The sequence below is a fragment of the Longimicrobium sp. genome (assembly GCA_036389795.1).
Classification (GTDB): Bacteria; Gemmatimonadota; Gemmatimonadetes; order Longimicrobiales; family Longimicrobiaceae; genus Longimicrobium.
Genome location: DASVWD010000070.1, coordinates 1 through 57,120, shown reverse-complemented (window position 1 = coordinate 57,120; position 57,120 = coordinate 1). Strand labels below are relative to the sequence as shown.

Below are 57,120 nucleotides of genomic sequence, written 5' to 3'. Positions count from 1 at the left end.
GCGAAGTTATCCAGTCGTTCACGATTTTCCCGGTGGTGGCCGTTCCTTTTATCCTAATGGTCTACCATCCGTCGTTTGGGAGCGTGCTGCTGGTGATTGCGGCTTTTATCTTCGACCTGCTGCTAAGCACGCTCAATCTGGAGATTGCCGCCCAGCGCGGATTGGAGGATTTGAGGAAATATCTTGCTCACTACCCCGAGATCACCTTCGTGGAACACGATCTCTCAAAGACCCTGCCTCCAGAACTCAAAGATGAACTTGCAAATGAAACCCTGGCGCATGGTCTGCCGCGGTACTTACAAATCAACAAGCCTCCCAAAGGCGCGCTTCGGCCTTCGGTAATCACGTCCTTCACCGTTCCTACTCGGAGCCGCGTGCTCCAGTCGTGTCTGATCTTCGACTACAGCCCGCCCGTAAGTTCTGATCCCGTAAGGACGTTCAGAGTCTTGCACGAGGTCTGCCACGCGTCAACGAGGATACTGTTCGGCAGTAGGCAATACCGCTGGCAGACCGACGACTTTGTCTCGGCCGGCCTGCCTCTTCCCTTCGTCATCTCGTGGACCCCTCGTTCATTGCTGCTCGCGGCCGTATGGCTGGGCGGATACCTACTGCTGCTTCGAAAGTCTGCGCACTTCCAGAGGACTTATTGCTGGGTTGAGTCTCAGACGGATCTGATGGCATTGCGGTTCCTGAACAGAAAGCAAGTCGTCGGACTCCACGAGCGAGTCGTAACCCTGCGATTGCTTCGTGACAGTCGAATGAGTGCGGATGAAAACGATCTCCGGCTGCGGCGACTCGAGCAACTGATCGGCACGGTCGCGACCGAATGGCGAATCCCGTCCCAGTTGACCGGCCGGGATGTGCTGCTCGACTGCCTGATCGTAGTTTGGCTGTTCGCTTTGGGCTCCCAGATCGAGGCGCGGGTAGGGCTGGTCTTTGGCATGATCGCCTTGATCAGTTCAGTGCTGGCTTACGTCTTCGTAGACGCTTGGATGTGGCGTGAGACACAGCGCCTGGAGTTCATGGCATATGAGGAGCTCAAAGGAAGAGTGGATATGGTGCAGCGAATGGAAGCCCCGTTACATCCTGTGGGCTCGGCCTAATGATCCCACATTCACCACCCGCTTGGAACGCGGAGTACTGGCAACCCCACCCGTATGGCTCACGCGCGGCGCCTTCGGGGAACTCGCCCACCGGCGTGGTCGCGACTAGGAACCCGCGACCGAGGCTTGAGCTTGTGATTGTGGACAGTGCCGGCGCGTCTTCACGATTCGTATCCGGCCGGGGCGTCACACGTTACGGCATCCGCGCGGCATAGCTCGACCGGCGGATGCCGGCTCGTGCGCGGGAGGCGGCCTCTCGCGCCGATGCCGCCTGTGCCCGGACTTGCAGGCTCCCTACGAACCACATCCGTGGAGAAGATCAGGGGCGAAGATCCCGGATCAACTCTCCTCTCCCTTTCCCTCCTTCGCCTTCCCGTCCCCCTCCTCCGGCAGCTCCGGCACCATCAGCGTCAGGCGGTGCGGGGCCAGGTCGTACTCGAAGCGGCGGCTGCAGAGCGGCTCGCCGTCGGCGTTCACGGTCAGCTCGTGGTCCGCCTCGACGAGCAGCTCGCGCACCTTGCGGTAGGTGACGTGCGGGTTGTTGACGTGGCGTCCGGCGCGGATGCTGGGCGCGATGCGGACGGCTTCCAGGTGGCTCATCCGCTCCACGATGCACACGTCCAGCAGCCGGTCCTCCATGTCGGCCTCGGCGGTGATGTAGTTGCCGCCGCCGGTGCGCCGCGCGTTCCCCACCGCGAAGATCAGGAAGTCGCCGTCGTGCAGCGTCTCGCCGTCGGAGGTGAAGCGCCCGCGCGAGACCTCCAGCCGCACGAACTTGCGCACCCCGGTCACCACGTACGCCACCGGCCCCAGCAGGCGCTTGAGCTCGTCGGACGACTCCTCGGTGGCCTCGGCGCCGAAGCCGCCGGTGGAGACGTTCAGGAAGCAGCGCCCGTTCACCCGCCCCACGTCCACCTCCAGCGGGATCCCCGCCACCGCGATGGCCAGCGCCGCCTCCGGGTCGCCGCCGGGGATGCCGAGCCCGCCCGCCAGGTCGTTGGCGGTGCCCATCGGCACGATCCCCAGCCGCGGCAGCACCGGCACCTTCCCGTCGGCCTCGCGCCCCTCGATCCACTCGTAGAGCCCGTTCACCACCTCGTTGATGGTGCCGTCGCCGCCGGCCGCCACCACCAGGTCGGCCCCGTACTCGGCAGACTTCCAGGCGAAGCGCGAGGCGTCGCCCGTCTCGAACGTCATGCGCGGGTGCACCACGTGCCCGGCTTCGCGCAGCTTCTCCACGCCGCGGCGGAGCGCCTCCACCGCGTCGAACGAGGGCGGGTTGATGACGACGCTGATGTGCACCGGGCCGGGCTCGGGTCGGGGGAATCGGCGTGATCTCGCGCCCGCGCAGGCGCAAGTTCCCCGCCAGATGAACCGAAGTGCGTGAGTGCGGAAGTGCGTGAGTGCGGAAGGCCGGGGAACCGGCTGCGTCGCGCGAAGGCTGCTTGCCGCCCATCGGCCGGGATCCGCCGGTCGAGGGATGCCTCGCCCTACGAGCCACCATCCTCCGCACCGAGCCCGCGTAAAGTCCACCCTCTCCCGAAGTTGGGAGAGGGTTGCCGCTCTAAGGCGGCGGGTGAGGGCCCCCCGCGGCCGCACCGCCGCTCATCGAAGCGCCGCGAATCCTCCCCCCCGGCGCACTTCGCACTCCCGCACTTCGCGCTTCGCACCACAAGCTTCGGCGTATCTTCTCCTTGACGCGCCTGCACACGGTGTTAGCTTGTGGCACGTGGTGGGGGAAAATGGGGAGAAATGGGGAACAGGGGAGACACCGGCCACAGGCACGGCAATGGATGGTTGGGTACCTCGGGCGGTACGAGCACCAGATCGACGAGAAGGGTCGGCTGAGCCTGCCCGCGCCGTTCCGGAAGGAGAACCCGGAGCAGACGCTGGTGCTGGTGCACGTATTCCCCAACGCCCTCACCCTCTATCCCGAGAAGAGCTGGGCCCCGGTGGAGCAGCGCCTGCGCGAGCTGATGCGCCTGCAGCCCTCCGCCCGCCCGTGGGTGCTGTCGGTGACCTCCAACGCGATGGAAGTGGTCCCCGACAAGCAGGGGAGGATCCTGGTCCCCCAGCGCCTGCAGGAGGCGGTGGGGATCACCGGCCCCACGCTGGTCGTGGGCGTCATGGACCGCATCGAGCTGTGGAGCCCCGACCGCTTCGCCGCCACCGTGCCCGAGCCCGGACCCGGTCCCGACGCGGAGCAGTTCACGCACCAGATCTTCGGCTGACCCGCGGCAACCCCGGCAGTGGAGGCGCCATGTTCCACCGGCCCAGCCCCGTCCCGTCCACCGGCAGGCCCGTCCCCTGCGCCCTCGACCGGCACTTCGGGCCGTTCGAGACCCTCCCCGAGCTGAAGGGGTGGCTGGGGACCGACTGGTACAACTGCCGCGCCTGCCGCAGCACCATCACCCACGCCACGCTCCTCTCGCAGAAGAGCGCGGCGTGAGCGAGGAGTACGCCTCCGCCTACCACGCACCGGTGATGGTGGAGGAGGTGATGGAGCTGCTGAGGCCCGAGCGCGGCGGGACCTTCCTGGACGGCACGCTCGGCGGCGGCGGCCACGCCGAGGCGCTGCTCACGCGCGGGCCCGGCGCCCGGCTGATCGGCGTCGACCGCGACCCCGACGCCCTGGCCGAGGCAGGGCGCAGGCTGCAGCGCTTCGGGGAGCGGGTGAGGCTGGTCGCCGCGACCTACGCCGATGCGGTCGACGCGGCGGGGATCGCGGAGGGGTCGCTGGACGGGGTGCTGCTGGACCTGGGGATCAGCTCGCACCAGATCGACGAGGCAGAGCGCGGGTTCACCTTCCGCGCCGGGGCGCCGCTGGACATGCGGATGGGGCAGGCGAGCGCCGGGGAGCCGAGCGCGGCCGACCTGCTCAACACGCTCGACGAGGAGGAGCTGGCCGACGTCTTCTGGCGCTACGGCGAGGAGAAGAAGTCGCGCAGGCTGGCGAGAGTCGTGGTGGAGATGCGCGAGGAAGCCCCTTTCGAGACGAGCGACCGGCTCGTCGAGGCGATCCGCCGGGCGCTGGGCCCCCGGACGGACGCGGGCGACAACGCGCGCATCTTCCAGGCGCTGCGCATCGCCGTGAACCGCGAGATCGAGCAGCTGGAGACGGCGCTGCCGCGCTACCGCGACGCGCTGGCGCCGGGCGGCGTGTTCGCGGTGCTGGCGTACCACTCGCTCGAAGACCGGCTGGTGAAGAACGCGTTCCGCGACTGGAGCCGCGCCTGCACCTGCCCCCCGGGGCTCCCCGTCTGCCGGTGCGGCGGGGTGGCGCTGGGGGAGACCCTCACGCGCAAGCCCGTCTCGGCGTCGGACGAGGAAGTCCGGCGCAACGTCCGCGCGCGGAGCGCGCGGCTGCGCGGGTGGAGGCGGGCGTGAGCGCCGCGCGGCAGCCCAGGCGCGAGCAGCCGCAGGCGGTGCGCGAGGCGCGGCGGGCGCGGCGCCGGTCGACGCTCCTGCGCCTGGCCTGGGCGGCGGGGCTGGTGCTGGCGCTGGGGTTCGTGGTCTGGCGGCAGACGGTGGGGCACGACCGCATGGCCGAGCTGGAGAAGCTGCGCGAGGAGATCGCCGTGGCCGAGGCCGAGAGGGGGGAGCTGGTGATGCGCATCCTGTCGCTCTCGCGCCGCGAGCGGATCGTCCGCTACGCCCGCGAGCGGCTGGGGATGCACGTGGCCCGCGACGACGAGATCGTCCTCCTCCCCGTCCCCGCCGCGGCCGCGCGCGCCGACTCCGCCGCGGGAGACGACTCGTGAGCACGCCGCCGCGCCCCCGCCCCGAGCTGGCGAGCGACGAGCGGATCGCCGCCCGGCGCAAGCTGCTGGCGGCCTCCGTGGCGCTCGCGGCCGTGCTGATCGTCGGCCGGGCGGTGCAGCTGCAGGGGTTCGAGGGGGCGAAGTGGCGGGCCGAGGCCGACCGGCAGCAGCAGACGCGCGTGCCGCTCCCGGCGCGCCGCGGCGCCATCTACGACCGCGACGGGGTGCCGCTGGCGCTCACCCGCGAGACCTTCGCCGTCTCCGTGGCGCCGAACGAGATCCGCGACCGCGACCAGGCCGTCGAGCGGATGGCGGAGGCGCTGAAGATCTCCCGCGCCGCCGCGCGGCGAGCGACCAATCCGCGGCGGAAGTGGGTGGTCCTCCCGGGGCGCTTCACCGTGGAGCAGCGCCGCGCGCTGGGCGACCTGCGCGGCTTCCACGTCGAGCGCAAGCTGGAGCGCTTCTACCCGCAGGGCGCGGTGGGCCGCGAGGTGCTGGGCGGCGTCTCGGGCGACGGGCGGGCGCTGGGCGGGATCGAGCAGGCGCTGGACGGGTCGCTCCGCGGCGAGGACGGCTTCTCGGTGCTGCGCCGCGACGCGAAGGGGCGGAAGGAGGCCTCGCTCTCCCTCCCCGCCGTGCAGCCGCGCGACGGGCGCGACGTGGTGCTCACGCTCGACTTCGACCTGCAGGAGATCGCCGACGCCGCGCTGGCCGAGGCGATCCGCAACACGAGCGCGTCCGGCGGCGACCTGCTCCTGGCGGATCCGCGCACGGGGGAGATCCTGGCGGCGGTGTCGAAGCGCGCCGGCGGAGTCCGGGGACTCGGCGCCTTCATCGAGCCGTACGAGCCGGGGTCGACGCTCAAGCCCTTCTTCGTCGCCAGCCTGCTGGCCGCGCGCAGGGCGACCCTGAACGACCGCGTCTACGCCGAGGCCGGGGAGTGGAAGACGCCGCAGGGGCGGGTGATCCGGGACGTGCACGCGTACGAGTGGCTCTCCCTGCGCGACGGGCTGCGCGTCTCCAGCAACATCGCCATGGCGAAGCTCGTCTCCCGCATCCCCGCGGGCGAGCAGTGGTCGTACCTGCGCGACTTCGGCTTCGGCACTCCCACGGGGGTCGAGTACCCGGCCGAGGCGTCGGGCCGCCTCTCGCGGCCGGACCGCTGGTCGGAGCTCACGCCGGCCTCCCTGGCGATGGGCTACGAGGTGTCGGTGACGCCGCTGCAGCTCACCCTGGCGTACGGCGCCCTGGCCAACGGCGGCACGCTGATGGAGCCCCGCCTGGTGCGCGAGGTCCGCGAGGCCGGCGCCGTGGTGGAGCGCCGCGAGCCGCGTCGCCTCCGCCGCGTGGTCCCGGCCGAGGTGGCGGGGGCGATCTCCCAGGTGCTGGTCTCGGTGGTGGAGGACGGGACGGCCACGCGCGCCTCGCTGTCGACCTTCGAGGTGGCGGGGAAGACGGGGACGGCGCGGCGCACGGGCGCGAACGGGCGCTACGAGGCGGGCGCGTACAACTCCACCTTCGTCGGCTTCTTCCCCGCGCGCGACCCGCAGCTGGTGATCTACGTGAAGCTCGACCGGCCGCGGGGCGACTACTACGGCGGCCTGACCGCCGCGCCGGTGACCCGCGAGGCGCTGCAGGCGATCCTGGCCGCGCGCTCGCCGGGGCTGGACCGCCGCGCCCTCCTGGCCGCCCGCGCGAAGGGGCAGCCGGCGCCCGCGCCGGACCGGCACCACGACGGTCCCGCGCTCACGGGGCGGGAGGGGACGTACGTCTTCCTCTCCAACCGCGTCCCGCCGGAAGAGCGCGGGGCCGCGGGCCCGGTGCCGGTCCCCGACCTCGCGGGGCTGACGATGCGCGACGCCGCCCGGCGGCTGCACGCGCTCGGCTTCCGGGTCCGCGTGCAGGGCTCCGGCGCGGTGCGGGCGACGCGCCCCGCGGCGGGGGCGCTCCGCCCGCGCGGCGACACGCTGACGGTAGTGGGAGGGGGCGCGTGAGCGCGCGCACGGTGACGCTCGGCCGCATCGAGGCCCGCCTGGAGCGCGAGGGGCTGCTGGCGCCCGGCGCGCGCCTCCCCGAGCCCGTGGCCGCCGCCCGCGTGCACGACGTGGCCACCGACTCGCGCCAGGTGGGCACGGGCGACCTCTTCTGCGCCTACGCGGGGACGGGCTCCGACAGCCACCGCTACCTGCGCGACGTGGCGCTGAAGGGCGCCGCCGCAGCCACGGTGGAGCGCGCGGACCGGGGCCTCACGCTCCCGCAGATCGAGGTCACCTACGGACGCCTGGCCGCGGCGCACGCGGCGGCCGAGGTCTACGGCGACCCGTGGAACGAGCTCGTGCTGGTCGGCGTGACGGGGACGAACGGGAAGACCACCAGCGCGGCGATCCTGCGCCATCTCCTGGGCCTGCGCGGGCCCGCGGGGTCGATCGGGACGCTGGGGGCGGTGGACCAGGCGGGGCGCGTGATCCCCGGCACCGAGGGGCTCACCACGCCGGGGCCGGTGGAGGCGGCGCGCTGGATCCGCCGCTTCGCCGACGCGGGGGTGCAGGCGCTGGCGATGGAGGTCTCGTCGCACGCGCTGCACCAGCAGCGGATGGCGGCGGCGCGCTTCGACGCGGCGCTCTTCACCAACCTCACGCGGGACCATCTCGACTACCATCGCACGATGGAGGAGTACCGGGCCGCGAAGCTCAAGCTTGCGGAGCTGCTCAAGCCCGACGGGGCGGCGATCCTGAATGCGGACGATCCGGCATGGAGCGGTGTGGGGGCACTAATCCAGGGTAGGCGCCGGGTCGTCCGCTTCGGGATCCACACCCCCGCGGACGTGAGAGCAGGCGAGGTGCGCGTCGGTCCGGGCGGGATGGAGTGGGAGCTGGAGACGCCGGACGGGTCCGCCCCCGTCCGGCTTCCGCTCTTCGGCACGTACAACGTGGCCAACGCGCTGGGGTGCGCGGCGGTGCTCTGGAGCCTGGGGTGGACCCCGGACCAGGTCGCCGCGGGGCTGGGGACGCTGCCGCAGGTCCCCGGCCGCCTGGAGCGCGTCTCCGGCCCGCCGGCCTCCGCCACGGTGCTGATCGACTACGCGCACACGCCCGACGCGCTGGAGCGGGCGCTGCAGGCGCTTCGCCCCCTGGTGCGCGGCCGCCTCTGGGTCCTTTTCGGCGCCGGCGGCGACCGCGACCCGGGGAAGCGGCCGGAGATGGGGAGGATCGCCGCGGAGAACGCGGACGTGGCCGTGGTGACCTCCGACAACCCGCGGACGGAGGACCCGGAAGCCATCATCGACGACATCGAGCGCGGCATGGGAAGTGCACCCCGCCTGCGCTTCCCCGACCGCCGCGAGGCCATCCGCCACGCACTCCTGAACGCCTCCGAGGACGACCTGGTGCTCCTCGCGGGGAAGGGCCACGAGACGTACCAGATCGTGGGCCTGGAGAAGCGTCCGTTCGACGAGCGGGAGGTGGTCCGCGAGGTCCTGTTGGAGCGAAGCGAGTCGATGAGCGGAGGTGTGGCTTGAGCGGTTTCCGCTGGACGGCGGGCGAGGTGGAGCGGGCGCTGGAGACGGGCCCCGGCGAGGGCGGCGACATCGGGTTCGCGGAGGTCTCGACCGACACGCGGAAGATCGCGCCGGGCGCGCTGTTCGTGGCGCTGCAGGGGGCGAACTTCGACGGGCACGACTACCTGGCGCGGGCGGCGGAGGCGGGCGCCACGGGCGCCGTCGTCTCCCGCATTCCGCACGGCGCTCCGGCACTCCGCTACTTCGTGGTCGAGAACACTTTGCATGCGCTCGGCAAACTGGGACGCCACCGTCGCCGCGCGCTCGCCGGAAAGGTCGTCGCGGTCGCGGGGAGCAACGGGAAGACGACCACCAAGGACCTGCTCCGCGCGGCGCTCTCCTCGACGCTCCGGGTGCACGCCACCGCGGCCAACCTGAACAACCAGGTCGGCGCGCCGCAGACGCTCCTGGCCGCGCCGGACGACGCGGAAGTGGTGGTGGTCGAGGTGGGGACCAACGAGCCGGGGGAGATCGCCATCCTGGGCGCCATCGTGGAGCCCGACCTGGCGCTCATCACCTCCATCGGCGAGGAGCACCTGGAGGGCCTGGGCTCCGTCGAGGGCGTGCTGGAGGAGGAGATCGCCATCCTCCGCCACGTCCGCGGCGGCGGCCCCGCGCTGGTCGCCGACGAGCCGGCCGAGCTGCCGGAGCGCGCGCGGGAGATCGTCGGCGCGCCGCGGCTCAGGATCGCCGGCTTCGGGGAGGAAGCCGACCTGCGGCCGGACGGCGGGAGCGAGGGGATCGAGGTGCTGCCGAAGGGCGCCAGCCGCTGGGGCTTCCGGGGGACGCGGATCGACCTCCCCCTGCCGGGCCGCCACAACGTGCGCAACGCGCTGCTGGCGCTCGGCGTCGCCGCGGAGCTGGGGGTGCCGCTGGAGGACGCGGCGCGGGGGATCGCCGCCATGCCGGTGCCGAAGATGAGGAGCGAGTGGCGGCGCGTGGGGACGCTGGGCGTGCTGGCGGACTGCTACAACGCCAATCCCCCGAGCACCCTGGCCGCCGTCGACCTCCTGGCGTCCGTCCCCGCCACGGGCGAGAAGGTGGCCGTGGTGGGGACGATGCGGGAGCTGGGCGCGCACGCCGAGGCGCTGCACCGCAGCGTCGCCGCGACCATCGCGGCGAAGGTGGGGGAGGGGATCGACCGCGTGGTGGCCACGGGCGACTTCGTCCCCGCGTTCGCCGAGCACGAGGGCCGGCTGGGGGAGCGGCTGATCGCCGCGGACGACCCGCTGGCGGCGTACGAGCGGCTGCGGCCGGTGCTGAGGGGCGACGAGACGATCCTGCTCAAGGGCTCGCGCGGCGTGGCCCTGGAGCGGCTGATCCCGCTGCTGGAGCGCGACTTCGCCGGGGCGGCGGAGAGCGGATCGTCGGACGACGCGATGTCCACCGCGAGCGCGGGGGCCTAGGGTGCTCTACTGGATCGCCATCCGCTTCGCGGAAGACAACATCCTCTTCAACATCTTCCGCTACCAGACCTTCCGGGCGGCGGGGGCGGTGGTGACCGCCTTCGTGGTGGCGTTCTGGTTCGGGCCCGACATCATCTCGCGGCTCCGCATGCTGAAGGTGGGGCAGGTGGTGCGCACCGAGGGCCCGCAGACGCACCTGGGCAAGAGCGGCACGCCGACGATGGGCGGCGTCATCATCGTGCTGGCCACGGTGATCCCCACCCTGCTCTGGGCGAGGCTCGACAACCCGAACACCGTCACGGCCGTGGTCGTCCTCGGCTGGCTGGGGTTCCTGGGCTTCATGGACGACTACCTGAAGATCGCGCGCAAGAAGACCGAGGGCTTGCGGGGGCGGTACAAGATCATCGGGCAGGCGGGGATCGGGCTGCTGGTGGGGCTGGCGCTGGTGTTCGTCCCCTGGTTCGACATCGGTATCCCCACGCGCCCCGAGGCGTGGACGCAGATCCCGTTCTTCAAGTCGGTGCACCTGGAGTTCTGGTGGCCGCTGTACGTGCTGTTCGTGGCCTTCATCATCGTGGGGTGCTCGAACGCGGTGAACCTGACCGACGGGCTGGACGGGCTGGCGGCGGGGCTGTCGAGCATCGCGGCGGTGACCTTCGGCGTGTTCGCGTACCTGCTGGGGCGGGTGGACGCGGCCAACTACCTGAACCTGTTCTACATCCCCGGCGCGGGCGAGCTGACCATCTTCTGCGTGGCGCTCGCCGGGGGGTGCATGGGGTTCCTGTGGTTCAACGCGCACCCGGCTGAGGTGTTCATGGGCGACACCGGGTCGCTGGCCATCGGCGGGGTGCTGGGGGCCATCGCGGTGCTGCTGAGGGCGGAGTTCCTGCTGGCGATCGTGGGCTTCGTGTTCGTGGCCGAGGCGCTCTCGGTCATGCTGCAGACGGTCTACTACAAGTGGACCAAGCGGAAGTACGGCTCGGGCCGGCGCATCTTCCGCATGGCCCCGCTGCACCACCACTTCGAGCAGATCGGCTGGCACGAGAGCAAGGTGATCATCCGCTTCTGGATCATGGGGATCATGTGCGCGCTCGTCGCCTTCGCCACGCTGAAGATCCGGTAAGAACGGCGGGGGACGGGGGACAGCGGGATTTCCGCCCGTCCCGGCGGACTCTGGTGTGGCGGCGGCGTGGGATGCCCCCTCCCCGGCCCTCCCCCGCTGCGCGGGAGAGGGAGAACAAAGCGCAGGGCAGGCTTCGGCTCGCCACGCGAACGCCCGCCGCATTTCGAGTGCGGTGCCTTACCAGCGGGAAAAAGGGCTGTCATTCCGAGGGAGCCGCTGCGCTGAACTGCGGAATGCACCAGGGCCGGGCGGCGACCGAGGAATCTACTCAGCGTAGCACGTGGGCAGTCGCGACGGACGGACCTCGCTCGCGGGCGGAGTAGATTCCTCGGGAGCGTCCGACCAGCGGCGCGGCGGTGAGTACGGCGCGGACGCTCCCTCGGAATGACAGACCGGGGGGAGCAGGTTCAAGGACTGGGCACTGGGCACTGGGCACTGGGGACTCGGCACTTCGCACCTCGCACTTCGCACTTCGCACTCAGGCGGAGGACCATGGGCGCTTCCCTGAGGGGACAGACGATCGGCGTCCTGGGGCTGGCCCGCAGCGGGCTGGCCGCGGCGCGGCTCGCGCTCTCGCGCGGGGCGCGCGTCTACGCGAGCGACGCCTACGACACCCCGCAGACCCGCCGCGCGGCCGAGCAGATCAACGCCATGGGCGGCCTGGCCGAGACCGGGCGGCACGACCTGGGGAAGCTGGCGAAGTGCAGCCGCATCGTCCTCTCCCCCGGCATCCCGCCCACCGCGGCGGTGCTGCGCGCCCCCGAGATCGCCCACGTGGAGGTGGTCCCCGAGATCGAGTTCGCCTTCGGGCTGCTGGAGTGCCCCGTGGTCGCCATCACCGGGACCAACGGGAAGACGACGGTGACCTCGCTCATCGGCCACCTCCTGCACGAGCACGGCGAGGACGCGGCCGTGGGCGGCAACATCGGCACCGCGCTCTCGGAGCTGGTGATGCGCGAGCCGCAGCCGAGGGTGGCCGTGGTCGAGACCAGCTCGTTCCAGCTGGGCGGGATCCGCGAGTTCAACCCGCGCATCGGGGTGCTCACCAACCTGGCGCCCGACCACCTGGACTGGTACGCCTCGGTCGACGACTACTACGCCGACAAGGCGCACCTCTTCCGCAACGCCACCGGCGAGAGCCGCTGGGTGCTGAACGGCGAGGACGAGAAGGCCCGCGCGCTCCCCGGCGACGCGCCGGGGACGCGCTACTACTTCCGCGTGCAGTCGCCGCTCCGCGACTGGGAGCTGGGCGGCTACTACTCGTACGACGGCTGGCTGGTGCTCAGGATGGAGCCGGGGAAGGACGAGCCCGTGGTGCGCGCCGAGGAGCTGAGGATCCTGGGCCCGCACAACGTGGCCAACGCGCTCGCCGCTGGAATCGCCGCGCGGCTGGCCGGGGCGGGCGTGGAGTCGATCGCCCGGGGGCTGAAGACCTTCGAGGCGCCGCCGCACCGGCTGCAGCCGGTGACGGAGCGGGACGGCGTGCTCTGGATCAACGACTCCAAGGCGACCAACATCGCCTCGACGCGCGTGGCGGTGAAGAGCATGACGAGGCCCACGGTGCTCCTGCTGGGCGGGCGCCACAAGGGCGAGCCGTACACGGAGCTGCTCCCGGACCTGAACGGACAGGTGAAGACGATCATCGCCTACGGCGAGGCAGCGCCGGTCATCGCGAGCGACCTGGCGGGGAAGGCGCGCGTGGAGCGCGTGGACGGGCCGTTCGAGGCCGTGGTCCGCCGCGCCCGCGAGCTGGCCGAGCCGGGCGACGCCGTGCTCCTTTCCCCCGCCTGCTCCAGCTTCGACATGTTCGCCAACTACGAAGAACGGGGCGAGCGCTTCGCCCGGCTGGCCACGGGAGGCGCCGCGTGAACGTGGTCGCCCTGGTCCGCCGCCGGCCCGCCGGGGGAGCCGTCGCGCTCCAGCCCGTGGTCCCGCCGCGCGCCCGCCGCGCGAAGCCCGCCGCCGCCGTCGACGCCGCGCACGCGGAGCCGTGGGAGGCGAGGGCGCTCGTCGCGCTCACGCTCGTGGCCTTCTGCTTCGGGCTGCTGGAGATGTACAGCGCCAGCAGCTTCATGGCGCGCTCCGCGGGGCTCCCCGGCCACCACTTCGCCGCCAAGCAGCTGGTCGCGGCGGCGCTGGGCGTGGTCGGCGCCGCGGTGCTCTCGCGGATCGACTACCGCCGCTTCCGCCTCTGGGCGTGGCCGATGCTGGTGGGCGTGATCCTGATGCTGATCGTGGTGATCCTCCCGGGGACGGAGTCGATCGCGCCGCGCATCAACGGAGGGCGGCGCTGGCTGGACCTGGGGATCGGCGTCAGCATCCAGCCCTCGGAGCTGGCCAAGATCGCGGTGATGATCTGGACGGCGGCGCTGGCGGTGAAGAAGGCCGACCGGCTGCACTCGCTCAGCAAGGGGCTGCTTCCCTTCCTGGTGATGTGGCTGTTCGTCGTCCTGCTCGTGTTCCTCGAGCCGAACCTGTCCGCCGCGCTGCTGATCATGCTGCTGGCGTCGCTCGTCCTCTTCGCGGGGGGCGCGCGGATCGGGCACTTCATCTTCTTCGGCCTCCTGGCGGTGCCGGTGCTGTGGAGCCAGATCGCGGGCGCGGGCTACCGGATGCGGCGCATCATCGCCTTCCTGGACCCGGCGGCGGACCCGGACGGCGTGAGCTACCAGATCTACCAGTCGCTGATCGCCGTCGGCTCGGGGGGGCTGGGCGGCGTGGGCTTCGGCGAGAGCCGGCAGAAGTACGGCTTCCTCCCCGAGGCGCACAACGACTTCCTCTTCTCGATGATCGCCGAGGAGTGGGGGCTCTTCGGCATCCTGCTGGTGGTGGGGATCTTCGGCGGCTTCCTGTGGGCGGGGTACCGCATCGCCGCGCGCGCGCCGGACCGCTTCGGCTACCTGGTGGCGATCGGGATGACGAACATGATCGCCGTCTCCGCCTTCCTGCACATGGGCGTGGCGCTCTCGCTCCTGCCCACCACGGGCGTGGCGCTGCCGTTCATGAGCTACGGCGGGAGCGCGCTGATGGCCCAGTTCGCCGCCGTGGGCATCCTGCTGAGCGTCGCCCGCTCCGCGCGCAAGGAGCCGGCCTGATGCCGCCGCGCGTCCTCTTCGCCGGCGGCGGCACGGGCGGGCACCTCTACCCGGCGCTGAACCTGGGCGAGGCGATCCGGCGGGCCGACCCCGCGGCGGAGGTCTTCTTCGTCGGCGCCGAGCGGGGGGTGGAGGCGCGCGTCTTCCCCGAGAAGGGCGTCCCGCATCGGCTGCTGCCGCTGGAGCCGATCCGCCGCGCCCAGCCGCTGCAGAACTGGCGGCTGCTCCCGTCGCTGGTCCACTCCTTCGGCGGACTGCGGGGAATCTTCCGCGAGTTCAGGCCGAACCTCGTCGTCGGGACGGGCGGCTACGCCAGCGGGCCCGCGGTGGCCTGGGCGCTGATGCGCGGCGTCCCCGCGGCGGTGCAGGAGCAGAACTCGTATCCCGGCTTCGTCACCCGCAAGGTCGCGGGCCGGGTGCGGCAGCTCCACCTCGCCTTCCCCGAGGCGCGGCGGTACCTGAAGCCGGGGAAGCGCACGGAAGTCTTCGAATACGGGAACCCGATCAATCCTCCCGACTTCTCGGTGGACCGATCGGCCGCTCGCGCGCGGTTCGGGCTGGGTGGCGGGACGGTGTGCCTGGTGGTGGGCGGAAGCCAGGGCGCGCGGGCGGTCAACGAAGCGCTGCTGTCGGACGTGCGGGGCGTGGCCGAGGGACGGCTGGAGGCGCCGCCGCCGGGGTTCGAGATCCTGTGGGCGACGGGCCCGGCGAACTTCGACGCGATCTCGGCCAAGCTGGGGGAGGTGGGTCGTCCGGAGTGGGTGAAGGCGCACCCGTACATCCAGGACATGCCCGGCGCGCTGGCCTCGGCCGACTTCGCCGTGTCGCGCGCGGGGGCGATGGCGCTGGCCGAGCTGTGCGCCTGGGGCGTCCCGGCGGTCCTCGTCCCGCTGCCGACGGCGGCCGCCAACCACCAGCACCACAACGCGCTGGCGCTGTCCGAGGCCGGGGCGGCGCTGATGGTGGAGGAGAAGGACCTGGCCCCCGGCCGCCTCTGGGGCGACGTCCTCTCGCTGGCCGCCGCCCCCGCGCGCCGCGCGGAGATCGCCGCGAAGGCCCGCGAGCGCGGCCGCCCCGATGCTGCCGACCGGATCGCGGCGGAGTTGCTGCGGCTGGTGAAGCCCTGAGGCGGTATCGTCCCCACACCACCACCCCCAACGCTGTCATCCTGAGGGCGCCGCGCTGGGCCCGCGTCAACACGAAAGCCGGGGCGCCCGAAAGGATCTATGGGCAGCGTTGCGACGAAGCCAGCTTCCGCGGAAGGCGACCCATAGATCCTTCGGTCGCCGCCGGGCGGTGGTGCCGGGGCAGGGGCGGCGCAGCGGCTCCCTCAGGATGACAGCGTGGTTGGGTGGCGGGACCGGGTGCGTGCAAAAAGCAGGTGGCCTGGAGACCGTGTACGAAGCGGCTCCCTCGGGATGACTCCGCGTTGTTGGCGGGTCCCGTGTGCACACCAAGCACTTAGGACCGGGACTTGCGACCGGGACCGCAGGATTTAGCCTTCCCGCGAGCGGCGGCACACAACCCGTTGTGGTCTGCCGAAAAACGAGAAGGTGGATTTCGAGACGGCGAGACGATACATTCGTGAGCGAATTCGACCTGGTGGAGCTGGCCCGGCAGGGCCCGGTGCACTTCGTGGGCATCGGCGGGGCGGGGATGGCCCCGCTGGCCGAGATGCTCCTGCTGGCCGGCGGGCGGGTGACGGGGTGCGACGCGCACCCGAACCACGCTTCGCAACTGCTGGCCGAGCGGGGCGCCGAAGTGGCGCAGGGGCACGACCCGGCGCACGTGGCCGGGTGCGTGGCGGTGGTGATGACGGCGGCGGTGCCCGACTACCACCCCGAGATCGCGGCGGCGCGCGCGCGCGGCATCCCGGTGCTCAAGCGGGCGAAGGCGCTGGGCGCCATCGTCGACCACGGGACGGTGGTCGGCATCGCGGGAACCCACGGGAAGACCACGACCACGACGCTCGCCACCACCGTGCTGGCCGCCGCCGGGATGGACCCCACCGGCTTCGTGGGCGCCCGCGTCCCCGCCTGGGGGGGCAACCTCCACCGCGGCGGCGACCGGCTCTACGTGGTCGAGGCCGACGAGTACGACCGCTCGTTCCACCAGCTGCGCCCCACCATCGCCGTCGTGACCACCCTGGAGGCCGACCACCTGGACGTGTACGGGTCGCTGGAAGCCGTCGAGGAGGCGTTCCTCGTCTACGCCGAGTCCACCCCCGACGAGGGGATGGTGGCCTGCTGCGCCGACGACCACGGCGCCGCCCGGCTCGCCAACCGCCTGCGCGGCGGCCCCGAGCGCGTGCTGACCTACGGCCTCGCCGCCGGGTCGATGCTGCGCGCCGAGGACGTGGACCTGGCGGGCGGCGGCTCGCGCTTCACCGTGCGCGAGCGGGGGAAGGCGCTCGGCCGGGCGCGGCTGGGCGCCCCCGGCCTGCACAACGTCCGCAACGCGCTGGCGGCCGTCGCCGTGGCCCGCCGCCTCGGCGCGGAGTGGGGCGAGATCGAGCGCGGGCTGGCCGAGTTCGGCGGGGTGGACCGGCGCTTCGAGCGGCTGGGCGAGGCGGGCGGCGTGCTCTTCGTGGACGACTACGCGCACCACCCGACCGAGGTCGAGGCGACGCTCGGCGCCGCGCGCGCCGCGCACCCCGACCGGCGGCTGGTGCTCGTCTTCCAGCCGCACCTGTACTCGCGGACGCGCGACTTCGCGCCCGAGTTCGCGCGGGCGCTGGCGTGGGCCGACGTGCTCTTCCTCACCGGCGTCTACGCGGCGCGCGAGCAGCCGATCCCCGGCGTCACCGGCGAGCTGATCGCCGGCCCGGCGCGCGCGGCCGGCGCCGACGTGCGCTACGTTCCCGACCGCGCCGACGTGGTGGAGGCCGTGGCCGCCGAGCTGCGCCCGGGGGACCTGTGCGTCACCATGGGCGCCGGCAACCTGGACGAGGCCGCGCGCGAGCTGATGGAGCTGTTCTCCCGCTCGCCCTCGGTGGTGTGATGCGGATGCGCCCCCGCCGCCTCGCCCTCGCCGCCCTGGCCCTGGCCGCGGCCTCGTCGCCCTTCTGGGCGCCGCCGCTGCTGCGGAAGGTCGGCTGGTTCGCGGCGCGGCGCGTGGAGGTCTCGGGGACGCGGCTCCTGGCGCCGCACGAGGTCCTCGCCGCGTCGGGCGTGCAGGTGGGCGCCAACGTGTGGACCGACCCGGCCGCGTGGGAGGCGGCGCTCCGGCGCCACCCGGTGATCGCCGGGGCGAAGGTGACGCGGAGGCTCCCGCACACGCTGCGCATCCGCGTGGTGGAGAAGACGCCCGCCGCCTTCGTGCAGGCCGGCACGCTGCGCCCCGCCACCGCCGACGGCGAGGTGCTCCCGGTGGACCCCGCGCGCTCCGCCGTCGACCTCCCGCTGCTGGCGGCGCGGGTGAAGGCGGACGGGCGGCGCAGGATCGCGGACGAGGGCGCGCGCGCGGCCCTGGCGGAAGCGGCGCGGCTGGCGGCGCTGGACCCGGCGCTCATGGCCCGCGTCTCCGAGCTTCGCCCGCTCCCCCGCGGCGACCTGCGCTTCACGCTGGGGAAGGCGGACGTGCTGCTGCGCCCCGGCATCGGCGAGCCCGGCCTGGTGCGCCTGCGCGCCGCCCTGGACGACGTCGAGCGCCGTGCGCGGTCCGACACGCTGCAAGTGGGCAGGACCGTGATCGACGCCCGCTTCGAAGACCAGGTCGTCGTCCGCCACGAGAGCTGAGGAAGCGATGAAGCCACGCACTCACGCACTGACGCACTCACGCACTCGCACTTCGCACTCAGCACTTCGCACTTAGCACTATCGAATGCGCCCAACCGTCGTCGCCGGCCTGGACATCGGATCGAGCAAGACCGCCGTGGTGATCGCCGAGATCGACGGCGAGGCGCCGCAGCGCGCGCAGGTCAAGGTCCTGGGCGTCGGGCAGGCGCGCACCACCGGGATCCGCCGCGAGATCGTCACCGACATCGAGGCCACCACCGAGGCCGTCCGCAAGGCCGTCAAGGAGGCCGAGCTGATGGCGGGGGTGAAGGTGGAGCGGCTCTACACCGGCATCGCGGGCGAGCACATCCACGCCTGGCCCTCGAACGGGGTGGTGGCCGTCGGCCGCACGCAGAGCCGCGACCAGGAGGTCTCGCCCGCCGACGTCGAGCGCGTGAACGAGGTCGCCCGCGCCGTGCCGATCCCCGCCGACCGCGAGATGATCCACGCCATCCCGCAGGAGTACATCGTCGACGCGCAGGACGGCATCCGCGACCCCGTGGGCATGGCCGGGATGCGGCTGGAGGCCGAGGTCTTCATCGTCACCGGCAGCGCCAGCGCCGCGCAGAACATCCGCAAGTCGGTCACCCGCGCGGGCTACCAGGTGGCCGAGCTGGTGCTGGAGCCGCTGGCCTCCTCGCTCGCCGTGATGTCCGAAGACGAGAAGGAGATCGGCACCGCGCTGGTGGAGCTCGGGGGCGGGACGACGGACATCGCCGTCTTCCACGAGCGCAAGGTGCGGCACCTGGCCTCGCTCCCCTGGGGCGGCTCCACGGTGACCAACGACATCGCCAAGGGGCTCTCGCTCCCGTACGCCGAGGCGGGGCGCGCCAAGGAGCGCTGGGGCTCGGCCCGGGCCGACCTGGTAAGCCCCACGGAGACCTTCGAGCTCCCCGGCCCCGCGCAGGGGCAGACGCGCCACGTCGCGCGCGAGCTCCTGGCGCACATCGTCGAGCAGCGCCTGGACGAGATCTTCGGGCTGGTGGCGGCGGAGCTGGACCGCAGCGGCCTCGCCAACCAGCTGGGCGGCGGGATCGTGCTGACCGGGGGCGGGGCGTCGCTCACGGGGATCGTGGAGCTGGCCGAGCGCAGCTTCGCCGCCCCGGTGCGCGTGGGCGTGCCCGGCGACGGGCTGGGCGGGCTTGCGGATTCGGTGCGGCGGCCCAAGTTTGCTACGGCCGCAGGACTGGTCATCTACGGATCCCGCCGACTCATCGACGAAACCCCCGAAGGCGCGCCCGGCGGCGCCGCCGTTTCCGGCGCAATCCGGCGCGTGCGCGACTGGCTCACGGACTTCTTCTGATCGACTTCCCGAGAGAATGTCGAGCGAAGCCCGCATGGCACCCCTGTATCCGAACCTGCACCCGAATCCAACCCCGGCGGACACCTCCCACGTGACCGGAGGAGCGTGAGTACGATGATCTTCGAGTACGAAGACCCCATGCCGCAGAACGCCCGCATGAAGGTGGTGGGCGTGGGCGGCGGCGGCGGCAACGCCGTCAACCGGATGATCGCCGAGGAGCTGGAGGGCGTCGAGTTCATCACGGTGAACACCGACGCGCAGGTCCTCAAGATGTCCCGCTCCACGGTCAAGATCCAGATCGGCCAGAAGCTCACCCGCGGCCTCGGCGCCGGGGCGCGCCCCGAGATCGGCCGGCAGGCGCTGGAGGAGAACCGCGAGGAGGTGCGCAAGGCGCTGGAGGGCGCCGACCTGGTGTTCGTCACCGCCGGGATGGGCGGCGGCACCGGCACCGGCGCCGCCCCGCTCATCGCCGAGATGGCGCGCGAGATGGGCGCGCTCACCGTGGCCATCGTCACCAAGCCGTTCCTCTTCGAGGGGAAGAAGCGGATGCGGCAGGCCGAGGAGGGCCTGGCCGAGCTGCGCCGCGCCGCCGACACCATGATCGTCGTCCCCAACGAGCGGCTCCTCTCGGTGGTGGGGAAGGGGACCAGCTTCAAGGACGCGCTCAAGAAGGCCGACGAGGTGCTCCTGCACGCCACGCAGGGGATCAGCGACCTGATCCGCGTGACCGGCGAGGTGAACGTGGACTTCGCCGACGTGCGCACCATCATGTCCAACCGCGGCGCGGCGCTGATGGGCACCGGCTTCGGCCGCGGCGACAACCGCGCGGTGGAGGCGGCCCAGGAGGCGATCAGCTCGCCGCTCCTGGACAACATCTCCATCTCGGGCGCGGCCGGGGTGCTCATCAACATCACCGGCGGGATGGACCTGGCCATCGACGAGGTCACCACCATCTCCTCGATCATCCAGGAGGCCGCGGGCGACGAGGCCGAGATCATCTTCGGTGCCGTGCACGACAGCGGGATGCGCGAGGAGGTGCGGGTGACGGTGATCGCCTGCGGCTTCGAGAAGGCCGAGCCGCACCTGGCCGGGCGCCAGGACGGCGTCATCCGCCCCGACTTCCGCGCCCCGCGCGCCGACGTGCGCCCGCTGCACGGCCATCGCACGGTGATGCCCTCGGCGGGCGAAGGCCCCGCGGCCGAGCGTCCGGCGGCCTGGGGGCGCGCCGAGCCCCGGGCCGAGCCGGCGGCGCCGCAGCAGGGCACGCCGGTGCACAAGTTCCCGGTGCCGCCGCGCCCGGTGGAGCCGCGCTCGCAGCCGAGCGACCTGGAGATCCCGACCTTCATCCGGAGGCAGATGGACTAGTGGACGTCCGGCTGCTACCTTCACGCGCGAGCGCAGCGGGGTCCCGCCCGGCCGGCCGGGACCGCCCCGTCGCGCTCGCCGTTTTCGACCGTCCGTTCCGCGACTCTATCGGTCCGGATGAAGAGTGTGCAGAAGATCGTTCTGCGACCCGGCCAAACCGATTGAGTCTCACACGGAGTCAACGGAGTCAACAGAGAAAACTCTCCGTTAACTCCGTTGACTCCGTGTGAGAACACTGGTGTGACCGTCCCGGCGCGATCGTCGTCCATCGCGCCGAATCCCTGACAATCCAGCGCTCTCCTGCGGTCCGGGGGGAGGAATCCGGCCGGGCGCCCCGGCCTGGCCGGAAACCGTGGTGCTCCGTCGCGCCCGAGTCCGGCGCGGCGGCCGTGTGGCTGAAATCGCAGAAGGAGAGCTGTCCAGATGGCGAATCCCTACCGCATGCTTTCGCTCGGGGTGCTGGGCGTGTTCGGCCTGGCGCTGGGCTCGCAGTTCGTCCTCCACCGGCAGAAGAACGACGAGCCGCCGCCCGCCCCGCCGCCGCTGCTGCCGGCCGCGCACGCCGCCCCCGTCGAGGAGGTGCACCGCGCGGAGCTGCGCAAGGGGGAGACGGTCTCCGAGCTGCTGGAGCGCATGCGGCTGGACGGCGAGCAGGCGCAGGCGCTGCTGGCCAGCCTCACCGGCGCGCACGACCCGCGCACCCTGCGCCCGGGGATGGCGGTGGAGTGGCGCACCTCCACCCGCACCGGGGGACTCAGGCGGATGACCATGCGGCTCGACGCCGACCGCACGCTGCGCGTCGACGGCCGCACGGGCAAGCTGAAGTCCGCGGTCGAAGAGGTGGAGGTCCACGCCGACACCGCCGTGCTGGCGGGGACCGTGGAGCGCTCGCTCTACCAGGCGGTGCTCGACGGCAAGGGCGACGTCCCCCGCGCCGAGCGCGAGCGGGTGGTGGACCTGCTGGCCGACCGCATCTTCGCCTACAAGATCGACTTCTCGCGCGACCTGAAGCCCGGCGACGGCTACCGCATCCTCACCGAGCGCATGGTGCGCCCCGACGGCACCGCCCGCTCCAGCCGCATCCTGGCGGCGCAGTTCGACGTGGGCGGGCGGCGCCACGAGGCGTACCTCTTCGACACGGGCGACGGCCAGGAGTACTTCGGCCCGGGCGGCGAGTCGCTCAAGCGCGCCTTCCTGCGCGCGCCGCTGGAGTTCCGCCGCATCTCCTCCGTCTTCACCACCGGGCGCTTCCACCCGATCCTGCGCCGCATGCGCGCCCACCACGGCATCGACTACGCCGCCGCGCCGGGCACCCCCGTGCGCGCCGTGGGCGACGCGGTGGTGCGCAAGGCGAGCTGGGGCGGCGGCTACGGCAACGTGGTGGAGCTCGGGCACCGCGGCGGCTACGCCAGCCGCTACGCCCACCTGCGCGGCTTCGCCAGGGGGATCCGCCCCGGCGCGCGCGTCGTCGCGGGGCAGGTGATCGGCTACGTGGGCTCCACCGGGCTCTCCACGGGCCCGCACCTCCACTACGAGTTCCACATGGCCGGCCGCCCGGTGAACCCCGCCTCGGTCAAGCACCTGGTCAGCGAGCCCGTTCCCTCCGGCGCCCGCGGCCGCTTCCGCGCGCTGGTGGAGGCCCGCATCGCCGCCATGGACCGCGCCGCCGGCCCCATGCTGGCCGCCCGCGGCGCCGCGCCCGAGAACGACTGAAGGTGGCGTTCACGCTCTACCCCGCCATCGACCTGCGCGGCGGGCGCTGCGTGCGGCTGGAGAAGGGCGAGGCGAGCCGCGAGACCGTCTACGGCGGCGACCCCGCCGCCGTCGCGCGCGGCTTCGCGGCAGCGGGCGCGGAGTGGGTGCACGTGGTCGACCTGGACGCCGCCTTCGGCACGGGATCGAACCGCGCGCTGATCCGGGAGATCGTCGCCGCGACCCCGCTCCGGGTGCAGACGGGCGGGGGGCTCAGGACGGAGGACGACCTGGCGGAGGTGCTGGAGGCCGGCGCCGCCCGCGCGGTGGTCGGCACCGCGGCCATCGAGGACCCCGGCCTGGTCGAAGCCGCCGTCCGCCGCTGGGGAGCGGGCCGCATCGCCGTCGGCCTCGACGCGCGGGGGCGGCGCCCGGCCGCGCGCGGGTGGACCGAGGAGAGCGGCGCCGACCTGTTCCACCTGGCGAAGACGCTCGTGGGCCTGGGCGTCGGCACCCTCATCCACACCGACATCGAGCGCGACGGGATGCTGATGGGACCCAACCTGGAGCTCTCCGCCGAGCTGGCCCGCGAGTCGGGCGCGGAGGTGATCGTCTCCGGCGGCGTGCGCGGCGTGGAAGACGTCGCGGCGGCCGCGCGCGCGCACCGCGAGGGGCGCGGGATCGCCGGCGCCGTCGTCGGCAAGGCGCTCTACGAGGGGCGGCTCGACCTGGCCGAAGCCTTCCGCCGCCTCGGAGGCTGATGCCGCAGCTCCACCTCCGGGGCACCCGCTCCCGCGTCAGCCGCGACCACCTGGCCGGCATCATCCAGCGCTACACCGGCGTGGGGATGGTCGACGCCCGCCGCGTCGCCGACGACGTGGTCGCCGGCAGGCCCGTCTCCGTCTTCGTCGACGACTTCGACGCCGTCTACGACCTGGCCGACATGCTCACCTCCCTGGGCGTCGACGCCGAGGCCGACGAGGGCGACTACTGAGGGCGGCGCGAAAGGTCGGGACTTCCAGGCACGATACGACACCGGCCGCGGATCTCCGCGGCCGGCGCAGTCGGGTCAGGAGGTCGTGCTCCCGTTGCAGTCGCACCCGTCCGGCACCTCGATCGGCTCCGAATGCCTCGCCCCGAGCACCTCGATCCCCTTGCAGCCGATCGTCCCGTTCAGCTGCAGCGCCACGCTGTACGGGCCGGTCGCGGTGAGACAGATCCCGCCGGGAAGGCAGCCGACGACCTCGATCCCCCAGTACTCCGGGCAGCGGATGTAGACGAGTGGCTGGAGCGAGACTTCCATGTTGATGCAGGGCTTCGTCCCGGAAACCACGAGGAACCAGGTGTGCGGAATGATCCCCGGAACGACCTCGGCTTTCTCGAAGTTGATGCGCCGGCAGTTCTCGGACGCCGGCATCGCCTTGATGTCGTACTCGGACATGGTGATTCCTCCGTTCAATGAATTGGACGAGGTGCATTGTCCGCGGCCGGGCTGCGCGGCGGCCCGCGGCAACGGTGCGGGTAGCGGAAGGAAAGCCTCATGAGGGAAGTCCCGCCACGGGACGGGAGATTCGACGAAAATCGATCAATTCTGGCATCGCTGTGGGTTGCAGAGTAGGTTCGCCGCCGGCCTGAAGTCAACGAAACATTATTCTCCGACGTTGTCCCCCGGCCGGGCACGCTGCCGCGTGAGCCGCGACACCTTGCCGGGGCGGCGCGCGTGGCTCGTCGACGTGATCGCCGTCCACGCCGGAGCCGACGAGGGCGACTGCTGAACTCTGGACAGACACGGATGCGGACGTAAACAGCGCCGCCCACAGGGGTGGTGCTGTTTTCGTCATGTCGTACAATAAGTTACGGTCCAGCGCTGGGGCTGCTCACACGTCCGGATCACGAAAAGCTTGCTTTGTGCCTCGTCATGCTGTAAAGTGTACACTTATGGACTCATTTGAGAGTCCCAGCCCATCCACCCCGTCCCTATTCCCACCGGAGCCCGGCCCATTTCCACCCTTCTCGAAGAGCTGCGGCAGATCGTCGCCCGCGGCGAGTGCGACCAGGTCGAGTTCAAGAAATCCACGGGGCAGCGCACCGACGCGGCGAAGACCGTCTGCGGGATGCTGAACGCCTCCGGCGGCTTCGTCCTCTTCGGCGTCGCCGACGACGGCGCCGTCATCGGCCAGCAGGTCACCACTGACACGCTGGAAGGCGTCGTGCGCGAGCTGCGCCGCATCGAGCCGCACGCCTTCCTCGCGCCGGAGACCATCGAGCTCGGCGACGGCCGGGCGGTGATCCTGGTGCGCGTGCCCAGGGGCGGCGGCCCGTACTCGTACGACGGCCGCCCCTACGTGCGCCTGGGGCCCACCACGTCGGTGATGTCGCCCGCGGAGTATGAGCGGCTGGTGGTCGAGCGGATGCAGCCGCTGCACCGGTGGGAGATCCAGCCCGCCGCCGGCCTGGGCGTCGCGGACCTGGACCACGCCGAGATCGTGCGCACGGCCGAGGAGGCGATCCGCACCGGCCGCATCCCCGAGACCGGGACGCGCCGGGCCGAGGACCTGCTGCTGGGCTTCGGCCTGCTCGACGGCGGCGGGCGGCCCCTGAACGCGGCCGTCGTGCTCTTCGGCCGGCGCGAGCGGCTGCTCCCGGTCTACACGCAGTGCCAGCTGCGCCTGGCGCGCTTCCGCGGCCGCGACTCCACGGAGTTCGTGGACAACCGCCAGGAGCTCGGCAACGTCTTCGAGCTCTTCCAGCGGGCGCAGCTCTTCCTGCGCGACCACCTCCCGGTGGCGGGCCGCATCGTCCCCGAGCTGTACGAGCGTGTGGACGACCCGCTGTACCCGCCCGTGGCGCTCCGCGAGGCGGTCGTGAACGCCCTCTGCCACCGGGACTACGGCGCCGTCGGCGGCTCGGTCGGGATCGCCATCTACGACGACCGGCTGGAGATCTCCAGCACGGGTCCGCTCCGCTTCGGCCTCACTCCCGAAAACCTGGTCACGCTGCAAACCTCGCGGCCATGGAACCCGACCATGGCCACCGTCCTCTACCTGCGCGGTCTCATCGAGCGGTGGGGGCGCGGGATCCGGAAGATCAGGGAGCTGACGGAGCGCGCGGGGCTGGTCGCCCCCGAGTTCGTGGAGCGCGCCGGCGAGGTAGTCGTCCGCTTCTTCCCCGGCACCTACGTGCCGCCCACGCGAGTGGCCTACGACCTCACCGAGCTGCAGCGCTCGCTCCTCTCCGCCCTCGCGGAAGGCGGGCCGGCGTCGTCGGTCCGGCTGCAGGAACAGGTTGCCAGCAGCTACTCGAACTTCACCATCCTCGAGAACCTGCGGCACCTCCGGCAACTCAGGCTGGTCGAGAAGACCGGCTCCACGCGCGGCGCACGGTGGCGTCTCGTCGACGGGCGGGTGCCGTGATGGAGGACTCGCGCATCGTGGAATCCTACCACGGAATTCCACGGAATACCTCGGAATACCTCGGAATACCTCGGAATACCTCGGAACAGACTCGGAATCCTCGGAATTCGCAGGAGGGGGTGAGTAGGGTGGGTAACGGTGGTGGAAAGCCCTGGTGTCGGGTGCCAGGCGGCTGCTCGAATCCGGAATCCTGAAGTTAACCGACAACTGCCGCGCTTCGCCGGGGTCGCGACGAGTCGCTTGACCCGTGGCGCGGTGCGGCGACTGACCGACAGGTGACTCTCATGATGGAGATCGGCGACGTGGTGCGGGACATCTTTCGCGCGCTGGGCATTCCCGAGTGGGAGGTCATCGGGATGCCGGTTCCGTTCGATGTCGACGCCGCTGCGAAAGGGCATTCCCGCACCGGCGAAGGAGCGAGCGGCGCGTCCGTCCCGGAGCCGGCGCCGGCGTGCCCGGACGCGGTGGAAGGTGCGCACACCCGCGGGAAGGTGCGGAAGCGCCGGAGGAGAGCGCACAATCCCGTGCCGTAGCGCGGCGGCCGGTGCGGGCGGCCGGGATCTCGGGGCGCGGGGGCTTGTCAGCGGGCGCGCGAGGGCGGATCTTGAGGCCTTCCCCGACCCCGTCAGAACGCCGGAAGAGCATGATGCCGCCGAGCACGCCCGCGAGCGTGGTGGACCTCCGCTCCGACACCGTCACCAGGCCCTCGCCCGAGATGCGCCGCGCCATCGCGGAAGCCGAGGTGGGCGACGCGGTGCTGGGCGACGACCCGACGGTCGCCGAACTGGAGCGCTACGCCGCCGAGCTGCTGGGGAAGGAGCGCGCGCTCTTCTTCCCCAGCGGGATCATGGCGAACACCGCGGCGCTGCTGGTGCTGGCCGAGCCGGGGACCGAGGCGGTGATCGACGCCGGCGGGCACATGCTGAACTGGGAGGAGGGCGCCGTCGCGGCGCTGGGCGGCATCCAGTTCCGCGCGGTGCAGTCGCGCGACGGGCTGCTGCGCACCGAGGAGGTGGCCGAGGCGGTCCGCCCGCCCTCGCCGTACCACCCCCTCACCGCGGTGCTCTGCCTGGAGAACACGCACAACGCCGCGGGCGGCAGGGTGCTGCGGCTGGTGCAGATGGAGGCCCTCGTCCAGCTCGCGCGCGAGCGCGGCGCGAAGGTGCACCTGGACGGCGCGCGCCTGCCCAACGCGCAGGCCGCCACCGGGCTGCCGATGGCCCGCTGGGCGGCGCTCGCCGACACGGTGATGGTCGCGCTCTCCAAGGGGCTGGGCGCGCCGGTGGGTTCCATCCTGGCGGGGAGCGCGGAGCTGATGGAGCGTGCCTGGCGCGTGCGGCGGCGCCTGGGCGGCGGGATGCGGCAGGCCGGCATCCTGGCGGCGGCCGGGCTCTACGCGCTGCGCCACAACCTGGACCGGCTGGAGGAGGACCACCGCCGCGCCGACGCGCTGGCCCGCCGCGCCGCCGCGCTCCCCGGCATCACCGCGCCCAAGCCGCAGAGCAACATCGTGATGCTGGACCTCGACGGCGACGGGCCCGACCCGCAGGCCCTCCTGCGCGGGCTCGAGGAGCGCGGCGTCCGCATGACCCGGTTCGGGCCGCGGCGGCTGCGCGCCGTCACCCACATGGACGTGGACGACGCCGGGATCGACCGCGCCGTGGCGGCGCTCGAGGAGGTCGTCCACGGGGTCGCGGGCCGGCCCTAGAGAAGTTTCCGGGCGCGCGCACAGGACGCTTGCGCGCCGGGACTTGGGGATGTAAACTTTCGGGTGATCTTCGGGAACCGCCCCGCGCGTCCGGTGTACTCACTTCGTCCCACCAGCCAACCCCAGCGAAAGAAGATGATGACTGCCAAGGTCGAGGTCGGCGACGACCGCAAGAAGGCCCTGAACGTGGCCATCGGCCAGATCGAGAAGCAGTACGGGAAGGGCTCGATCATGCGCATGGGGATCAACGGCCCCATGATCCGGGTCAGCGCGATCCCGACGGGCGCCATCAACCTGGACGCGGCCATCGGCATCGGCGGGATCCCGCGCGGGCGGATCACCGAGGTCTACGGGCCCGAGTCGTCGGGGAAGACCACGCTCTGCCTGCACGTGATCGCCAACGCGCAGAAGGCGGGGGGGATCGCGGCGTTCATCGACGCCGAGCACGCGCTCGACATCGAGTACGCCCGCAAGCTGGGGGTGGACGTCGACAACCTGCTGGTGTCGCAGCCCGACACGGGCGAGCAGGCGCTGGAGATCGCCGAGGTGCTGGTGCGCTCCAACGCGCTGGACGTGATCGTGATCGACTCGGTGGCCGCGCTGGTGCCGCGCGCCGAGATCGAGGGCGAGATGGGCGACAGCCACGTGGGGCTGCAGGCGCGGCTGATGAGCCAGGCGCTGCGCAAGCTCACCGGCGCCATCAACCGCTCGCAGACCACGGTGATCTTCACCAACCAGATCCGCGAGAAGATCGGCGTGATGTTCGGCAACCCGGAGACGACCACCGGCGGGCGCGCGCTCAAGTTCTACGCGTCGCTCCGCATCGACATCCGGCGCATCGGCAGCATCAAGGACAAGGAGCAGCTGGTCGGCAACAAGACGCGCGCCAAGATCGTCAAGAACAAGGTGGCGCCGCCGTTCAAGCAGGCCGACTTCGACATCATGTTCAACGTCGGGATCGACCACTACGGGATCATCGTGGACCTGGCGGTGGAGAACGACGTGATCCAGAAGTCGGGCGCGTGGTTCTCGTACGGCGACGTGCGGCTGGGGCAGGGGCGCGAGAACGCGAAGGCGTTCCTCCAGGAGAACCCCGACCTGGCGGCGGCGATCGAGGCCAAGGTCAAGGAGGTGCTCGGCATCCGCGGCGTCGCCGCGGCCGCCGACGGCGACGGCGGGGCCTCCGCGTTCGACTGAGCGCGGCGCTCCTCCGGGATGAAAACCGGCCCCTCTTCCGACGCGTTCGGAGGAGGGGCCGGCGTTTAGCACCTGAACCCGAAACAGCAAAGCCTCACGCAGAGTCGGCAGAGGTAGCAGAGTTGACCGCTGTTCTCTGCTTACTCTGCTGACTCTGCTGACTCTGCTGACTCTGCTGACTCTGCTGACTCTGCGTGATCCTGCTGACTCTGCGTGATCCTGAAGGCGTTTTTCCGTACGAGCGGAGAGCGGGACGAACTCAGCGAGGGAGGTCACGGGGAGCCGGGAGCCGTCCTCTCCACGCGATCCTTGACGGTCCGAGGGGAAGGTGCTAGATATCCAGCATAGTGCTAGATATCTAGCACTGCGTCGGAGCCCCGGCACCCCGCAACCCGTCCGCGACCATGCGCCTGCTGAACACCTTCGCCCCGCTCGCCGTCCTCCTCGGCGTGGCTGCCCCCTCGCCGGACGTTCGCGCCCCGGCTCCGGCGGCGGCCGCGGAGACCGTGCAGGACACGGCCATCCAGGGGACCTGGACCCTCACCCTCCGCGCGGGCGAGGCTCCTCACCTGAACTTCCAGTGGGGCACCTCCAACTGGGGGAACTCCGTGGAGCTCGCGGAGCTGCGCGGGCTCGCCGACGCCCAGGCCAGGTCGGCCGCGCCGGCGCCGGTCGCCTTCCGGCTGGAGCGGGAGGCGGGGACCTTCGAGATGGAGGGCGTCTTCCGCGAGGGGCGCGGCACCGGGTTCTTCCGCTTCCGCCCCAACCGCGCCTTCCGCGGCACCCTGGCCGCCCTCGGGGTGCGCGGCACCGAGCGCATCGGCGACCGGGAGCTCATGGTCCTGGCCCTCTCCCGGGCGTCCTCGGCGAACGTGCGGGAGCTGGCTTCCCTGCTGGGTGCGCTAAGCTCGCAGCAGGTGGTGGAGCTCTCCATCCACGGCATCACCCCGGCGTACGTGCGCGAGGTGCGCTCGCTGGGGATCTCCGGGGCCGACACCCCGGCGGGGGTCGTCGAGCTGCGCATCCACCGCATCAGCGCGGCCTACGTGCGCGAGCTGGCGGAGCTGGGGTACCGCGACCTCTCGCGCGGGATGCTCCTCCAGATGGGGATCCACGGGGTCGGCGCCCGGCAGGTCCGGGAGCTGCGCGAGCTGGGCTACCGCGACCTCACGCCCCAGCAGCTGGTCATGCTGCGCATCCACGGCATCACGCCGGCGCACATCCGCCACATGCGCGAGGGCGGCTTCACCGACTTGACGCCCGAGGCGCTGGTGGAGCTCAAGATCCACAACGTCACCCCCGAGTACGTGCGGGAGCTGGCCGCGCTGGGCTACCGCGACCTCCCCCGCTCCACCCTGATGCAGATGGGGATTCACCGGGTGACGCCCGCCTTCATCCGCCAGCTGCGCAGCGAGGGGCACGGGGACCTCAGCCCCCAGGCGCTCATCGAGAGGCGGATCTTCGGCGCCGACGGGCGGCCCGGGCGCGGGGGCCGGCGCCGGGGGAGCTGAACGGAGCCTTTCTACTCCCTTTCGCCAGGAGCGTCCTCCTCGCCGCCCCAGCCGCCGGAGTTTCCGGCGGCCGGGGCGTTTCGTATCATTCCGCTTCGGCCAGGCCCGTTCGGGGGTGAAATCCAGAAATGTCTCACGCAGAGCAGCAGAGTCAGCAGAGAACCCCACTGTTTTCTGCTGACTCTGCTGCTCTGCGTGATCCCCAAGGTGTTCGTATGAGCGAAGAGCGGGAGTACCTGCTGGGGGTAAACGACGGGGAGCTGGAGCGGCTCGGGTTCCAGCACCAGGTGTGGAGCGCGCAGGCGGCGTCGGCATGGGAGCGCGCGGGGTTCGGGCCCGGGCACGCGCTGCTGGACGTGGGGTGCGGGCCCGGGTACGCGACGCTCGACCTGGCGCGGCTGGTGGGCGCGGCGGGGCGGGTGCACGGGGTGGACCTCTCGGAGCGCTTCGTGGCCCACGTGCGCCGCCAGGCCGCGGCGCGCGGGCTCCAGGGCGTGACCGCGGAGGTGGGCGACGTGACGGCGCTCGACCTCCCCGAGGCCTCCTTCGACGGCGCGTGGTCGCGCTGGGTGCTCTGCTACCTGCGCGACCCCGGGGCGGCGGTGCGGGGCGTGGCGCGCGCGCTCCGGCCCGGCGCCGCCTTCGTGGTGCAGGACTACATGAAGTACGGGGGCGTGCTGGTGGCGCCCGAGGACCCCGCGTTCGACCGGGTGTTCGCGGCCATGATGGCGTCGTGGCGCGCCTCCGGCGGCGACCCGCACCTGGGGGCGCGGCTTCCGGCGCTCATGGAGCAGGCCGGGCTCAGGGTGGTGCACGTGGAGACGCTGGTGCGCACCGGGCGGCCGGGCTCGGGAGTGTGGGAGTGGCCGCGCACCTTCTTCACCAACTTCCTCCCCACGCTCGTCTCCAACGGCTTCCTCACCCGGGCCGACGCGGACGAGTTCGACGCCCGCTGGGCCGAGCGCGAGCGCGACCCGGGCGCCTTCTTCTCCACGCCGCCGATGGTGGAGGTGATCGGGGTGAAGCGCTGAGGCGGGACGGGAGAAGGCGGGTCCGGGCGCGGCTTCGCGCCCGGACCTCCGCCGTCACAGCCCGCAGGAGCTGCCGTAGTGGCACGACATCTCGCAGGTGGCCTCGCACGTGTCGTAGCACGTGACCGCGCACGCCGACACACAGTTGGACGGGCAGCTGTTCCACGAGCAGTCCACGGCGGTGTCGCACACCCGGTAGTCCGTGTACTGGGCGTGCCCGCGCACCGTCCCGCGCGGCGCCTTCTCGTCTTCGGCCACCTCGAAGCTGTCGACCTTCAGCTCTTCGACGTCCAGCTTCAGCTTCCGCATGGTTCCTCCTCGCCTGGGTGAATGCCGGGCCGGGTGATCTGGACCGCTCCCGCGCACCGGTACGGGGGAGCGGCCGGCCGGCGGGAAAAGGATGTAGCCGCTCACACGGGCGGCGGCCCACACGTAACCCGCCACCGCTCGGGAAACGAAAATCCGCGTGGCTCCCTGCTGCCGGGGCTCGGTTCCGGTGGAGAGGGCGCGGGGTGCCGTCACGCTGGCCCGGCTCCTGCACCCCGCGACAAACCTGTTTCGCGGCGGGGAACTCGTGCAGCGGGAGGGAGTCATGGCGGATCTCGGGCGCAAGGTGATGTGGAGCGTGGTGGGCGGCGCCACCGCGAAGGCGGTGCGCAAGGCCACCCGCAACGCGCTCCACGACGAGGTGGGCAAGCCCAAGCTGCCGCGCCCCGTGCGCCGCAAGCGCGGGCTGGCCCCGGCGCTCGCCTTCGCGGTCGGCGCCGCGGCGCTCTACGCGCTGGCGGACGTGCTCTGGGAGCAGGCGCGCGACTCGGCCAGCGCGCGCTGATTCGAGGACGGTCGGGCGAAGCGCGGTGGGAGAGGTAGGCGCACTCTCCCACCGCGCTTCGATCAAGGTGCCGGCTTCGACCGATATGATGTGCAGCAACTCGCCCGCACCGTCCGGGTACGTCTACTCCTACTACGACCGGAGTACGTCCTGCCCCGCCTATTCCCCGACCAGCTTCAACACCATCAGCATCAAGGTGCCGGGCTATCAGGAGACAGTGTGCGGCACTTCGCCGATTCCCTCCAACTACGTGGTCATCGCCTACGATCGGAGTCCATACTGCCCGTTCTACTCCCCTACCTCGACCAACACGAAGATCATTCAGCGGGTGTGATGCGCCGGGAGCCGGAGGCGGCGGAGCGTGGCCGCCGCCGCCCCGGTTCCGAGGACGGGCGGAGAGGGAGGCCGCGCGCGGTCTCCCTCTCCGCGTCCGGTCTCGCCTCCCAAGCCCGGTCGCCACTCCCGCGAGACCGGCGGAGGCGGGGAGCGGATGACGCACCGTGTGGCAGGGCTGTCCCGGATTCTACGGGGGCGGTGCGAGGCACGACACCGCGTTCCGGAGGCTTTCGGTCCCGGTCCGGCACGGTTTCGGGCGAGGTGAGCCACGGAGGTTCGAAGAGGCATGCCGATTGCCCGGCTCGGGTCGCCGCTGCGCCGTTCGGGTACTCTCTCCGAAGCCGATTCCACCGCCGCGCGACGCGGCGGACGGAGGCACCCCATGAAAGCACGGACACCGTCGGCCGCCGCCGGGGGCGCGACCAGCGCCGGGACCCTCTCGCTGGTGCGGCGGCACGTCCGCGACCTCCTCCAGAAGTCTCCCGCCTTCCGGGAGCTGCCACCCGGCAAACAGCGCCGCCTCGCCGACGACATGGTAAAGGTCGCCAGCCTCCTGGCCGAGCCCGCGGGGATCCGGATCGACCAGGTGCGCGCGATGTCCGCCGACGCCGAAAAGTTCGTTGCCAAAGTCGACTTTCCCGCCTTCGTGGGTGCGCTTATCAACTCCGTCTTCGAGGCCGTCGTCGAAAGCAGCATCGAGCAGATGAAGGCGTTCGCGGAGTTGGTGGCCGGCGTGGCGAAGTCGCTCGACCGGTTCGTCGACGACAACGCGTCGGCGGACCAGGGGCACGACTGGCTGGCGAGCTCCTATCCCGACCTGTTCGAGCTGGACCTGGAGCCCGGGTGCGATGGCAAGCCATGCCTGCGGCTGCGCGGGGGAGTGGACGGGAAGCGGGCTCTCGCGCGCGTCAACCGGCTCCCGATCGTGGGCGGTCCCCTGCGGAGCCTGGACGGCGACGCCGTCGAGAAGAAGCTGGTCCCCGCCGCGCGCCGGCTCGCTACCTCCCGGCAGCAGCTCCTCGCCACGATGGTGCTGATGGGGATCAACCGCATCGTGGTGACGGACGGGTTCATCTCCGCCAGGCTGGAGTTCGCAGCCCGGGCGCACCGGTGATCCGGATCTGAGGATCGGCGCAGCTTCCCTTCGAAGGGCGCCGTCCGGCCGCAGAGGCCGGGCGGCGCTCCGTCGTTCGGGAGGGTCCCGTGCTTGCGCGCTCCCGGCCCGCCCGTATTCTTCCCCGCCATGCGTATCGTGCTTCAGCGGGTCTCCCGCGCGTCGGTGACGGTGGGCGGGCGCGTGACGGGCGAGATCGGCCGCGGGCTGCTCCTGCTGGCCGGCTTCACCGACGCGGACACCGGCGAGGCGCTGGCCTGGATGGCGAAGAAGGTGGTGCAGCTGCGCATCTTCCCCGACGACGAGGGGAAGATGAACCGCTCGGTGGAGGAGGCGGACGGCGCGCTCCTGGTGGTCTCGCAGTTCACCCTCTACGGCGACGCGCGCAGGGGGAACCGGCCCAGCTTCATCGACGCCGCGCGGCCCGAGGTGGCGATCCCGCTGTACGAGCGCTTCGTGGAGCTGCTGCGCGCCACGGGCCGCCCCGTGGAGACCGGCGAGTTCGGCGCGATGATGGACGTGGAGCTGGTCAACGACGGCCCCGTCACCCTGGTCCTGGAGCGCTGACCCCACATGACGGAGCCGCGGACGCCCCCGCCGATCATCCTGGCCTCGCAGTCGCCGCGGCGCGCGGAGCTGATCGCGCGGCTGGAGCTCACCTTCGACGTGCTCCCCGCCGACATCGACGAGAGCTACCGGGAGGGCGAGACCCCGCCCGCGCACGCCGAGCGCCTGGCGCGCGAGAAGGCGCAGGCGATCGCGAAGACGCACCCGCACGCGCTGGTGGTCGGCTCCGACACCATCGTGGTGGTGGACGGCGACGTGCTCGGCAAGCCGCGCGACCGGGCGCACGCGGTGGAGATGCTCCGGCGCCTCTCCGGGCGGGAGCACGAGGTGTGCACGGGCGTGGCGGTGGCGCGCGGCGAGCGCGTGGAGAGCGGGCTGGAGCGCGTGCGCGTGCGCTTCCGCGCGCTGGACGAGCGCGCCTGCGAGGAGTACGTCGCCACCGGCGAGCCGATGGACAAGGCCGGCGCCTACGGCATCCAGGGCTTCGGCTCGGCGATCGTCGAGGGGATCGAGGGCGACTACTTCGCGGTGATGGGGCTGCCCGTCGTGCGCATGCTGCGCCTCTTCGAGCGCCACGGCTGGCGCTACGGCTTCGGGCGGCTGGAGCATTCCTCGTAACGGAGGGCAAAATGGGAAACGATAATTCTGATCATCTGGCTACTCGAGTTCTCGCATCAGAGGGTGTCCGGTCGCTTCTAACAGAGAACGCCCTTCTGAAATTGTGCGAGAAGTTTGGATGGGCAGCCGTCAACGGAGCACTGTATTCCGATCCTGCGACTGGCAAGTCACGCGAGCTCGATGTCGTGGCAGAGCGGAGGTGGATAAGGAAAGGCCCAGATCGTCTGCTGCACGTTTACGTTCTCGTAGAATGCAAGTCATTGTCAGGATATCATCTGGTGTTTCCGCGTGTAGAGGCGAGCAAGCTCCGAATTCAACCGTATATCGCATGGCTTGAAGAGTTGGAACCTCACCGTATGCAGTTTTTCCGTGAGTTGAGCACTGAACTCGACGAGAAGGTGGCGAACGAGTTGTGTGACAAATCCGTTGACTATCTTTTGTCATTAGTCTGGGACAATGGACCATTGTCAGAAAGCGATCTAAGTCCTATCCGTGCTAGGAACGTTGCAACTACGTTTCGAGAGACCAATACCAAAACGGACAAGGAGATGGATAGTTCGGTAATTTGGAAGGCTCTTTCTTCCCTGAATTCTGCTATATCTGCACTTACTACCATGGAGATTGCAGATGCTGTAAAGTTTTCGGCTATTTTCCTTAAGCTACAAGTGTCGTCTGGAACCGACTCGGCTACGGCAGTGAAGGGTGCTCTGGATTTAGGAGTGAGCGAGAGAAGTGTATACCATCCAATTCTCGTCGTCGAAGCTCCGATTTGGACGCTTGAACATGATCAACTTGTGCCTGCGGAACACGTTCGGTTAGTCCAACAAAGGGCGGCGCGCGGTGCAATAGGATGGATCGATATTGTTGCTGCTACCTATGCAGAGACGTTCCTCAGAAATGTCACTACGCACTATCGGCGCCTGTTGAAGAAGGCGGGGGCTTTCCCTCTAAGAAAGGGCCAAAGAGTGACCATGCTTAGTATCGAATTCCCAGATCTTTCACCCGAAGCAGGCGCACGCGGATGATCCTCGCCATCGACCAGGGGACCACCGGCACCACCTGCCTCGCCATCGACCGCGAGGGGCAGGTGCGAGGGCGGGCGTACAGCGAGTTCACGCAGCACTTCCCGCGGCCCGGCTGGGTGGAGCACGACGCCGAGGAGATCTGGGAGGTGACCCGCCGCGCCGCCAAGGTGGCCGCGGCCGCCGCGGGCACCAGCCTGGACGAGCTCGCCGGCATCGGCATCACCAACCAGCGCGAGACGATCGTGCTGTGGGAGCGCGAGACCGGGCGTCCCGTGCACCACGCCCTGGTCTGGCAGGACGGCCGCACGGCCGACGTCTGCCGCCGGCTCAAGGAGGAGGGGCACGAGGAGGAGGTGCGCGGCCGCACCGGGCTCGTCATCGACCCCTACTTCAGCGCCACCAAGCTGGCCTGGCTGCTGGACCACGTCCCCGGCGCCCGCCGCCGCGCCGAGGCCGGCGAGCTGGCGGCGGGGACCATCGACACCTGGCTGGTGTGGAAGCTCACCGGCGGGCGCCTGCACCTCACCGACCGCACCAACGCCTCGCGCACCCTCCTCTACTCCCTGGACGGCGACGCCTGGGACCCGGCGCTCCTCGACCTCTTCGGCGTCCCCGCGGCCGTGCTCCCGGAGATCCGCCCCTCGAGCGAAGTCTACGGCGCCACCGACGGCGCCGCCTTCGGGGGCGAGGCGCCGATCGGGGGGATCGCGGGCGACCAGCAGGCGGCGCTCTTCGGGCAGGGGTGCTGGCGGGCGGGGGAGGGGAAGAACACCTACGGCACCGGCGCCTTCCTCCTGGTGCACACCGGCGGCGAGCGCGTGCCGTCGCGCCACGGGATGCTCACCACGGCGGCGTGCGGGCCGCGCGGGGAGCGGGCTTACGCGCTGGAAGGCTCCATCTTCATCGCGGGAGCCGCGGTACAGTGGCTGCGTGACGGGCTGGGGATCGTCGCCGCGGCGGAGGAGACCGAGGCGCTGGCGCGCTCGCTCGGCTCCAACGACGGCGTCTACTTCGTCCCCGCCTTCACGGGGCTGGGGGCGCCGCACTGGGAGCCGCGGGCGCGGGGGACGCTGTTCGGGCTCACCCGCGGCACCACGCGGGCGCACCTGGCGCGGGCGGCGCTGGAGGCCATGGCCTTCTCCACCCGCGACGTGGTGGAGGCCATGGAGGGCGACGCCGGGGTGCGCATGCCCGAGCTACGGGTGGACGGCGGCGCCGCGGCCAACGACTGGCTGATGCAGTTCCAGGCCGACGTGCTGGGGGTGCCCGTCCGCCGCCCGGCGATGGTGGAGATCACGGCGCGCGGCGCGGCCGGGCTGGCGGGGCTCGCCACCGGCTTCTGGGCCGCCCCGGAAGACTTCGCCGCCGCGCGCCCCGAGGAGGCCGTCTTCACCCCCGCGGCGGACGAGCGCGCCCGCGCGTCCGCGCTGGCGGGGTGGCGCCGCGCGGTGGAGGCGGCGCGCCACTGGGCCCAGGGAGAAACGTCATGAAGAGGCTCGTGCCGCTGTTCTGCTGCCTGCTCCTCGCCGGCTGCGCCACGCTCGGGGGCGGGCGCCAGGAGCGCCCCCGGCCGCGCGACCGCTTCTTCGCCGAGGACAAGCTGCAGCACTTCTTCGTCTCGTTCCTGGTCACCAGCCTCTCGGCCAGCGGCGCGCGCGCCGCGGGGATGGACGCCGACGCCAGCCTGCTGGTGGGCGCGGGGACCGGCGTGGCCGTGGGCCTGGCCAAGGAGCTGAACGACCTGCGCACCGAGGGCGAGACGGGCTCCTTCCTGGACTTCGTCTGGGACCTGGGCGGCGTGGGCGCGGCCACGGTCGTGGTGAAGCAGTCGCGGTAGCGATGGCCGTTCCCGCTCCCTCGACCGTCCCCGAAGTCCCCGCGCGCCTCTCGCTCGGCGGCAACACCACCGAGGCGCGCGCCCGCGTGATCGAGCGCACGGCGGCCTGGCGGCACGCGTCGGCCGCGCGGCAGCTCGCCTGGTGGCTGCTGATCCCCGTGGTCGGGATCATACCGCCGCACTTTCCCTGGATTTTGGCGGTGCTCGCCATCGGCGGGATGCGCGCGTGGAGCCGGCTGCGCGAGTACCGCACGCTGGTCTCCCTGCACGGCCCCTGCCCGAAGTGCGGCACCGAGCAGGACTATTCCGAGCTGGGGCGGATGAAGGAGCCCTACCACACCGTCACCTGCGCCAGTTGCCGCTGGGACCTGCGCGTGGAGGTGGCGCGGGCGGCGGCCACCACCTGAGTCGAGGGAGAAAAGGGGCTGGGAGGCTGGCTGAGATCGAGACTTGCCCCGGGTTGGTCTTGCCCTATTTTGTAGGGCGAGGAGGTGGAGCATGGATCAACTGACCGGCCTGCTGGGCTCCGAAGTGCGAGCGAAGCTCGTGGTCCATTTCGTCGTGCACCCGGAGTCGCGGCTCGGCACGCGCTCCCTCGCTCGCCACATCGGCGTGCCGGGGAAGAGGTCGCTCCAGATCGAGCTCGACCGGCTGGTGGAGCTGGGGCTGCTGGAACGCCGGCGCGAGGGGCGGGAGGTGCTCGTCTCGCGCAACTGGGACCATCCTCAATGGAAGGCCCTCACTTCCCTCGTGCAGGAGTACGCGCCTACCCTGGTTCTGCAGGACGCGCTGGCCGACGTTCCCGGGCTGAAGGCGGCGTTCATCTTCGGTTCGTTCGCGCGCGGCGACGCACGGCCGGACAGTGACATCGACCTGTTCCTGTACGGGGACGACATTCCCGATCGGGAGTTGGGCAAGGCGATACTTGAAGCGGCGGTCGTTCTTGACCGCCCTCTGGACGCGAAGTGGTACGATTCGCAGAAGTTCCGACGCGATGCACAGCCCGGAGCCAGCTTCCTGCCGCGGGCTTTACAGGGCCCCAAGCTCTGGCTCGCGGGTTCTCCCGCGGATCTCCCTGACACTGCCGCAGCGGCGTGAACAAGCGCATCCAAAACCTCCTTGACCTGGGACATCTGGTGCACGATGCGGCACCGGACGAAGAAATCGTGGGCCTCTGGGGGCACGCGCTTGAAGCGTACGATGATATGTGTCTCGCGAACCGCGCGCCCGCTCGCCGCCTTCTGTCGGCGTACGATGCGGGACGGGTGGCGGCCCTGGCTGTCGTGAGGGCGGCTAACCTGCGCGTGCGGGCGCGTAACCACCATGAGATGACGTTCACCGCGGCGGGATTCTTGGCGGGCGAGGAGGTTGCGGACCTCGTGCAGAAGTTTCAAAAGCTGCGGCTGCAGCGCATCGAGATGGAGTACGGGTGGAAGGAAAAGGCTTCGCCCGATGACGTGGAGCGGGCGATTTCCAAATTGCGCCTCCTCCTCGCCCACGCAGTCCGCTCGATTGGCGAGCAGCGGCCCGCACTCCAGGGCACGATCGAGCCGCCCGCGTAGCCAACTCGATCCGCGCAGGCTCCATCACGGTCACGCTGCCGAGACCGTGGACAGTCGGCGCGGAGTGTTTGTCAATTAAAGTGTTGACAAACTGTGGTAACGGAAGTACTCTGTCTCGGCGGCGGTTTTTCCGATCACCGGGTGACGAGGAGGAGCGACGATGGGCGGCGGGCAGCAGGAGCTCACGGGGCCGGACCTCACGCGGGGCGTCCCGCTGGACGACCTGGAAGACGGCGGGATGCTGCAGGGGCACGCCCTGGGCGAGCCGGTGCTGGTGGCGCGGCGGGGGACGGAGCTGTTCGCCATCGACGCGCTCTGCACGCACTACGGGTACGCGCTGGTGGACGGCATCCTGGTGGGCGACACCGTGCGCTGCCCCGGCCACCACGCCTGCTTCGACCTGCGCACGGGCGAGGCGGTGCGCGCCCCCGCGCTGCGCCCGGCCTCGTGCTGGGAGGTGGAGCTGCGCGAGGGGCGCGTCTTCGTCACCGCGAAGCGCGGGGCGGGCAACCCCGTCCCCGCCTCGGTCCCGCCCGAGCCCCCGCGCTCGGTCGTGATCGTCGGCGCGGGCGCGGCGGGGAGCGCGGCAGCCGAGATGCTGCGCCGCGAGGGCTATCAGGGCCCCGTCACCCTGGTCGACGCGGGCGAGGACGCGCCGTACGACCGGCCCAACCTGTCGAAGGACTACCTGGCGGGGACGGCGCCCGAGGAGTGGATCCCCCTCTGGCCGCGCGAGTGGTACGACGAGCAGCGGATCGACCTGGTGCTGGGCTCGCGCGTGGGCCGCATCGAGGTGGAGGAGAAGCGCGTGCGGCTGGTGAACGGCAGGACAATCGAGTACGGCGCGCTCCTGCTGGCCACCGGCTCCGAGCCCGTGCGCCTGCCGGTGGTCACCCGCGGCCTGGCGCACGTGCACTACCTGCGCACCCTGGCCGACAGCCGCGCCATCATCCGCGCCGCCGAGGGCGCCCGGCGCGCGGTGGTGGTGGGCTCCAGCTTCATCGGGCTGGAGGTGGCGGCGTCGCTCCGGGCGCGGGGGATCGAGGTGGACGTCGTGTCGCACGAGGAGGAGCCGCTGGGCCACATCATGGGCCCCGAGGTCGGCCGCTTCGTCCGCGCGCTGCACGAGGAGCACGGCGTGCGCTTCCACCTGCGCGAGTCGGTGGCCGGGGTCGACGAGAAGACGGTGGCGCTCAAGGGCGGCGGCGCGCTCGAGGCCGACCTGGTGGTGGTGGGGATCGGCGTGCGCCCGGGCGTGGCGCTGGCGACGTGGGCGGGGCTGGCGGTGGAGAACGGCGTGGTGGTCGACGAGTACCTGCGCACCAGCGCGCCGGGGGTCTGGGCCGCGGGCGACGTGTGCCGCTGGCCGGACCCGTGGACGGGGCAGCGCATCCGCTCCGAGCACTGGGTGGTGGGCCAGCGCCAGGGGCAGACCGCCGCGCGCAACATGCTGGGGCGCAAGGAGAAGTTCGCGGCCGCCCCCTTCTTCTGGAGCGTGCACTACGACGTGGTGATCAACTACGTGGGTCACGCCGAGAAGTGGGACGCCATCGAGGTGGACGGCAGCCTGGAGGCGCGCGACTGCACCGTCACCTATCGCTCGGGGGGAAAGCCGCACGCCGTCGCCACCGTCTCGCGCGACCGCGCCTCGCTGCGCGCCGAGGACGCGATCGAGCGCGGCGACCTGGCGGCGCTGGAGGCCGTGGTTTCGCCCCGGCTCGGGGCGGCGGCGGGAGCATAAGTCCTTTAGTCCTTAGTGTTTTAGTCCTTAGTAACGGCGGATCGTCCGCCGGAGGAGGCGCACTAAAACACTAAGGACTAAGCACTAAGGACTCAGCACTTGGCACTTGGCACTTAGCACTTAGCACTTCAACCCAGGATCCCGATGATCTTCTCCAACACGCCCCTGGCGGAACGGACGGACGAGGTACACGAGCGCCGGCTCTTCGACACAGACCTGGAGATGCGCGTGCTGGTGCGCCGGCAGCTGGAGCTGCTGGGCGAAGACCCGGAGCGCGACGGCCTGCTGCGCACCCCCGAGCGGGTGGCGAAGTCGCTGGCGTGGCTCACGGGCGGGTACGCCATGGACGTGGCCGACGTGGTGGGCGGGGGCGTCTTCGAGGAGGCGCACGACTCGATGGTGATGGTGCGCGACGTGGAGATGTACTCCCTCTGCGAGCACCACCTCCTCCCGTTCTTCGGGAAGGTGCACGTGGCCTACGTCCCCGACGGGCGGATCGTCGGCCTCTCCAAGCTGCCGCGCATCGTGGACGTCTTCGCGCGCCGCCTCCAGGTGCAGGAGCGCCTCACCGAGCAGATCGCCGACGCCATCGAGGAGGTGCTGCGGCCGCGCGGCGTGGGCGTGGTGATCGAGGCCGCGCACCTGTGCATGATGATGCGAGGCGTCGAGAAGCAGAACTCGAAGACGCTCACCAGCGCGCTCCGCGGCGTGTTCCGCGACGACCCGCGCACCCGCGACGAGTTCCTGCGCCTGGCCCACGGCACGCGCCGGTAGACGACTTACCCGGCCGGGCGGAGGCGGCGGAAAGCCGGAGCGGCCATGGCCGCGGAGGGCGCGTGTCTTGCATATGTCAATAAAGACATTGACATAGTGTAGAAATAGTCGGGCAGCGGCGGCACGTCCGTGCCGCCGCCGGGGCGCGCCGCGGCCGGCGTGGCGCCCGCGCTCTCGTACCGCTTGCCACGCCTGCACGTGTGGCCGGGCTCGCCGGCCGGGGGGTTCTCATGCGGGTCTCAGGCTTTCGTCCGCTCGTGATGGCCGCCGCGTCGGCGGCGCTGGCCGTGGCCGCGGCGTGCAGCGCGCGGGACATCCTCCAGCCGGGCTCCGATGCGGCGGCCGCGAAGGCGGGCGTGGACATCCGGGCCGTGGCGGAAGGCCGGCAGGTCTTCCGCTTCGACGACTTCGGCGACTGGCGGTTCTGGACCGACACGCTCCGCCTGAACGACCTGGTGGAGACGGTGCCGCCGCGGCTGGCGCTCCAGCTCGGGCTCAAGGTCGACGTCGACGCCGTGCCGCCCGACGTCCTCGCCGCCGTCCTCGCGAACCCGGCGCTGCTGGACGACCCCGCGGTCACCCGCTCCCTGCTGCAGCTCGACGCGGTCGTCGGGGTGAGGGCGCAGGTCTCGGGCGACCAGGTCACGCGCATCGGCATCACCTGCGCGCTCTGCCACTCCAGCGTCGACAACTCGGCCGCGCCGGGGATCGGGCACCGGCTCGACGGGTGGCCGAACCGCGACCTGGCGGTGGGCACCATCGTCTCGCTCACGCCGGGGCTCCCCGACGCGCTGCGGCCGACGTACGCCTCGTGGCCCGCCGGCTTCTACGACGCGCGCTTCAACTTCGACGGCATCAGCGACCCGACGCTCATCCCGCCCGCCTACGGCCTGGCCGGCGTGGGGCTGGAGACGTACACGGGCGAGGGGCCGATCTCGTACTGGAACGCCTACGTGGCGGTCACGCAGATGCACGGGAAGGGCTCCTTCTCCGACCCGCGGCTGGGCGTCAGCATCGTGGTGCCGCCGCAGGAAGACCAGGTGAAGGGCAAGCTCCCGGCGCTGCGCGCCTACCAGCACGCGCTCGAGGCGCCCGCGCCGCCGGCCGGCAGCTTCGACCCGGCGGCCGCGGCGCGCGGCAGGGTGGTGTTCGCGGGGCGCGCCCGCTGCGCCTCGTGCCACTCCGGGCCGAACTTCACCGACGGGAACCTGCACGCGCCCGCGGAGACGGGGATGGACCCCACGCACGCCGAGCGGAGCACCACCAAGCAGTACCGCGCCACGCCGCTGCGGGGGCTGTGGCACCGCCCGCCCTACTTCCACGACGGGAGCGCGGCCACCCTGCAGGGCGTGGTGAACCACTACGACGGCTATCTCGGCCTGGGGCTCACCGCGGCCCAGAAGGCGGACCTGGTCGAGTACCTGAAGTCGCTCTAATTAGCCGCTGGCGCCTGGAATGGAACGGCCCCGGCCCGCACATCCACGGGCCGGGGCCGTTCTGCATCGGATCCACTCGTATCGGGGTGAATATTCAGCGCGCAGTTTACATCAGGAAAAACGGTGTCATCCTGAGGGAGCGTCCGCACGGAAGTTATTTCCGCACCAGAGGTTGGACGCGACCGAAGGATCTACTCCCCGTGTCTGGTGGCCGGCGATCGTGCGCAGAAGCCGGCCTCGCGCGGGGGTGAGTAGATCCTTCGGTCGCCGCCGGACATCGGTGTGGGGGCAAGTCCGCCGCAGCGGCTCCCTCAGGATGACCATCTCTTCGCACGATCGGTCTCGGAATCTGACCCGCAGATCGGCATTACTCGGGGACTGGCGGCGGCCGGGAGGAATCGACTTCCTCCGCCAGGAGGGGAGCGGGCACCGGCGCCTCCGCGCGCAGGCGGGCGAAGTTCCGCTGCAGCTCGCGGAAGGCGTCGGGCTGCACGCTCAGCTTTCCCCAGAGCGGGTGGTCCATCGCCACCAGCAGGAAGAGCATCAGCCCGAACATCGCGCCCATCATCCCCGTGAGCAGCAGCTGCGTCCGCACGCGGTCCATGTGGAAGAAGCAGGCGAAGCCGAGCGTGATGACGCCGCCCACCAGGATCACCATCCAGGTGACGGCGCCGATCCCCTGCTCGCCCAGGAAGAGCCGCACCCCGCGCGCGTCGAGCAGCTCGTCCAGCGCCTCCAGCAGCTCGGGGTGGATGCGCTCTTCGGCCGGCGTGGTGGGCTGGAAGGTGTGGATCTCCCGCGCCAGCTCGTCCACCGTCCGCCAGGTTGCCGCGCTCGTCTCGCCGTGCCGGCTGGCGGGCCACTCGTCGCGAATCACGCTGTCCACGTACCCGCTCAGGTCCTCCATCAGGTGCGCGCGCGGCGCGGGCTGGACCGCGTCCAGGGCGCGGAACATGTCGTCGGCGGCGTTGGCCTCGGTGAGCACCGCCGCCTCCACCTCGCCGTAGTCCTCCTGCACCGCCACCACCATCAGCGCCAGCGCCACCGCGTACAGCACGCCGATGAAGGCGTGGAGCGCCGCCGCGGGCCCGTTGTCGTCGCGCGTCATCGTCCACCCCAGGCGGCGGACGAGGAGCACGCCCGCCGCCGCGAGCGCCACCCCGCAGCCGATGAACATCGCGCACAGCAGCCAGAGCGGAAGGTCGTAGAGCCAGTGCATGGGACCGGAGAGGAGGATCGGGGAAATCGGGCGGAAGATGGAGCGGCCAACATTCTATGCGTCCGCGCCTCCGTGCGCACGATTTTCTTCTTCCCTCCCCGCCCGGTGTGGCGAAACATTTGTAGTACCGTACATTCCCGGCGCAGCCGCATTCCCGGGCGGCGCTCGCCGTGCCGGGGGCGCGACTTTCTCCGCCCGCCGCCGTCCTTTCGAGGCGCGGCGGGACGGACGGAATCGATGGACCATCACCCGGATGGAGGTGCCAGATGCCGTTCACGCTTCCCGACCTGCCCTACCCGTTCGACGCGCTCGAGCCGCACATCGACGCGCGGACGATGGAGATCCACCACGACCGGCACCACAAGACGTACGTCGACAACCTGAACGCCGCGCTGGAGAAGCACCCCGAGTTCGACGCCGGCGGCGACGTCGACGAGCTCATGCGCCGCATCAACGAGGTCCCCGAGGACATCCGCACCGCGGTGCGCAACAACGGCGGCGGCCACGCCAACCACTCGCTCTTCTGGACCATCATGAAGCGGGACGGCGGCGGCGAGCCCTCGGGCCGCCTGGCCGAGGCGATCGAGCGCGACCTGGGCGGCTATGCGCAGCTCAGGCAGCAGCTCGTCGACGCCGGCAAGGCGCGCTTCGGCAGCGGCTGGGCGTGGCTGGTCGTCGGCGGCGACGGGCGGCTGCAGGTGACCCACACCGCCAACCAGGACTCGCCGCTGATGGAGGGGAACACCCCGATCCTGGGGATCGACGTGTGGGAGCACGCCTACTACCTCAAGTACCAGAACAAGCGCCCCGACTACCTGGACGCCTGGTTCAACACTGTGAACTGGGACGAGGTGGCCGCCCGCTACCAGCGCGCCGCAGGCGGAAGCTGAAGCGCGATCTCCGTCCGCACGACGGCTCGCCCCCGCCCGGTCCGCCGGGCGGGGGCGAGTCGCATCGCGGGCCGGCGGGGCGTGCGCGCCGGGCGAAAAGCGGGTTCGCCTGGATGTCGAAATCCGACCGGGCCGTTCGTCGTCCCGGTGGGAGCCTGGACGCGAACGTTCGCTCCCGCCGGACGTCGTCCGCCCCGGACGCCGTTCACGGGAGAGCCCGGTCCACCAGATTGAGGAGAGTGCCGCCATGCCCAGGATCACGCCGTTCCTGTGGTTCGACAACCAGGCCGAGGAGGCCGCGAGCTTCTACTGCTCGATCTTCCCCAACTCGCGGATCGTGAAGGTCGCGCGCTACGGCGAGGCGGGGCCCGGGCCGAAGGGGAGCGTGATGACCGTGGAGCTCGAGCTCGACGGGCAGCCGTTCATCGCGCTGAACGGCGGGCCGCACTTCACGTTCACCGAGGCGGTCTCGTTCTCCGTGGAGTGCAAGTCTCAGGAGGAGGTGGACCGGTACTGGGCGGCGCTCGCCGACGGCGGCGAGGAGGGGCCGTGCGGCTGGCTCAAGGACCGGTACGGCCTGTCGTGGCAGGTCAACCCCACCGCCCTGGGCGAGATGCTGGCCGACCCCGACCCCGAGAAGTCGAAGCGGGTCATGGAGGCCATGCTCCAGATGAAGAAGATCGACATCCCGACGCTGGAGCGCGCCTACGAGCAGGGCTGAGCCGGCGCCTGCCCGGCCGGGCGGGGCGACGTGTTTCCGCCCGACGGTGCAGGCGCGCCGCCCACGTTGTACATTGGTCCGCCGCCCGACACGCAGGCGTCCGGGCGGCGGATCGTGATTTCTGAGGATCGACAGCTGCCGAGGAAGATAGATGGCGCGCCTGTTCCGCCGGAAGGAAGAAGGGAAGAAGTCGCTCTGGGACCGCATCGTCGACGTGGCGCTCACCGACGTGTCGGTGCTGGTCAAGGGGATGGACGAAGGCTCGCTGGAGCGGCTGGAGGAGACGCTGATCGCCGCCGACTTCGGCGTGCCCGCCACGCTGAAGCTGGTGGGCGCGGTGGAGACGCTGGCCCAGCGCGGGGTGGCGAAGACCCAGCGCGACTACTTGCGCGGCGTGCGCGAGGAGATCGAGGCCATCCTGCGCGCCGGCCGCTCCGACACCGCGCTCCGCTTCAACTTCGACGAGGGGCCCACGGTCTACCTGATCGTCGGCGTCAACGGGGTGGGGAAGACCACCACCATCGCCAAGCTGGCGCACCGGCTCAAGAAGCAGGGCCGCACCGTGCTGCTGGCCGCCGGCGACACCTTCCGCGCGGGCGCCATCGAGCAGCTCAAGCGCTGGGCCGAGCGCGTGGGCGTCGACTTCGTGGGGAGCGAGCCGGGGCGCGACCCGGCCGCCGTGGCCTTCGACGCCGTGGAGCAGGCGCAGCAGCGCGGGATCGACGTGGTGATCGTGGACACCGCCGGCCGGCTGCACACCCAGGGCGACCTGATGAAGGAGCTGGAGAAGATGCACCGGGTGATCGGCAAGCGGCAGGACGGCGCCCCGCACGAGACGCTGATCGTCCTCGACGCCACCGTGGGCCAGAACGGGATGGCGCAGGTGCGCACCTTCCTGCAGACGCTGCCGCTGTCCGGGATCATCCTCACCAAGCTGGACGGCACCGCGAAGGGCGGGATCATCGTGGCCCTCAAGGAGGAGTTCGACCTCCCCGTGAAGTTCGTCGGCGTGGGCGAGAAGATGGACGACCTCCTCCCCTTCGAGGTCGGCGCCTTCGCCGAGGAAGTGCTGACGGTGTGAGGCGGGTCCACTGGGGACCAATCGCGCAACAGAAAACGGTGTCATCCTGAGGGCGCTGCTCCGGACTCGCGGAATGAACGGGAGCTGGGCGCCCGAAGGATCTATGGCCAGCCCTGCGCGGAAGCCCGGCTTCGTCGCGGGGGCCGCCCATAGATCCTTCGGGAGCGCCAACCATCGGTGTGGACGCGGGTTGCGGCCGGGCGCTCCCTCAGGATGACAGCGTTTTGGGTGGCGGGAGACAAACTGGTGCCCGCGAACCCATCTCCGTCTCGGTGGTAATCCTCACGTCGAACTCCTCGACCCGACGTTCCGACGCCGATAGAGCCCACGCTTGCCGTACCCCGAGCCGTCCCGCTTCCACGCCGTTTCCGAGCTCGACCGCCCGGTGCAGTTCCTCAAGGGCGTGGGGCCCGGCCGCGCGCCGCTGCTCCAGAAGCTGGGGCTGCTCACCGCGCGCGACGTGCTCTACCACGCCCCGCACCGCTACGAGGACGCCTCCACCATCACCCGCATCGCCGACCTGGCGCCGGGGATGGACGCCACCATCATCGGCCGCGTCGTCTCCCGCGGCGTGCTGCCCACGCGCCGGGGGCTGCGCATCTTCCAGGCGGTGGTGAAAGACTCCACGGGGATGATCGAGTGCGCCTGGCCGGGCCAGCCGTACCTGGAGCGCGTCGTCAACAAGGGCGATCTCCTCCTGCTGTCCGGCCCCGTGCGCTTCTACCACGGGCGCCAGATGCAGCCGCGCGAGTTCACCGTGATCGCCGGCGAGGGCGAGACGGCCAGCGAGGAGGGCGGCGCCATCTTCCCCGTCTATCCCGCCACGGAGGGGCTCACCCACCGGCAGGTCCGCAAGCTGATCCACGACAACCTGGACGACCTCCTGCGCCGGGTGCGGCAGGAAGACGACGTGCTCCCGGCGGACGTCCGCGAGCGCGCCGAGGTGGTCCCCCTGGCGAAGGCGCTGGAGGCGATCCACCGCCCCGCGTCGCTGGACGAGGCGGAGCTGGGGCGGCGGCGGCTGGCGTACGAGGAGCTCTTCTTCCTCCAGCTCCTGCACGCCCGCGCCCGCCACCGCGCCGTGATGGAGCGCCCGGGGATCGCCTTCGAGCGCAAGGACTTCCTGGTGAAGCCCTTCCACAAGCGCCTCCCCTTCACGCTGACCGAGGCGCAGAAGAAGGTGCTGCGGGAGATCGGCGAGGACATGACGGCGCCCCGGCGCATGAACCGGCTCCTGCAGGGCGACGTGGGCTCGGGGAAGACGGTGGTGGCGCTCTTCGCCATGCTGCGCGCGGTGGAGAACGGCTGGCAGGCGGCGCTGATGGCCCCCACCGAGATCCTGGCCGAGCAGCACGCCCGCACCCTGGTGGGCCTGCTGGAGGGGCTCCCCGTGGGCGTCACCCTCCTCACCGGGCGGATGGGGGCGAAGCAGCGGCGGGAAGCAGGGTATCGGCTGGCGTCCGGCGGCGCGGGGATCGCCGTGGGCACCCACGCGCTGATCCAGGAGGGCGTCGAGTTCGACCGGCTGGGCCTGGTGGTGGTCGACGAGCAGCACCGCTTCGGGGTGAAGCAGCGCCTGGCGCTGGCGGAGATGGGCACCAGCGCCGACATGCTGGTGATGAGCGCCACGCCGATCCCCCGCTCGCTGGCGCTCACCCTTTACGGCGACCTGGACGTCTCGGTGCTGGACGAGCGCCCGCCGGGGCGCAAGCCGGTGCGCACGGCGCTGCGCTTCCCCTCGTCGGTGCCCAAGGTGATGGAGTTCGTGCGCGAGCAGGTGGAGGCCGGGCGGCAGGCGTACTTCGTCTATCCGCTGGTGGAGGAGTCGGAGAAGGTCGACCTGAAGAACGCCACGCAGGAGTACGAGCGGCTGAAGACGAAAGTCTTCCCCGACCTGCGCGTGGCGCTGATCCACGGCCAGATGCCGGGCGACGAGAAGGACCGGGTGATGCGCGCCTTCGCCGCCGGCGAGGTGGACGTGCTGGTCTCCACCACGGTGATCGAGGTGGGGATCGACGTCCCCAACGCCACGGTGATGGTGGTGGAGCACGCCGAGCGCTTCGGCCTCTCGCAGCTGCACCAGCTGCGCGGCCGGGTGGGGCGCGGCGCCGAGGAGAGCTACTGCGTCCTGCTGGCGACGGGGAACGAGGCGCGGGAGCGGCTGAAGTACTTCGCCTCGACCGAGGACGGGTTCAAGATCGCCGAGTACGACATGCGCATCCGGGGCTACGGCGACCTGTTCGGCGCGCGGCAGACGGGGCTCCCCGACTTCCGCTTCGCCGACCTGGAGAAGGACTTCAACCTGCTGGGCCGCGCCCGCGCCGAGGCCCGCCGCATCGTCGACGCCGACCCCGAGCTGGAGCGCCACCCCATGCTGCGCCGGGTGCTGGAGGAGCGCTACGGCGAGCGCGCCCGCATGTTCCACGTGGGGTGAGGGTCACGACTGCTCGATCTCACAAGGAGACACAGAGGCACCGAAGGCTCCATACCATTTTGTAGATAATCGATCAGGATCGAGAACCGTAACCGAAAAGCCTCACACGGAGTCAACGGAGTAAACGGAGAACCCCGCAGTTCTCCGTTAACTCCGTTTCCTCCGTGTGAGACATTCAGTTATGGATTTCGCTCCCGGACGATCCTCCGCAAGACGGTATCACATGCACACTTCGCACCACGCACTAGAAAATCCGCCGCGCGCGTCGGGCGACGCGCGCGGCGGTCCGGGTAGGACGGTGTGTCGTGGGATCGATGCGTGGCGAGATGATGGTCCTCGCCGAGGGAAAGACTGAAACGGCGGTCTGCATCCGGTACAACCAGAACTCCGGGCATCCGGATCGGACCGCCGGCCGGCGAAAGGCTCCCGGGTCTGCCGCTTGGTGCCCCCACACCTGATCCGGCAGGACCGCGAGCCGTCCCCGGCCGCGCCCCCTCCTCGTGCACCATGCGTTCCCGTTGTGGCCGGTGAGCGTAACTGGTTTGAATTGATATGCTTACGATCTGGCACGGTCCGCGCCCCCGTGTGGTTCGCGCCGCATCTCGCCAGAGCGGTTGCGGAATGCACGACGGGGGAAGTGGTTGCGGCCCAGCCGCTTGCCCGGCCGGCGGAGGTGGGGTTGCGGCTCTCCCTCTCCCGCCCGCTCCTGCGGGCGGGGGAGGGCCGGGGAGGGGGCCACCCCCGGCGGCGTCCGCACCGGAGTCGGCGAGACGTGCCGGAGCCCATCCTGTCCGGCATTCCCCCGATTGACTCAACCCCCTCTCCCGGCGAGATTAAGCACTGGAATTCACAAGCGGCGGAAGCCTTTCAGGCGGGAGGGCCACGGTGCCCGAGATCGACACGGCGGGAGTGGGAGAGCGGCTCGGCGAGATCGCGGCGACGGTGGAGGCGGGCGGCCGCATCTCCACCGAAGACGCCGCCGTCCTCTGGCACCACGGCAGCGACGACCAGCTGAAGCGCCTGGCCGGCCTCGTCCGCGCCCGCTGGCACGCGCCGGACCGCGCCACCTACATGGTGATGCGGATCATCAACTACACCAACGTGTGCGTGGCGCAGTGCGACTACTGCGCCTTCTACGTGCTCCCCAACCAGGCCGGCGGCTACGTGCTCACCCGCGAGGACGTCTTCGCCAAGATCGACGAGCTGCTGGAGGTGGGGGGCGACCTGGTGGCCTTCAACGGCGGCTTCAACCCGAAGCTCCCGCTGCACTACTACGCCGACCTCTTCGCCGCCGTGCGGGAGCGCTACGGCGACCGGGTGGAGTTCTACGCGCTCACCATCGCCGAGTTCATGTTCCTGGCCGACCGCGCCAACCTCTCGTACCACCAGGCGGCGGCGCGGCTCAGGGATGCCGGCGTGCACTGGATCACCGGCGGAGGATCGGAGATCCTCACCGAGGACTTCCGGAAGCGGCACGCCAAGTTCAAGTACACGGTCCGCGAGTACTTCGAGGCCCAGCGCGCCGTGGTCGACGTGGGGATGCGGACCACGGCCACCATGGTGATCGGCTTCGACGAGACGCTCGCGGAGCGGCTCGAGCACCTCGAGCGCACCCGCGACTTCCAGGACGGCTGCCTGCGCGACGGGCTCGGCGGGCTCTTCTCCTTCCTCTGCTGGACGTACAAGCCGTACGGCACCGCGCTGGGGGGGCGGGAGATCAGCCCGCGCGAGTACTGGAGGCACATGGCGCTCTCGCGCATCTTCCTGGACAACGTGAAGCACTTCCGCACCTCGGTGCTCACGCAGAACGAGGACGCCTTCCGCGCGCTGCAGTACGGCGCCGACGACTTCGACCTGCCGATCGAAGACGAGGTGACCCAGAAGGCCGGCGCGCGCATCGACCTGGACCTGGACCGCCTGCTGGCCATCCCGCGGGCGCTGGGGTACCGGGTCGAGTACCGCCACGCCGAGCGCCCGCCCGCGCTCGCCACCGCCTGACCCTGTAGTATCCGCTTGAAGCTCAAGGACATCCTGCTGGACCTGTTCGACTCCGTCCTGGAGCCGAGCCGGCCCGAGCCCCCCCCCGCGCGCCCCGCCGCCCCGCCGCAGCCGGCCGCGCCTGCCCGTCCCCAGGCGAGGCCCGCGCGCGACCCCGGCGTCCGCGACGAGGCCGCCGTGCTGGCGGTGCTGCGCCGCGGGGGGGCCGAGTACCGGCGCGTGGTCTTCACGCGCAACCGCCGCATCATGATCTCGGTGGGGAAGGACCGCGTCTCGCTGCGGATCAACGAGGCCTTCGCCGCCGCGCCCGAGCACGTCCTGCTCGCCGTCGGCGCACTGTACTCGAACGCCCGCGGCCGGAAGAAGCAGCAGGCGCGCGAGACGGTGCGGCGCTTCATCAACGAGATGCCGCGCGTCTCCGTGGAGCCGCGTGGCCCGAAGCGGCGCCCCGTCCACCCGTCCGACCGCGTGCACCTGGAGCGGCTGCAGGCCGAGTTCGACCGCGTCAACCGCCAGAGCTTCGGCGGACGGCTGCCGCGGGTGCCGATCTTCCTGTCGCGGAAGATGCGGCGGAGGAACGGCCACTTCTCGTCGCACCCGCTGGAGATCGTCATCTCCCACCGGCTGTGCACCCACGGCCACCCGGGCGAGGCCGAGCACACCGTCCGCCACGAGATGATCCACCTCTGGCAGTACATCGAGGGCGTCGAGGTGGACCACGGCCCCGCCTTCCGCCGCCTGGCCCACCGCCTGGACGTGCACCCGCGCGCCACCCGCCAGGTGAAGTGGAAGGGACGGGCGTGATGGTCGTTGGCGACTGAAGTCGCAGCAACAACCGCAGGAAGCCTCGCAAACCCCGCGAGGCTTCAACCGCATCCCAGACGCGGTTCTCGCGCGACGCGCCGAGATCTTTCCTCGTCCCGTGATCGCACCCTGCTCGACTGGATTCTACGCCACCGCGCGTGGCTGGACCGGCTGCTCCTGTGGGGCGGCGTCGCGCTCGCCGCCGCGGCCGCCGTCGCGGGGGTGGCGATCGGCGAGAAGCGGTTCCTCACCTTCTACACGGCCCCGCTGCTGCTGGCGGGGCCGCTCTGGCTGCGGCTGCGCCTGCGGCGGATCGAGGCGCTCCCCCGGGCCGCCGTCCTGCTGGACCTGGGCGTCTTCGCGCTGGGGGCCGTCCGCGGGGCGGTCGGGTGGCCGTTCCCGTTCTCCGGCCACATGCTCTTCCTCACCTACGCCCTCGCGGTGACGCCCGAGCGCGGCTTCCGCGTCGCCGCCGCCATTCTCCTGCTCGCCACCACCGTCTTCAAGCTCTGGTTCTGGCGCGACCCGGTGACGTGGGGCTGGGGCCTCGCGCTCGGGCTGGTCGCCGTGCTCCTGTACGCGTGGCTGACCCGTCGGTGGCCGCGAGCGTGACACCGGTGTCGGAGGGCAGGACTGCACGCTCTGGACGGCTGTCGCGCGGATGGGTACATTCTGGTCGCAGGCGCACCAGGCGTGGTTTATCGCACACTGAAGACGCATCCATGGCAGCTGAGTGGGCACCTCCCGCCGATGAAGAGCTCCTCGCCCAGGTGGCCGCCGCGCGGGAGCACGGCCGCCTCGCGGCGGAAGTGGAGCCGCGGGCCGTCAGCGCGCGCTGCGACGCGGCGACGGGGTGGACCATCCTGCAGCTGGCGAACGGGTGCATCTTCGCCTTCCCGCCCGACGTGGACAGCGAGGTCAGCGCCCTCACTCCGGAGCAGCGCGCGCGGGTCCGGGTCTTCCCGGGCGGAAGCGGGCTGTACTGGGAAGGCACGGACGCCACGCTGTCGATCCCCGGGCTCCTGGGCGGCGAGCACCGGCCGTGGCTCGCTCCCGAAGCCGGCGAATCTCCGGCGCCGCGGCGACGCCGGGCCTGAGCAGCCGATCACACGCCGAGAGGAGCCGCCGCGCACCGAAGCGGGCGGCTCCTTCTTCACAGGCGGCGTGGCTCTCGTCCACACCGTATCGCTCTCCCGCGCCGGATTGCCCGTCTTCCTTCGGCCGGCTAATATCCCCCTCCCGTTTCTCCAGCCTCCGGCGCGTGCGGCGCCTTTCATCCGGACGGACCTGACCAGGGATGGCCGACACCGAACTGATGGACAAGCTCGTCTCCCTCGCCAAGCGCAGGGGGTACGTCTTCCAGTCTTCCGAGATCTACGGGGGCACCGGCTCCGTGTGGGACTACGGCCCGCTGGGCGTGGAGCTCAAGCGGAACGTGAAGGAGGCGTGGTGGCGCGCCATGGTCCACGAGCGCGACGACATCGAGGGGCTCGACGCCGCCATCCTCATGCACCCGCGCGTGTGGGAGGCCAGCGGGCACGTGGAGAACTTCACCGACCCGCTGGTGGAGTGCCGCAACTGCCACCGCCGCTTCCGCGTCGACATCCTCCTGGCCGAGACCGGCGCCGCCTCTCTCGACCAGGCGCAGTGCCCCAGCTGCGGCAAGCGGGGCGAGTGGACCGAGCCGCGGCAGTTCAACCTGATGTTCAAGACGTTCATGGGCCCCGTCGAGGAGGACGCGAACGTCGTGTACCTGCGCCCCGAGACCGCGCAGGGCATCTACGTCAACTTCCTGAACGTGCAGCAGAGCGCGCGGCAGAAGATCCCCTTCGGGATCGCGCAGATCGGGAAGGCGTTCCGCAACGAGATCACGCCGGGGAACTTCACCTTCCGGACGCGCGAGTTCGAGCAGATGGAGATGCAGTTCTTCGTGAAGCCCGGCACCGACGGGGCGTTCTTCGACGAGTGGCGCGAGCGGCGGCTGGCCTGGCACCGCGAGGTGATCGGCCTCGCCCCGGAGCGCCTGCGCTACACCCCGCACGAGCAGCTCGCGCACTACGCCAGCGCCGCGGGCGACGTCGAGTTCTTCTTCGGCGGCACCATCGGCGACGAGGGGTGGGGCGAGATCGAGGGCGTGCACAACCGCACCGACTTCGACCTCTCCCGGCACCAGGAGTACTCGGGGAAGCGGCTGGAGTACATCGACCCGGCCGCGGGCGAGCGCTACGTCCCCTACATCATCGAGACCTCGGCCGGCGCCGACCGCGTGACGCTGGCCGTGCTGGCCAACGGCTACCGCGAGGAGGAGGTGGAGGGCGAGACGCGCGTGGTGCTCTCCATCAAGCCGTCGCTGGCGCCGCTCAAGGCCGGCGTCTTCCCGCTGGTGAAGAAGGACGGGATGCCCGAGCGTGCCGTGCAGATCCACGAGGACCTGCGCCGGCGCGGCATCCCCAGCTTCTACGACGAGTCGGGCGCCATCGGCCGGCGCTACCGCCGCCAGGACGAGGCCGGCACGCCGTTCTGCATCACCGTCGACGGCGAGACGATGGAGCAGGGCACCGTCACCGTGCGCGACCGCGACTCGATGGAGCAGGCGCGCATCTCGCAGGACGAGGTCGTGCGCTACCTGGAGGAGCGGGTGCGGTAGGGAAGTGCGAAGTGCGAAGTCCTAAGTGCTTAGTCCTTAGTCCTTAGTTCCATATCGCGATCCAAGAGCGGTTCAGCACTTGGCACTTAGGACTCAGGACTTCCGAGCGCCGCTCCGCCCGTCAGACCGGCCCGCCTTCGGACGTTGGACCTTCGGCCGCCCGCCGCGCGTATACGGCGCGGCGGGCAGCCGGCCCGCGCTCCTGGTCCCGATCCCCATCCGCCGATGCGCGCCTCCGTCCTCTCCCGCACCGCCGTCTTCGCTTCCGCCCTGGCCGCGGCGGCGCTGCCGCCCCGGGCCGCCGCGGGGCAGGCCGCCCAGCCCGCTCAGCCCGCCCGCTTCGAGGTGGTGGGGCGCGGGCCGGTCACGCACACCCGCACCACCGACCTGTGGGTGTTCCGCGGCCGCGACGGGCGCGACTACGCCTACACGGGCACCTTCGGCATCTGCGAGCGCTGCCCGGGGAACCGGCTGTACGTGTGGGACGTGACCGACCCCGCGCGCCCCGCGCTCACCGACTCGGTGGTGGTGGACGCCCGGGCGGTCAACGACGTGGCTGTGAGCGCCGACGCCTCGCTGGCCGTGATCACCCGCGAGGGCGCCCAGAGCCGGCGCAACGGGATCGTGCTGCTGGACCTGGCCGACCCCGCGCACCCGAAGCCCGCGGGCGAGTTCTGGGAGACGCTCACCGGGGGCGCGCACAACGTCTTCCTGGACGGGAAGTACGCCTACGTGGTGGACCAGGGGAGCGCCGAGCTGGCGGTCGTCGACCTCTCCGACCCGGCGGACCCGCGCGAGGTGGGGCGCTGGGGGGTGCCGTATCAGCCCACGCGCTTCCTGCACGACGTGGCCGTGAAGGACGGCTTCGCCTACCTGGCGTACTGGGACGACGGGCTGGTGGTGCTGGACGTGGGCGCCGGCGTCAAGGAGGGGAGCCCCGAGAAGCCGAAGCTGGTGAGCCAGTTCCGCTACCGCACCGAGTGGCGGGGCGAGCGCTACGGCAACACGGCCACCGTCTTCCCCTACACCAGCCGCGCGGGGCGGCGCTACGTGTTCGTGGGCGACCACATCCTGCCGCGGGGCGCCAGCCTGGGGCGGAAGTTCGAGACCGGCGGCTACGTGCACGTGATCGACGTCACCAACCCCGAGATGCCGCAGGAGGTGGCGACGTACGAGCTGCCGAGCTCGGGGGTGCACGCCTTCTGGGTGGAGAACGACACCATGTGGGTGGCCGCGTGGGGCGGGGGGCTGCGCGCGGTGGACGTCTCGGGCGACCTGCGCGGCAGCCTGCGCGGCCGCGAGATCGCCTCGCTGGCGACGGCCGACGAGCACGCCGCCATCCGCGACTTCCCCTTCGCCTGGGCCGCGCGGCCGTACAACGGGCTGGTCTTCGCCACCGACTTCAACTCGGGCCTCTGGATCACCCGCCTGGCGCCCGCCGCCCCGCCGTCCCCGGCTCCCGACTGACCCCCGCCCGTAACCACCAAAGACAACCGCTTGTCTCACGCAGAGTTGGCAGAGAACACATCGCTCGGGCGGGTTTTCCTCTGCTACCTCTGCTACCTCTGCTACCTCTGCTACCCCTGCTTCCTCTGCGTGGGTCTAAGCCGTTCCCACTTTCGCACTTCCGCACTCACGCACTCACGCACTTCCGTCCGGGCACCGAACCTGCTCCGCGCCCGTGGCCGGCGCGCGCTGGCCGGACGCGGCGCCGGCGCTTATTTTCGGGCGTCCAACGGTCCAGAAAGGGGAGCGACAGTGAAGACGGAGCCCATGCACCTCCAGGAAGAAGACGAGCCCGGCCAGGGGCAGGAGAAGGAGCGCGAGACGATCGTGGAGCGCTCGCCGGCCTCGATGACCGACACCATCCGCGACCGGCTGTTCAAGTCGCGCACGCTGATCATCAGCGGCGAGGTGAACCAGCAGCTCGTGGCCAACGTGATGGGGCATCTGCTGGCCATGGCGTCGGCCGCCGACGACCCGATCACCATCTTCATCAACTCGCAGGGCGGCCACGTGGAGTCGGGCGACACCATCCACGACGTGATCCGCTTCATCAAGCCGCGGGTGCGCATGGTGGGGACCGGGTGGGTGGCGAGCGCGGGGGCGCTGATCTACGTGGCGGCGCCGCGCGAGGACCGCTACTGCCTGCCCAACACGCGCTTCCTGCTGCACCAGCCGGCGGGCGGCGTGGGCGGCTCGGCGGCCGACATCGCCATCGAGGCGCAGGAGATCATCCGCATGCGCGAGCGGATCAACCGCATCTTCTCGCGCGAGACGGGGCAGCCGTTCGAGCGCATCGAGACCGACACGCACCGCAACTTCTGGCTCGACGCGGAAGCCGCGAAGGAGTACGGCCTGGTCGGCAAGATCATCCACGGCATCGACGAAGTCGACTGACGCCGGCCGCACGACGAAAACAGCCGCGGGGCCGCCTTGCAGCG

53 protein-coding genes (1 of these 53 only partly in view) are annotated in these 57,120 nt (G+C 71.2%); 49 read left to right on the top strand and 4 right to left on the bottom strand.

Features of this window, described 5'->3' with window-relative positions:
• A protein-coding gene (locus tag VF746_08755) for a hypothetical protein (GenBank protein HEX8692494.1) crosses the window boundary here: on the top strand, positions 1-1,103 show its 3' portion. The gene continues 43 nt to the left of window position 1, outside the view; 1,103 of the gene's 1,146 nt are visible here — the last part of the coding sequence; the start codon falls outside the window, past its left edge; the stop codon is at positions 1,101-1,103.
• A 339-nt stretch (positions 1,104-1,442) separates the two neighbouring features.
• Here VF746_08755 and VF746_08750 read toward each other — a convergent pair whose 3' ends face one another.
• Entirely contained in the window at positions 1,443-2,405 is a 963-nt protein-coding gene (locus VF746_08750; GenBank protein ID HEX8692493.1) for a YegS/Rv2252/BmrU family lipid kinase, read from the bottom strand.
• 491 nt (positions 2,406-2,896) lie between these two features.
• Here VF746_08750 and VF746_08745 point away from each other — a divergent pair, with 491 nt between their 5' ends.
• The 18 genes from VF746_08745 to VF746_08660 all read left to right on the top strand — a co-directional run bounded on the left by VF746_08745 (position 2,897) and on the right by VF746_08660 (position 23,174).
• The gene (locus VF746_08745) at positions 2,897-3,334 is read left to right on the top strand and encodes a division/cell wall cluster transcriptional repressor MraZ (protein HEX8692492.1); all 438 of its coding nucleotides are present in this window, start codon (positions 2,897-2,899) and stop codon (positions 3,332-3,334) included.
• Between the two features lie 29 nt (positions 3,335-3,363).
• Positions 3,364-3,552 carry a hypothetical protein gene (locus VF746_08740; GenBank protein ID HEX8692491.1) on the top strand — a complete coding sequence of 63 codons (189 nt, stop codon included), beginning with the start codon at positions 3,364-3,366 and terminating at the stop codon, positions 3,550-3,552.
• Entirely contained in the window at positions 3,549-4,490 is a 942-nt protein-coding gene (rsmH, locus tag VF746_08735; protein ID HEX8692490.1) for a 16S rRNA (cytosine(1402)-N(4))-methyltransferase RsmH, read from the top strand. The genes VF746_08740 and rsmH overlap by 4 nt, the downstream gene beginning before the upstream one ends.
• The gene (locus tag VF746_08730) at positions 4,487-4,864 is read left to right on the top strand and encodes a hypothetical protein (GenBank protein ID HEX8692489.1); all 378 of its coding nucleotides are present in this window, start codon (positions 4,487-4,489) and stop codon (positions 4,862-4,864) included. The genes rsmH and VF746_08730 overlap by 4 nt, the downstream gene beginning before the upstream one ends.
• On the top strand, positions 4,861-6,858 hold the full coding sequence (locus VF746_08725) for a penicillin-binding protein (protein ID HEX8692488.1): 1,998 nt from the start codon (positions 4,861-4,863) through the stop codon (positions 6,856-6,858). The genes VF746_08730 and VF746_08725 overlap by 4 nt, the downstream gene beginning before the upstream one ends.
• On the top strand, positions 6,855-8,381 hold the full coding sequence (locus tag VF746_08720) for a UDP-N-acetylmuramoyl-L-alanyl-D-glutamate--2,6-diaminopimelate ligase (GenBank protein HEX8692487.1): 1,527 nt from the start codon (positions 6,855-6,857) through the stop codon (positions 8,379-8,381). The genes VF746_08725 and VF746_08720 overlap by 4 nt, the downstream gene beginning before the upstream one ends.
• Complete coding sequence (gene murF / locus VF746_08715; GenBank protein ID HEX8692486.1) at positions 8,378-9,826, top strand: UDP-N-acetylmuramoyl-tripeptide--D-alanyl-D-alanine ligase; 1,449 nt, start codon at positions 8,378-8,380, stop codon at positions 9,824-9,826. The genes VF746_08720 and murF overlap by 4 nt, the downstream gene beginning before the upstream one ends.
• Position 9,827: 1 nt before the next feature.
• On the top strand, positions 9,828-10,949 hold the full coding sequence (gene mraY / locus VF746_08710) for a phospho-N-acetylmuramoyl-pentapeptide-transferase (protein ID HEX8692485.1): 1,122 nt from the start codon (positions 9,828-9,830) through the stop codon (positions 10,947-10,949).
• Between the two features lie 492 nt (positions 10,950-11,441).
• On the top strand, positions 11,442-12,818 hold the full coding sequence (gene murD, locus VF746_08705) for a UDP-N-acetylmuramoyl-L-alanine--D-glutamate ligase (protein HEX8692484.1): 1,377 nt from the start codon (positions 11,442-11,444) through the stop codon (positions 12,816-12,818).
• Positions 12,815-14,044, top strand: a complete 1,230-nt coding sequence (gene ftsW, locus VF746_08700) for a putative lipid II flippase FtsW (protein HEX8692483.1) — start codon at positions 12,815-12,817, stop codon at positions 14,042-14,044. The genes murD and ftsW overlap by 4 nt, the downstream gene beginning before the upstream one ends.
• On the top strand, positions 14,044-15,171 hold the full coding sequence (locus VF746_08695) for a UDP-N-acetylglucosamine--N-acetylmuramyl-(pentapeptide) pyrophosphoryl-undecaprenol N-acetylglucosamine transferase (GenBank protein HEX8692482.1): 1,128 nt from the start codon (positions 14,044-14,046) through the stop codon (positions 15,169-15,171). Before ftsW ends, VF746_08695 begins: the two co-directional genes overlap by 1 nt.
• Before the next feature lie 457 nt (positions 15,172-15,628).
• Positions 15,629-17,044: a UDP-N-acetylmuramate--L-alanine ligase gene (gene murC, locus VF746_08690; GenBank protein HEX8692481.1), complete on the top strand. Its 1,416-nt coding sequence runs from the start codon at positions 15,629-15,631 to the stop codon at positions 17,042-17,044.
• Positions 17,044-17,781 (top strand): FtsQ-type POTRA domain-containing protein, encoded by a 738-nt coding sequence (locus VF746_08685; GenBank protein HEX8692480.1) that lies wholly within the window; start codon positions 17,044-17,046, stop codon positions 17,779-17,781. The genes murC and VF746_08685 overlap by 1 nt, the downstream gene beginning before the upstream one ends.
• An 85-nt stretch (positions 17,782-17,866) precedes the next feature.
• Positions 17,867-19,123 (top strand): cell division protein FtsA, encoded by a 1,257-nt coding sequence (ftsA, locus tag VF746_08680; protein ID HEX8692479.1) that lies wholly within the window; start codon positions 17,867-17,869, stop codon positions 19,121-19,123.
• A gap of 114 nt (positions 19,124-19,237) precedes the next feature.
• Entirely contained in the window at positions 19,238-20,488 is a 1,251-nt protein-coding gene (gene ftsZ, locus VF746_08675) for a cell division protein FtsZ (protein ID HEX8692478.1), read from the top strand.
• 423 nt (positions 20,489-20,911) lie between these two features.
• Positions 20,912-22,201: a M23 family metallopeptidase gene (locus VF746_08670; protein ID HEX8692477.1), complete on the top strand. Its 1,290-nt coding sequence runs from the start codon at positions 20,912-20,914 to the stop codon at positions 22,199-22,201.
• A 2-nt stretch (positions 22,202-22,203) separates the two neighbouring features.
• Entirely contained in the window at positions 22,204-22,941 is a 738-nt protein-coding gene (gene hisA, locus VF746_08665) for a 1-(5-phosphoribosyl)-5-[(5-phosphoribosylamino)methylideneamino]imidazole-4-carboxamide isomerase (protein ID HEX8692476.1), read from the top strand.
• A complete protein-coding gene (locus VF746_08660; protein ID HEX8692475.1) occupies positions 22,941-23,174 on the top strand; it encodes a hypothetical protein in 234 nt (77 codons plus the stop codon). The genes hisA and VF746_08660 overlap by 1 nt, the downstream gene beginning before the upstream one ends.
• Before the next feature lie 75 nt (positions 23,175-23,249).
• Here VF746_08660 and VF746_08655 read toward each other — a convergent pair whose 3' ends face one another.
• The gene (locus tag VF746_08655; protein ID HEX8692474.1) at positions 23,250-23,621 is read right to left on the bottom strand and encodes a hypothetical protein; all 372 of its coding nucleotides are present in this window, start codon (positions 23,619-23,621) and stop codon (positions 23,250-23,252) included.
• Positions 23,622-24,144: 523 nt separating this feature from the next.
• Here VF746_08655 and VF746_08650 point away from each other — a divergent pair.
• The 6 genes from VF746_08650 (at position 24,145) to VF746_08625 (ending at position 31,040) form a co-directional block, all read left to right on the top strand.
• Positions 24,145-25,593 (top strand): ATP-binding protein, encoded by a 1,449-nt coding sequence (locus VF746_08650; protein ID HEX8692473.1) that lies wholly within the window; start codon positions 24,145-24,147, stop codon positions 25,591-25,593.
• Between the two features lie 284 nt (positions 25,594-25,877).
• A complete protein-coding gene (locus VF746_08645) occupies positions 25,878-26,126 on the top strand; it encodes a hypothetical protein (GenBank protein HEX8692472.1) in 249 nt (82 codons plus the stop codon).
• A 110-nt stretch (positions 26,127-26,236) separates the two neighbouring features.
• A complete protein-coding gene (locus tag VF746_08640; GenBank protein ID HEX8692471.1) occupies positions 26,237-27,301 on the top strand; it encodes a GntG family PLP-dependent aldolase in 1,065 nt (354 codons plus the stop codon).
• Positions 27,302-27,436: 135 nt separating this feature from the next.
• A complete protein-coding gene (gene recA, locus VF746_08635) occupies positions 27,437-28,498 on the top strand; it encodes a recombinase RecA (GenBank protein ID HEX8692470.1) in 1,062 nt (353 codons plus the stop codon).
• Between the two features lie 404 nt (positions 28,499-28,902).
• On the top strand, positions 28,903-30,009 hold the full coding sequence (locus VF746_08630) for a hypothetical protein (protein HEX8692469.1): 1,107 nt from the start codon (positions 28,903-28,905) through the stop codon (positions 30,007-30,009).
• 215 nt (positions 30,010-30,224) lie between these two features.
• Positions 30,225-31,040, top strand: a complete 816-nt coding sequence (locus VF746_08625; protein ID HEX8692468.1) for a methyltransferase domain-containing protein — start codon at positions 30,225-30,227, stop codon at positions 31,038-31,040.
• A 54-nt stretch (positions 31,041-31,094) separates the two neighbouring features.
• On the opposite strand, the gene VF746_08620 is transcribed toward VF746_08625, so the two are convergent.
• Complete coding sequence (locus VF746_08620; protein ID HEX8692467.1) at positions 31,095-31,349, bottom strand: hypothetical protein; 255 nt, start codon at positions 31,347-31,349, stop codon at positions 31,095-31,097.
• Positions 31,350-31,632: 283 nt separating this feature from the next.
• On the opposite strand from VF746_08620, the gene VF746_08615 reads away from it, so the two are divergent.
• The 13 genes from VF746_08615 (at position 31,633) to VF746_08555 (ending at position 42,882) form a co-directional block, all read left to right on the top strand.
• Positions 31,633-31,872 carry a hypothetical protein gene (locus VF746_08615; protein HEX8692466.1) on the top strand — a complete coding sequence of 80 codons (240 nt, stop codon included), beginning with the start codon at positions 31,633-31,635 and terminating at the stop codon, positions 31,870-31,872.
• A gap of 718 nt (positions 31,873-32,590) precedes the next feature.
• Positions 32,591-33,322, top strand: coding sequence for a hypothetical protein (locus VF746_08610; GenBank protein ID HEX8692465.1), 732 nt, complete (start codon positions 32,591-32,593; stop codon positions 33,320-33,322).
• Positions 33,323-33,451: 129 nt separating this feature from the next.
• Positions 33,452-33,889 (top strand): D-aminoacyl-tRNA deacylase, encoded by a 438-nt coding sequence (gene dtd, locus VF746_08605; protein ID HEX8692464.1) that lies wholly within the window; start codon positions 33,452-33,454, stop codon positions 33,887-33,889.
• A 6-nt stretch (positions 33,890-33,895) separates the two neighbouring features.
• On the top strand, positions 33,896-34,507 hold the full coding sequence (locus tag VF746_08600; GenBank protein ID HEX8692463.1) for a Maf family protein: 612 nt from the start codon (positions 33,896-33,898) through the stop codon (positions 34,505-34,507).
• Positions 34,508-34,518: 11 nt separating this feature from the next.
• A complete protein-coding gene (locus VF746_08595) occupies positions 34,519-35,532 on the top strand; it encodes a hypothetical protein (GenBank protein HEX8692462.1) in 1,014 nt (337 codons plus the stop codon).
• Positions 35,529-37,022, top strand: a complete 1,494-nt coding sequence (gene glpK / locus VF746_08590; GenBank protein ID HEX8692461.1) for a glycerol kinase GlpK — start codon at positions 35,529-35,531, stop codon at positions 37,020-37,022. The genes VF746_08595 and glpK overlap by 4 nt, the downstream gene beginning before the upstream one ends.
• Positions 37,019-37,369: a hypothetical protein gene (locus VF746_08585; GenBank protein HEX8692460.1), complete on the top strand. Its 351-nt coding sequence runs from the start codon at positions 37,019-37,021 to the stop codon at positions 37,367-37,369. Before glpK ends, VF746_08585 begins: the two co-directional genes overlap by 4 nt.
• A gap of 2 nt (positions 37,370-37,371) precedes the next feature.
• Positions 37,372-37,776, top strand: coding sequence for a hypothetical protein (locus VF746_08580; protein ID HEX8692459.1), 405 nt, complete (start codon positions 37,372-37,374; stop codon positions 37,774-37,776).
• Positions 37,777-37,867: 91 nt separating this feature from the next.
• On the top strand, positions 37,868-38,467 hold the full coding sequence (locus VF746_08575) for a nucleotidyltransferase domain-containing protein (protein ID HEX8692458.1): 600 nt from the start codon (positions 37,868-37,870) through the stop codon (positions 38,465-38,467).
• Positions 38,464-38,931, top strand: coding sequence for a hypothetical protein (locus VF746_08570; protein ID HEX8692457.1), 468 nt, complete (start codon positions 38,464-38,466; stop codon positions 38,929-38,931). Before VF746_08575 ends, VF746_08570 begins: the two co-directional genes overlap by 4 nt.
• A gap of 160 nt (positions 38,932-39,091) precedes the next feature.
• Entirely contained in the window at positions 39,092-40,672 is a 1,581-nt protein-coding gene (locus VF746_08565; protein ID HEX8692456.1) for an FAD-dependent oxidoreductase, read from the top strand.
• Positions 40,673-40,894: 222 nt separating this feature from the next.
• A complete protein-coding gene (gene folE / locus VF746_08560; GenBank protein HEX8692455.1) occupies positions 40,895-41,446 on the top strand; it encodes a GTP cyclohydrolase I FolE in 552 nt (183 codons plus the stop codon).
• 260 nt (positions 41,447-41,706) lie between these two features.
• Complete coding sequence (locus VF746_08555) at positions 41,707-42,882, top strand: c-type cytochrome (GenBank protein HEX8692454.1); 1,176 nt, start codon at positions 41,707-41,709, stop codon at positions 42,880-42,882.
• 367 nt (positions 42,883-43,249) lie between these two features.
• On the opposite strand, the gene VF746_08550 is transcribed toward VF746_08555, so the two are convergent.
• Entirely contained in the window at positions 43,250-44,101 is an 852-nt protein-coding gene (locus VF746_08550) for a hypothetical protein (GenBank protein HEX8692453.1), read from the bottom strand.
• A 266-nt stretch (positions 44,102-44,367) separates the two neighbouring features.
• Here VF746_08550 and VF746_08545 point away from each other — a divergent pair, with 266 nt between their 5' ends.
• The 11 genes from VF746_08545 to VF746_08495 all read left to right on the top strand — a co-directional run bounded on the left by VF746_08545 (position 44,368) and on the right by VF746_08495 (position 57,076).
• The gene (locus tag VF746_08545; protein ID HEX8692452.1) at positions 44,368-44,991 is read left to right on the top strand and encodes a superoxide dismutase; all 624 of its coding nucleotides are present in this window, start codon (positions 44,368-44,370) and stop codon (positions 44,989-44,991) included.
• 247 nt (positions 44,992-45,238) lie between these two features.
• Complete coding sequence (locus VF746_08540; protein HEX8692451.1) at positions 45,239-45,712, top strand: VOC family protein; 474 nt, start codon at positions 45,239-45,241, stop codon at positions 45,710-45,712.
• A 151-nt stretch (positions 45,713-45,863) separates the two neighbouring features.
• Positions 45,864-46,793 (top strand): signal recognition particle-docking protein FtsY, encoded by a 930-nt coding sequence (gene ftsY / locus VF746_08535; GenBank protein ID HEX8692450.1) that lies wholly within the window; start codon positions 45,864-45,866, stop codon positions 46,791-46,793.
• Between the two features lie 331 nt (positions 46,794-47,124).
• The gene (gene recG / locus VF746_08530; GenBank protein ID HEX8692449.1) at positions 47,125-49,227 is read left to right on the top strand and encodes an ATP-dependent DNA helicase RecG; all 2,103 of its coding nucleotides are present in this window, start codon (positions 47,125-47,127) and stop codon (positions 49,225-49,227) included.
• Positions 49,228-50,112: 885 nt separating this feature from the next.
• Positions 50,113-51,225 carry a radical SAM protein gene (locus VF746_08525; protein ID HEX8692448.1) on the top strand — a complete coding sequence of 371 codons (1,113 nt, stop codon included), beginning with the start codon at positions 50,113-50,115 and terminating at the stop codon, positions 51,223-51,225.
• Positions 51,226-51,240: 15 nt separating this feature from the next.
• Positions 51,241-52,029, top strand: a complete 789-nt coding sequence (locus VF746_08520) for a SprT-like domain-containing protein (GenBank protein ID HEX8692447.1) — start codon at positions 51,241-51,243, stop codon at positions 52,027-52,029.
• Positions 52,030-52,251: 222 nt separating this feature from the next.
• On the top strand, positions 52,252-52,641 hold the full coding sequence (locus tag VF746_08515) for a hypothetical protein (GenBank protein ID HEX8692446.1): 390 nt from the start codon (positions 52,252-52,254) through the stop codon (positions 52,639-52,641).
• Between the two features lie 110 nt (positions 52,642-52,751).
• Positions 52,752-53,126, top strand: coding sequence for a DUF2442 domain-containing protein (locus VF746_08510; GenBank protein ID HEX8692445.1), 375 nt, complete (start codon positions 52,752-52,754; stop codon positions 53,124-53,126).
• Positions 53,127-53,326: 200 nt separating this feature from the next.
• Positions 53,327-54,676, top strand: coding sequence for a glycine--tRNA ligase (locus VF746_08505; protein HEX8692444.1), 1,350 nt, complete (start codon positions 53,327-53,329; stop codon positions 54,674-54,676).
• 225 nt (positions 54,677-54,901) lie between these two features.
• Complete coding sequence (locus VF746_08500; GenBank protein ID HEX8692443.1) at positions 54,902-56,143, top strand: hypothetical protein; 1,242 nt, start codon at positions 54,902-54,904, stop codon at positions 56,141-56,143.
• A 291-nt stretch (positions 56,144-56,434) separates the two neighbouring features.
• Positions 56,435-57,076: an ATP-dependent Clp protease proteolytic subunit gene (locus VF746_08495; protein HEX8692442.1), complete on the top strand. Its 642-nt coding sequence runs from the start codon at positions 56,435-56,437 to the stop codon at positions 57,074-57,076.
• Positions 57,077-57,120 lie beyond the last annotated feature (44 nt).

Excerpts from the sequence above, each read along its gene's own strand:
- VF746_08580 (HEX8692459.1), top strand. The coding sequence starts at position 37,372 with ATGGCCGTTCCCGCTCCCTCGACCGTCCCCGAAGTCCCCGCGCGCCTC.
- ftsY (HEX8692450.1), top strand. The coding sequence starts at position 45,864 with ATGGCGCGCCTGTTCCGCCGGAAGGAAGAAGGGAAGAAGTCGCTCTGG.
- VF746_08500 (HEX8692443.1), top strand. The coding sequence starts at position 54,902 with ATGCGCGCCTCCGTCCTCTCCCGCACCGCCGTCTTCGCTTCCGCCCTG.
- VF746_08655 (HEX8692474.1), bottom strand. The coding sequence starts at position 23,621 with ATGTCCGAGTACGACATCAAGGCGATGCCGGCGTCCGAGAACTGCCGG.
- VF746_08695 (HEX8692482.1), top strand. The coding sequence starts at position 14,044 with ATGCCGCCGCGCGTCCTCTTCGCCGGCGGCGGCACGGGCGGGCACCTC.
- VF746_08565 (HEX8692456.1), top strand. The coding sequence starts at position 39,092 with ATGGGCGGCGGGCAGCAGGAGCTCACGGGGCCGGACCTCACGCGGGGC.
- VF746_08645 (HEX8692472.1), top strand. The coding sequence starts at position 25,878 with ATGATGGAGATCGGCGACGTGGTGCGGGACATCTTTCGCGCGCTGGGC.
- VF746_08640 (HEX8692471.1), top strand. The coding sequence starts at position 26,237 with ATGATGCCGCCGAGCACGCCCGCGAGCGTGGTGGACCTCCGCTCCGAC.
- VF746_08670 (HEX8692477.1), top strand. The coding sequence starts at position 20,912 with ATGGCGAATCCCTACCGCATGCTTTCGCTCGGGGTGCTGGGCGTGTTC.
- VF746_08510 (HEX8692445.1), top strand. The coding sequence starts at position 52,752 with ATGGCAGCTGAGTGGGCACCTCCCGCCGATGAAGAGCTCCTCGCCCAG.
- VF746_08745 (HEX8692492.1), top strand. The coding sequence starts at position 2,897 with ATGGTTGGGTACCTCGGGCGGTACGAGCACCAGATCGACGAGAAGGGT.
- dtd (HEX8692464.1), top strand. The coding sequence starts at position 33,452 with ATGCGTATCGTGCTTCAGCGGGTCTCCCGCGCGTCGGTGACGGTGGGC.
- VF746_08540 (HEX8692451.1), top strand. The coding sequence starts at position 45,239 with ATGCCCAGGATCACGCCGTTCCTGTGGTTCGACAACCAGGCCGAGGAG.
- folE (HEX8692455.1), top strand. The coding sequence starts at position 40,895 with ATGCGCGTGCTGGTGCGCCGGCAGCTGGAGCTGCTGGGCGAAGACCCG.
- VF746_08555 (HEX8692454.1), top strand. The coding sequence starts at position 41,707 with ATGGCCGCCGCGTCGGCGGCGCTGGCCGTGGCCGCGGCGTGCAGCGCG.
- VF746_08595 (HEX8692462.1), top strand. The coding sequence starts at position 34,519 with ATGGGAAACGATAATTCTGATCATCTGGCTACTCGAGTTCTCGCATCA.
- VF746_08585 (HEX8692460.1), top strand. The coding sequence starts at position 37,019 with ATGAAGAGGCTCGTGCCGCTGTTCTGCTGCCTGCTCCTCGCCGGCTGC.
- VF746_08545 (HEX8692452.1), top strand. The coding sequence starts at position 44,368 with ATGCCGTTCACGCTTCCCGACCTGCCCTACCCGTTCGACGCGCTCGAG.
- VF746_08740 (HEX8692491.1), top strand. The coding sequence starts at position 3,364 with ATGTTCCACCGGCCCAGCCCCGTCCCGTCCACCGGCAGGCCCGTCCCC.
- VF746_08550 (HEX8692453.1), bottom strand. The coding sequence starts at position 44,101 with ATGCACTGGCTCTACGACCTTCCGCTCTGGCTGCTGTGCGCGATGTTC.
- VF746_08610 (HEX8692465.1), top strand. The coding sequence starts at position 32,591 with ATGAAAGCACGGACACCGTCGGCCGCCGCCGGGGGCGCGACCAGCGCC.
- recA (HEX8692470.1), top strand. The coding sequence starts at position 27,437 with ATGATGACTGCCAAGGTCGAGGTCGGCGACGACCGCAAGAAGGCCCTG.
- ftsZ (HEX8692478.1), top strand. The coding sequence starts at position 19,238 with ATGATCTTCGAGTACGAAGACCCCATGCCGCAGAACGCCCGCATGAAG.
- VF746_08630 (HEX8692469.1), top strand. The coding sequence starts at position 28,903 with ATGCGCCTGCTGAACACCTTCGCCCCGCTCGCCGTCCTCCTCGGCGTG.
- murD (HEX8692484.1), top strand. The coding sequence starts at position 11,442 with ATGGGCGCTTCCCTGAGGGGACAGACGATCGGCGTCCTGGGGCTGGCC.
- glpK (HEX8692461.1), top strand. The coding sequence starts at position 35,529 with ATGATCCTCGCCATCGACCAGGGGACCACCGGCACCACCTGCCTCGCC.
- VF746_08620 (HEX8692467.1), bottom strand. The coding sequence starts at position 31,349 with ATGCGGAAGCTGAAGCTGGACGTCGAAGAGCTGAAGGTCGACAGCTTC.
- VF746_08660 (HEX8692475.1), top strand. The coding sequence starts at position 22,941 with ATGCCGCAGCTCCACCTCCGGGGCACCCGCTCCCGCGTCAGCCGCGAC.
- VF746_08600 (HEX8692463.1), top strand. The coding sequence starts at position 33,896 with ATGACGGAGCCGCGGACGCCCCCGCCGATCATCCTGGCCTCGCAGTCG.
- VF746_08575 (HEX8692458.1), top strand. The coding sequence starts at position 37,868 with ATGGATCAACTGACCGGCCTGCTGGGCTCCGAAGTGCGAGCGAAGCTC.
- VF746_08625 (HEX8692468.1), top strand. The coding sequence starts at position 30,225 with ATGAGCGAAGAGCGGGAGTACCTGCTGGGGGTAAACGACGGGGAGCTG.
- ftsA (HEX8692479.1), top strand. The coding sequence starts at position 17,867 with ATGCGCCCAACCGTCGTCGCCGGCCTGGACATCGGATCGAGCAAGACC.
- VF746_08615 (HEX8692466.1), top strand. The coding sequence starts at position 31,633 with ATGGCGGATCTCGGGCGCAAGGTGATGTGGAGCGTGGTGGGCGGCGCC.
- VF746_08505 (HEX8692444.1), top strand. The coding sequence starts at position 53,327 with ATGGCCGACACCGAACTGATGGACAAGCTCGTCTCCCTCGCCAAGCGC.
- VF746_08685 (HEX8692480.1), top strand. The coding sequence starts at position 17,044 with ATGCGGATGCGCCCCCGCCGCCTCGCCCTCGCCGCCCTGGCCCTGGCC.